Source organism: Thiovibrio sp. Mzg5, from assembly GCF_055379285.1.
This window is the reverse complement of record NZ_AP022872.1, coordinates 1,656,728-1,712,078: the sequence shown is the minus strand read 5'-3', so window position 1 is coordinate 1,712,078 and position 55,351 is coordinate 1,656,728. Positions and strand designations below refer to the sequence as shown.

The window sequence follows — 55,351 nt, the reverse complement described above, 5'->3', positions numbered from 1 at the left end:
AAGGACTACATCGTCTCGGTGGGGATGCGGTTGGCCAAGGTCAGCCATCGGCCCAATCTGCCCTATGCCTTTAAGGTTGTCAACGACTCCAGTCCCAATGCCTTTGCCATGCCCGGTGGCAATATCGCCATCACCCGCGGCCTGCTGGTCGCCCTGGAAAACGAGGCTCAGCTTGCCGCAGTGCTTGGCCATGAGCTTGGTCATGTCACGGCCCGCCACTCGGTGCAGAACCTGCAACGCGGCATCTTGCTCAATATTGGCCTACAGGTTTTGTCCTATGGGAGTAGTGGAACTTCTTACGGCGTTCTGGCGCGGCAGGCAGGGCAGGTGGCGGGTTCAATTCTGGACAGCTCGTACAGTAGGGAGGAGGAGCGCGAGGCGGATCGGCTGGGCATCGACTATATGGTGAAGGCCAAGTACAGCCCCAAGGGTGCGGTTGAGTTGCAGGAGTTTTTAGCCAAAAAAAGTGGTGAGGGGGAGGCTCAGTGGATGCAGGGGTTGTTTCGCACTCATCCTTTTTCCAAGGAGCGGATGCGGGATAACCAGTACTACATCGATAGCAAATACAGTTGGGCCATGAACAATGAGGAGTATGACTCCGGGGCCGGAGATTTTCTGCGGGCGATGGAACCGTTGCGGAAAACCAAGGAGGCTTACGGCGATTACGATAAGGCCAGGGAAAAAGAGCAGGCCAAGGATCTGGTCGGAGCCATCGCCCTGTATGAGCAGGCAGTGCATAAAGCCCCTGCGCAGGGGCTGTTGCAAAGTGCCCTGGGAATGGCCCATTTGAAAAATAATAGCCTTGACGAAGCCAAAAAGTATTTGACCAGGGCCGTGCAACTGGATGGGGATTATCACGAAAGCCATTTCGGCCTTGGCTACCTGTATCTGAAAGAGAACAATCCCGCTTTGGCCAAGGAGCATCTGCAAAAAAGCATGAAGCTTATGCCCACCCTGGGCAGCGCTTTTTTTCTTGCCGAAAGCTATGAGAAAACAGGGGAGCTGGCAAAGGCCCAGGCCTTGTATGGTCAGGTGGCGGGCGCTGATCCCGGCGGCAATCTGGGCAGGTCTGCGGCTGTTAGAGCCAGGGCGCTTGGGAGTGGGGGCCGCCGTTAGGAAGGTGAGGATTTTTCCGGAGGAGCGACTGTTTTCAGAAACGGTTCGAACAGGTAGCGGAGCTCTTCGAGAGACTGTTTGATCACATAGGGCAGGGCCTTGGCGTACATGTCGAGCAGCACAATGGCATTGACGGACGAGTCGGTTTTTGAAGCGCTCCGTACTCTTTTTGCCATGGCCAGATTGACCTCCTGCATGGTGCGGTACAGATTCGTTAATTTTTCCAGGTTAAAATCCGCCAGGCCTCCCTCGTTTTTCACAAAATATTGGGCCAGCATATAGGTTGCCGTGGCGCGGAAGATGGTTTCTTCCTCGTTGGCCAACGGCAAATGAAATCGGGCCATGGGCTTAAAAAAGGCGGTGTGCGGGCAGCCGCTTGTCGCGATGACCAGCCCCATCAGGGAGCAAAGCGCCCTTTGCGCCGTAGTCTTCTGGGTGGTTATCCTTTCGGCGGTTGTCACCTGAAGGTCCACCAGATCAATGGAGATAAGCTTTTCGCCTTGCTGGACAATGCGGGCCAGGTTGGCCGCAGCCGGGCAATGGGGAGAGGACGTCTCTTGCAATGGGCAACTGGCGCACTGGGCGAAGGAGAGCGCGGTCCAATCCGGCAAGGGTTCTGCGGCAGAGTCGGGGAGGGTTTCAAGGGTTTGGGGATCGAGGCGGACGGTGAACAGCTCTTCGCTATTATCCTGGAGACGGAATCGGTATTCAATGACCAGTGGCTGCGGTTGCATGTTCGCGCTGTTCTCCTGAGTTGTTTCTCAAGTTGGCGGCGGAGCCAATGCCACCCATAAAGATGAAGAATGCTCCCATGTTAGGCGAAATCATTTTTAAAAGCAACGATTCGTGCCAGCCCGCATTCCTGCTTGAAAAACGGAGATGTCCAGAGGTTTTGACTTTCAGGCCTTCACTCGGTACACTGATTGCAAAGCGGGTGTGGAATGCTTAAAAAAAGCGGAGCCCCCCAGAAAAAACCTCTGCCTTGTCGGGAAACTGTATGACATCAAGTCAATTGCTTTCCACCATCCTGGTCATTCCGGGGATAATTTTTCTGATTGCCGCAGCGCGTCTCTGTCTGCAGACCAGGCGGCTGGTTCCCCGTTCCTGTGTGGGAAAATGGAGGGCCCTGTCCGTCCTGAACGTGTTTTTTATTGTCGGGTATCTCTTTTTTATCGCTATTCAGGTCAGGCAGCTTGCTTTTCCGGTGGAGATCGTCACCGGCCTGGTTTTTTTCGGCGGCGCCCTCTTTGTTTTTCTGGTTATCGGCTTGTCCCAGCTCACCATAACCAGGATTTATGAGGCGGAACTGGAAATCCTTCGGACCAACGCCGCCCTTGTCCAAAAAAATACGGAACTCGAAAAGGAGATTGCCGCCCGGCTTGAGGCGGAAGGTCGGGCCAGGGCGAGGCTCCAGCATCTTACCACCCTGCACGCCATCGATATGGTGATTACCGCCAGTCTTGACCTGCGGCTGACCATGAAACTTTTTCTGGAACAGACCGTGTCGCAGTTGGGCATGGATGCCGGGGCCATTCTTCTGCTCAACACCCACACCCAAACCCTGGATCATGGGGCGGACTGGGGTTTTGAGGGGCTTGGCATCCGGAAATCCAGGGTACGGCTTGGCGAGGGCGCCGCCGGGATTGCCGCTTATGAGCGGCGGGTCTTTCACATTGCCGATCTTACCGAGCTTCCCAACCAGTTTGTCCGACAGGAGCTGCTCGAAAATGAGAAATTCATAACCTACTATGCTGTCCCCTTGATTGCCAAAGGGCAGGTGAAGGGCGTTTTCGAGATTTTTTGCAGGCAGCGGTTTGATGCCGAGCCGGAATGGCTCGACTTTTTTGATGCCCTGTCCATCCAAGCGGCAATCGCCATTGATAATGCGACGCTTTTCCGTAATCTCCAGGACTCGAACATCGAATTGACCCTGGCCTACGACACCACCATCGAGGGGTGGGCAAAGGCCTTGGAATTGCGCGATTCGGAAACAGAGGGCCATACCCAGCGGGTGGCGGAGCTCACCTTGAAGGTGGCCTGCGCCCTGGGCATCCGGGAGGATGAGCTTGATCATGTCCGCCGCGGCGCCCTGCTCCATGATATCGGCAAGATGGCGGTACCCGACGCCGTTTTGCTGAATACCGGCTCGCTCACCGAAGAGGAGCAGCAGATCATGCGGCAACATCCGGCCGTTGCCTTTAACCTGCTCTCTCCCATTCAGTATCTGCGCCCGGCCCTTGATATTCCCTATTGTCATCATGAGCGGTGGGATGGCACCGGCTATCCGCGCGGTTTGAAAGGCGAACAGATTCCCCTGGCGGCCAGGATCTTTTCCATTGCCGACAACTGGGACGCCCTGATCTCTGCCCGTCGGTACCGGGAGGCATGGCCTCCGGCAAAGGTCGCCGAGCACATCCGTTCCCTGGCCGGAACCTATTTTGATCCGAATCTGGTGGATATCTTTCTGGCAACAGTGTGAGCTGTCCCGGTTTTTTCTCCCCGCTTCGGCCCTTCAGCCTTTCTTCTCATTATAAAACCGTCATAACTATCAGCTGGATGTCATCGTATTTAGGGGTGTTTATGGAGAAGGCAAGACTCTGGGGGGGGAAGCTCTTGACGATTTTTGTTATTGTCGTGGCGATTGCCTGGCTGGGCCTCCTAGCCTATGGACAGGGCAAGCCTCTGCCCAAGGGGCTCTCGTTTGAGGGACCGCCGCGTGTTGTGCCGGAGGTCGAGTTTCTGGCCGACTGTACCTATCAGCGGGGTGGGCAGCCGGTGCGCGAGCAAGTCATTTTCAAGCGGATGTGCCGGATCATTGATGATGCCGAGCGGTTTGTCCTGCTTGATCTTTTTCTCTTCAACAGCGTCCATGCCCCAGGGGGGAATTTCCCTGCCCTGTCCGACGAAATGGCCCGCAGGCTTGTTGAAAAAAAACAGCGTTCGCCCCAGGTGGATATCGTGCTCATTACCGATGCAATCAATCGGAGTTACGGGCAGGACGAGCCGGAGCATTTCAGGAGAATGCGGGCAAGCGGGGTGCGGATCATTTACACGGATACCAGCAGGCTGCGCGATTCCAATTTTGTCTATTCGGCCTGGTGGCGGCTTTTTTGTCAATGGTTCGGCATCAAGGGGGCTGGCTGGCTGCCGTCGCCCTTTGCCCCGGACGGTCCGGCCATGACCATGCGGGGGTATTTGAGTCTGCTCAACTTCAGAGCCAATCACCGCAAGGTTGTGGTCAGCGAAAAAGAGGCGCTCATCACCTCCGCCAACTCCCATGACGCAAGCGCCTATCATTCGAACATCGCTTTTGTCGCCCAAGGAGCGGTGGTGCAGGATGTTGTCGAGGCGGAAGCGGCAGTGGCGGAACTTTCCGGGGAGACTCTCCCCCGGCGGGAGATTGTGCCCCGTCCTGAAGCCGGTCAGGTGCATCTGCGCTTGCTCACCGAAGGAAAGATCAAGGCGCGGTTGCTGACCGCCCTTGGTCGTTGCGGGACTGGCAGTTCGGTGCGGATGGCCATGTTCTATCTCTCCGACCGCGAGGTTGTTAAAGAGCTTCTGGCTGCGTCGGCCAGGGGGGCCGAGGTGCGGCTTCTCCTTGATCCCAACAAGGATGCCTTTGGCCGCAGGAAAAACGGGATCCCCAACCGACCGGTGGCCCGGGAACTTGTCGAAAAATCCCAGGGCAGGATTCAGGTCCGCTGGTACGGAACGAACGGCGAGCAGTTTCATAGCAAGTTGACTCTGATCTCCCTGCCCGGACAGACCGTGCTCATCGGCGGTTCGGCAAATCTGACCCGGCGAAATCTTGATGATCTGAATCTGGAGGCGTGCCTTGAGGTGACGTCCCCTCCGGATTCGCAGGTGGTTCGGGAGGCAACCGGCTATTTCGAACGGATCTGGCAGAATAAGGATGGCAGCTATTCCCTTGACTACAAGGAGTTTGCCGAGAAATCGCCGTTTCGCTACGCCCTGTACCGTTTCCAGGAGTGGAGCGGGATGAGTACATTTTAACCGCAAGGCGGTGAGGGAAGATGTGCTACAATTAAAAAAAGAGGCGGGATAAAGGTATACCCAGGGCTGAGAGGTGGGGCGCTCGGCCGTAGAGTTTTAGGGGCAACCATGCATGAAAAAATTCTGGTAGTGGACAACCAGCCGCTGATCCTTCGCCTCATGAGCAATTTCCTGGGCAAGAAAGGCTACGAGGTGAAAACCGCGCCTGACAGCCTGACAGCCCTTGCCGTGCTCGCTGATTTTGTTCCGGATATCATGTTTGTGGATATGATCATGCCCCATATCAGCGGTGACAAGCTGTGCCGGATCGTCCGCTGCATGCCGGAGATGAAAAACGTCTGTATCATCATTCTTTCCGCCATCGCCGCAGAGGAAAAGATCGACTGTGCCTCGTTTGGCGCCAATGCCTGTATCGCCAAGGGGCCTTTCCGCGACATTGAACAGCATATCTCCCGGGTGCTCACCGCCCGCGCCAACAAAGAAGATCTGAATTTTCCCGGGATTGTTGGGATTGAAAGTGTGTACGAGCGGGAAATCACCAAGGAACTGTTGAGCTCAAGGAAACATTTTGAGGTTGTCCTTGGCAACATCACCGAGGGTATTGCCGAGTGCACCGCCGAAGGAAGGATTGTGTATGTCAACGCCGCCGGCGCGGCGCTCCTTGGGATTCGGGAAGAAAAAATCCTGGCGACGAATCTGTTTGATTTTTTTGTCGGCAGCACCCGGCAGGAAGTGGAAAAGATATTTGTCGACCTTGGCGAGCGGCCCATTGCCCTTGGCGAGGAGACGGTCTTGCTGCTGAAAGGGCGGCGGGTTGCCCTGATTTTGCTGCCCATTGTCGATGCGGGCCAGCGCACGGCCATCTTGATCATTCAGGACATCACCGAACGCAAAGCCGCGGAAGAGAAACTTGAGGGGTATCGTGACCATCTGGAAAAAATGGTGGTGGCGCGCACGGCGGAGCTTTCGCAAAAAAATGAGCAGCTCCACAAGGAAATCCGTGAACGCCGCGCTGCTGAAGAACGGATGGGGGAGGCCCAGCGGGAGTGGGAGCGGACCTTTGACGCAGTGGATGACATCGTTACCCTGCAGGATGCCTCTCTTCGTCTCACCAGGGTAAACAAGGCGACCTGCCGTATTTTGCAAAAAACAGCGGCAGAGCTGGTCGGCCGGTATTGTTACGAAGTGTTCCGGGGAATTCCCGAACCCTGTCCCGGGTGCGCGGCGCATCTCGCTGGCCACGATCCCAAGTCATACAGCCAGGAGCTTTTTCATCCCGAGCTGCACAAGACCTTCCTGCTCACCGCCACCCCGGTCATGGATGACCAGGGAAAGATGAGCGGTATCGCCCATTTCGCCAAGGATATCAGCGAACAGAAGAAGCTGGAGTTCCAACTCCTACAGGCCCAGAAAATGGAGGCCATCGGCACCCTGGCCGGCGGCATTGCCCATGATTTCAACAATATCCTTGCCGCGATCATGGGCTACACGGAACTGGCCATGATGGATCTGCCTCAGGACACGCCTGCCTATGCCAAGCTGGCGGAAGTGAGCAGGGCCGGCAAGCGGGCCAGGGATCTGGTGGCGCAAATTCTCACCTTCAGCAGGCACAGCGAGGCAAGACGGGAGCCCCTTGAGCTGCGGAGCATAGTCAAGGAGGCCATGAAGCTGCTCAGGGCTTCCCTGCCCAGCACCGTGGAAATGCAGCAGGAAATAAGCGGTCAGCCCTGTTGGGTCCTGGCCGATCCGGTGCAGATCCATCAGGTGCTGATGAATCTCTGCATCAACGCCTCCCACGCCATGCGCGGCAAGGGGGGCCTCATCCTGGTCACCCTTGCCCCCGAAGAGATTGATGGGCCCCGCGCCGCGCTGAACCCGGATATGCGGCCCGGAGCCTATGTCCACCTTGGGGTGCGGGATACCGGGCAGGGGATGGAGCAGGATGTGGCGGCGCGGATCTTTGAGCCGTTTTTTACCACAAAACAAACCGGGGAAGGGACCGGGATGGGGCTTGCCGTGGTGCATGGGATCGTGAAAAATCATCAGGGCGCCATTGAGGTTGCCAGCGTTCCTGGCCAGGGCACGGTTTTTGATCTCTATTTACCCCGGATTACCGAGGTGGGGGAGATTGGCGGCACCCTCGGCGATCTCCATATATCGCGGGGCACGGGACGTATTTTGTTCGTGGATGATGAGCCTGCCCTGGCCGAATTGGGGAAGCAGGTGCTTGAAGCCTTAGGGTACCAGGTTCAGGCCCATGGCGACAGCCGGGAGGCGTGGACGCGGTTTGCCGCCGACCCGGAGGCCTTTGACCTGGTTATCACCGATCTGACCATGCCGGGCATGACCGGCGCCCAGCTTGCCGAAAAGGTCCTGGCCCTGCGCCCCTCCATTCCGGTTATCCTGACCACGGGCTACAGCGACATTCTTACCGAGCAAGAGGCACGGGAGCTGGGGGTGCGCGAGTATCTGCTCAAACCCGTGAGCACCGTCAGGCTGGCGGAGGTGGTGCGCCAGGTGCTCGATGCCGAGGGGCAGGCAGAACAATAAAAAAAATCTGCTCCTGCCGACGGCGCAAAAGCATACTGAATATTCTGGGTTGCCGGAATTGTGGTGCCGCTGAGGCACGAGTATCGAGGGGATGCACTCCTGGAGGAGGGCGTATGGACCTGTTGGCGCGATTGCAGGGGATGAAGGTGCTGCTGGTTGAGGATGATCAGTGGATCAGGGATTCTCTGCGCCGGTTTTTTGCCAAGGAAAATTGCGCGCTCATGGTGGTGGAGAGCGGGGAAGACGCCCTGGAGATCGTCAAGGGCAATGGTTGCGACATCATCATCACCGGCTACCGCCTGCCCGGCATGGATGGCCTTGAATTCTTGAAAAGGGCGGAGCGCATTAATGCCCGGTTTAAAAAAATCCTGCTCACCTCCGACATGAGCGAAGCCGTCATTTCCGAGGCCTTCCGGCTCGGGGTGCATGAATTCATCGAAAAACCTTTTTCCACGGAGGATATGGAAGAGGCCCTTGTCCGGATCCTTGAGAAAAAAATCATCGGTAACGGGCAGGATTTGCTCAAAACGCTGTAACGCCCAGGGGGGCTTAACTGAAGGAGGTGTACCATGATGGATCTTATCCCAAGGAAACCGTTTTCAGAACTCAGCACCGTACGCAACGAAATGGACCGGCTGTGGAACCGGTTCCTGGATGATTGGCCATTGCCGACCGTGTTCACCAAGGGGTGGGCGCCGATGGCCGACATCTCGGAAACCAAGGACAAGCTGATCGTCAAGGCCGAGCTGCCGGGCCTTGAGCCGGAAGACATCAAGCTGAGCCTTTCCGGCAATCTCTTGACCATCAAGGGCGAGAAGAAAAAAGAAAAAGAGGAAAAAGACGAGCAGCATTACTCCCTGGAGCGTTACAGCGGCGAGTTTCAGAGATCCTTCCGTCTGCCGGTGGAGGTGCTGGAGGACAAGATTGATGCCAAATTCGACAAGGGCGTGCTCACCATCACCATGCCCAAGGCCACCAAGACCCCAAAAAAGGAAATCAAGATCAGCAAAGGGAAATGAAAAAAAAACCTTCCCCTGGGCTCTTTTTTTCTCCAATCAGGATTGCCGTGGCGATTTACAACAACCATTTTTTGAGGAGTACAGCATGGCCCAAATAACCCTGCAGGGAAACCCTGTCCAGACCATTGGCGAGTTACCGGCGCCCGGCGCCAAGGCCCCGGATTTTCTGCTGACCAAAACGGATTTGAGCGATGTGCGGCTGCGGGATTTCGTTGGCAAGCGGCTGGTGTTGAACATCTTTCCCAGCATCGACACCCCGGTCTGCGCCATGTCGGTCCGCCACTTCAATGCAGCGATAAATGCCCTGAGCAACGCCGTCTGTCTGTGCATCTCCCGGGATCTGCCTTTTGCCCAGGCGAGATTTTGCGGGGCAGAGGGGCTGGACAGGGTGGTGCCTCTTTCGGAACTGCGGGACAGGGAGTTTGGTGACTGCTACGGGGTCCGTATCACCAGCGGCCCTTTGGCTGGGCTGCTGGCCAGGGCTGTTGTGGTGTGTGATGAGCAGGGCACGGTGCTGTACAGCCAGCTGGTGCAGGAAATCAAGGATGAGCCGGATTATGAGGCGGCCTTGGCTGCGTTGCGGTGAAGATGGGGGCTGCTTCGGAGGAAAGGGTTGGGGAGTTTTCCTGTTTTCCGGGCGCAGGTTTTAGCGGCCTGCCGGTCCAAGCCCTGATGCGTCCTTGATGTTTGCCCCTTTGAGATTGGTGTTGCTCAGGTCGGCCTTGTAGAAATCAGCTCCTTCCAGATCGGCATTTTCCAGATTGGCACCGCTCAGGTTCGCACCCTTGAGGTTTGCCCCTTCCAGATTGGCGTCACGCAGGTTCGCCCCGGAGAGATTGCTGCGTTCGAGGGCAGCCCCTTTGAGTTTTTTCCCGGAGAGATCCTGGCCGGCAAGATTGCACTCCACGCAGCGGTTGGATTGCAGGAGTTTCTCCAGGTCCGTCAGCTTGGGGGCTTCAGGCACCTTCCCCTCTTCCAATGCCTTGCTCGGGGCTGGTGGGCTTGGCGCGACCGGTGAGGCCAAGGGCAAGGCAGCAACGCCTGCCGGGGTTGGCATTGCTTCCGCTGGAGCCGGTTTGGCCGGCGGCGTGATGGCGGCCTGGGCTGCAAGCGGGGCGCTGGGCACTGGAGAAGCGGCAGGCAGCTCCTCCGCAGGCATGGCCGGGGTCGGGCTGGGTGGTGACGCAACGGGGGCCTCGGCGATTCCGTTCTCCTGCTCGGGAGCATTCATCGTTTGCGTTGTCTGCAGCGCCGGGAAAGAAGGAGACCAGAGGTTTTCCCCCTGTTTCCGATCCCTTTCCAGGGGATCTTTTCTCTTGGGGGGCGAAGGTTTTTTGTCGCGGTACTGGGCGAGGAAGGCGTCAATATCCGCTTTGGTACCCTTCTGGCCCTCTTTTTCCAGGATCGTTCCGACCAGGTATGCCCCTTCCAGATCGGTTCCTGACAGGATTGCTCCGGTGAGATCGGCTTTGTAGAGATCAGCTCCGGCCAGGTTGGCCTCCGTGAGATTGGCCTGGCTGAGGTTTGCTTCCGCCAGGTCTGCCGTCTTGAGACTGGCGCCTTGAAGATTGGCCCCGCTCAGGTTGGCTTCAGCCAGGTTGGCCCGATTCAGGTTGAGGCCGGCAAGATCGGCACCGGCCAGGTTGCAGCCAGGGCAGGCGTTTTGGGAAATCAGGCGCTCAATCTCCGACGCAGCTCCCGAGGATATGGTCGCTGGTGGTGCCGGTTTTTTGACAATCTTGACCGGAGCGGGTTGCACCGGAGGGCGCGCTATGGGACCCGAGGCCTGTGCTACAACCGGTGGCTCGGGTCGGGTTGTCGGCGGAGTTCCCGCAGAGGGTGGGGCAGGCTCCGGTGCGGGAGATGCTGCCGGTGAAGCAGCAACGGCAACCTCGGGAGAAGCCGGAGCCGGAGGAGGTGTCTGTGCTTGTTCTGGTGCATAAGGCTGGGAGGCAGGCGCGATTGGTTCGGTTTTTTCCTGAAGCTGGGGAGCGGCGGCAACGGCTTCCGGCCCGGGCTTTTTCGGCTCTTTAAGGGCGTGTTCCGGGGCGGTGTATGTGCCACCCTCGAGGATTGCCCGATCACGGTTGCTGGTGGCAAGGGAGGCGCCCTTGAGATCGGCCCCCTTGAGAAAGGCACCGGTGAGATCCGCCTTGTAAAAATCAACATCCTGCAGGTTGGCGTCGGTCAGGTTTGTCCCGGAAAGATCAACACCCTTGAGGTTTGCCCCTTCCAGATCGGCTCCGGCAAGGTTTGCCCGGGAGAGATTGCTCCGTTCCAGAAAGGCGTTGGCAAGCTTTGCCCGGCGCAGATCAGCGCCGGAGAGATCGCACTCCACGCAGCGCTTGGTGGCCATCAGGGTTTCAAGGTCTTTCTGGGTGTAAGCCGCGGCCTGGCGGGGGGCGGCAGCCAGGCACAGAGAGCAGAAGAGCAGGGCGGCCGCAGGTGTTTTTTTGTTTGAATGTGCCAATGTGTCGTGATCCCCCGGCCATCTCCCCGATGGCGCAATGTTTCCAAACCGTTACCAGAATCTGATTACAACCCTGGGCCGGACTTTGTCAAGTCAAGATGAGAGCCAGCACGGTAAGGCTGGAGATCCCAGAGAGAGTATTTGCCGACAACCGCGTTTTTTTTCACGCCGGCTGCGAATTTTTCGCGCCGGCAGAGGAAAAATTTGTTGTAGTCGCAAAAAAAGACGCCATTACAACAGTTATTGCTTGGGAACTCTTTGATTTTATGGTACGGACAGGTGGCCTATTTTCCCTTTTTTGCGAGTTCGGCAACTTTGGCGGAGGGGTGTTTTTTTGATATTTGAAATTTTATACTAAAACAACGGGTTAGAGAGACGATGCTGGTAAAAGACATTCTCGATAAGAACAGGTTTTCCTTCAGTTTTGAATTCTTCCCGCCCAAGGATGAGCCGGGCTGGGAGTATCTTTTTGCCAACATCTCCGACCTGATGCCCCTGAAGCCCGCCTATGTCAGCGTGACATACGGGGCGGGCGGCTCGACCCGGGACCGGACCCACAAGCTCATTGTCAGGATTCAGCAGGAGACCAGCCTCACTGTGGTTTCCCATCTCACCTGCGTCGGCTCCAACCGGACCGAAACAGGGGAGATCCTCCGCAACTATGCGGCAAGCGGGGTGGAGAATATTCTCGCCCTGCGCGGCGATCCTCCCAAGGGGCAGAGGGATTTCGTTGAGCCCCCGGACGGTTTTGCCCATGCCGCCGACCTGGTCGCCTTTATCAAAAAGAATTTCCCGCGGATGGGCGTTGGGGTGGCCGGTTTTCCCGAGGGGCATCCCGCCACCCCCAACCGGCTGCTGGAGATGGACTATCTCAAGGCCAAGGTCGATGCCGGGGCGGACTATATCGTGACCCAGCTCTTTTTCGATAACCGCGATTTTTATGATTTTCGTGACCGTTGCGCCTTGGCCGGCATAACGGTGCCCATCATCGCCGGGCTCATGCCCATCACCAGCAAGAGCGGGATGGTGCGCATGGCAGAGCTTGCCGCCGGGGCCAGGATTCCGGCCGCCTTGCTCCGCGCGCTGGATCGGGCCAAAAGCGATGAGCAGGTGGAAAAGGTCGGGGTGCACTGGGCCACCGAGCAGGTCCGTGATCTGCTCGATAACGAGGTGCGGGGCATCCATTTTTACACCCTGAATCACTCCCGGCAGGCCCTGGGTATTTACCAGGCCCTCGGGGTGGAGGATTCCATTCAGCTGGGGGCGTGAACCCGGGGCTTCAGGCTTTTTCTTCCTGGGTCCGGCGGGGCCACCATTTGAAGATGCCGTAAACAGAGAGTACCAGATAGACCGAGAAGAGAAAGGCCTCGGCCAGCATGCCCTTATGGGAAAAGCTGATGATCCAGCCAAGATTGGCGATGGTCCAGATCACCCAGCCTGCCGCGCGTTTCTGCAGGTTGTAGAGGGTTCCCAGGATGCTGAGCCCGGTGAGAATCCATTCGAACATGGCAAGTCCTTCATTGGCGCCGCGTTGCTTTCGCCGCTACGCTGCTGCTCTGGCTTTGTTGTTTAAGGGAAAAGAGGAGTAAGGCCCCAGCTTAAAGCCAAAGAGGGGCCTTAAGCAAGCACCAATCTTGAATAATGCGTGAAGCCGTGTTTTGTTTCGTTATAAACAACGTAATTTCATTGATATAAAATCCCTCCCAGGGAGAAGACAAAAAGGAGCACGATATGTCACAGGCTAAAAAAGGAGATAGCGTCAAGATCCATTATACCGGCACGCTGGAGGATGGGACTGTTTTCGATTCCTCTGCCGGGCGCGACCCCCTGGCGTTCACCCTCGGCGGTGGCCAGGTAATAGTGGGCTTTGAAGAGGCTGTTTTGGGAATGACCATCGGCGACAAGAAAAAAGTCACCATCCCCTCGCATAAAGCCTATGGCAAAAAGGATGAGGCGCTGGTTATCGAGGTGCCGCTGAATCAGGTTCCGCCGGATCTCAATCCCGAGGTTGACCAGAAACTGCAGATGGGCGGCCCCAACGGGGAATTGGTTGTGGTAACGGTTCTGGCGGTAACGGACGAGGTTGTCATCTTGGACGCCAACCCGCCCCTGGCAGGCAAGGATCTCACCTTTGATCTGGAACTGGTGGCGATTTCCTGAGCCGGAGGAAAATGAGTCTGTCCGATGCCCTGGTAATTTTTTTACCGGGGCATTTTTTTTGCGCCGGGTTCGCTTGCCTGTATCCGGGGTACAAAAGGGTGTGGTATACTCGGCGAAAGAAGGCTGGCGCGCGCGCAGGCACTTCGATAACAGGGATCAGGTCGGCCATGCAGAAGATCATTGAGCAAGGGTTGTTTTTTCTCCAGAAAAATTGGAGGTTCGTCGCCTTACTGGCCGTGTCTGCAGTGTTGTCGCAAGGGTGTGCCTCGCTGGTGATCCCCCCGATGGTGGGTCCGGTGGTAAAAAATCTCAACCGTCAAGCAGACCTGGAACTGGTTTGTGACGGTGCGCCCTCCTACCTGCTGCTCCTAGATAGCCTCCTGGTTTCCGATCCCGATAACGCCAGGTTGCTGCTGCATGGCACCCAGGCCTATACGGCCTACGCGAGCCTCATGCCGGAATGCGGCCGTCCGGAACGGGCTGCGGTGCTGGGGGAAAGGGCCAAGGCCTACGGCCTGCGTCTGCTTGGCACCCATAAAGGTCTTGGTGGTGCCGAGCAGATTCCGCTTGCCGGATTCAACGAGGCCTTGCAGGGTGTCGGGCCTGGGGAGGTGGAAAAACTGTTCTGGGGCGGTTACGGCTGGGCCACCTGGATCGGGTTCAGCAAGGGGGCACCCGCGGCGGTCGCCGATCTGCCCAAGGTCGAAGAGCTGATGCTGCGGGTGCTGGCCCTGGACGAGGGTTTTTATCACGGCGGGGCCCATCTTTTTCTCGGCATCTATTATGGCTCCCGCCCGGCGATGCTGGGCGGCAGGCCGGAAGTGAGCCGGGGCCATTTTGAGAAGGCCCTGGCCCTGGGCGATCGACGCTTTCTCCCGACCCTGGTGGCCTATGCCGAATACTACGCCCGGCAGACCTTTGACCAAGAGCTCTATGTTCGTCTCCTGGAAGAGGCGCTGGCCTTTGATCTTGCCCAGGCCCCGGACCTGACCCTACCCAATGTTTTGGCCAAGCGGCGGGCTCAGAAATTGCTGGCCCGGGTGGATGAATTTTTTTAACTGCCCAGCAGCACCGCACCTGCTTCGCAGTCTCGCTGTGCTCGCTTAGCTGTCAGCGGCCTACCCCATGTGCGATAGCACACTTCGTAGGCCTCTTCCGCGCATCTGTGGCAGCAGTGACGCGGCGCTGCTGAACAGTTACATGTCGGAGGTTTCGTCCAGTTTTACCTCAAGCTGGATAATTACGATTTTTTAGGAGAGAAGGTATGAATCGTCTGCTGCGCACGGTCTGTTTCGGCATCGCCCTTCTGGCGCTCATGGCCCCTCCGGGCGCTCAGGCCGCGCCCCGCTATCTCTTCAAGATCGCCACCCTTGCCCCGGATGGCAGCGTCTGGGCCAGGCGATTTCAAGAGTTTCAGGAAGAGGTGACCGCCAAGAGCAATGGCGAGATCGGCTTCAAGCTCTATCTGGGCGGGGTAATGGGCGACGACCGGGCCATGTACCGCAAGATGCGGATCGGCCAGCTCCAGGGCGGGGGCTTTACCATGACCGGGATCAGCGAAACGGTGCCGGATTTCCGGATCATGGCCATCCCCTTTCTCTTCAAGTCCTATGCCGAGGTGGACCGGGTTGCGGAGGGGCTGTTCCCCCTTTTCCAGAAGGCTTTTCAGGAAAAGGATCTGGTGCTGCTGGCCATGACCGAGGTCGGTTTTGTCTACACCATGTCCGGCGAACCGGTAACCACCGTGGCCCAGCTGCGGGCGAGCAAGTGCTGGGCGCCGGAGAATGATCCGCTGAGCCGCGGTTTTCTCGAGGATGTGGGCGTCACCCCCATTCCCCTTTCCATTCCGGATGTGCTCTCCTCCCTGCAAACCGGCATGATCAACACGGTGTTCAACGGTTTTTACGGCTCCATCGTCCTCCAGTGGTTTACCCGGACCAAATATATCACCGATACGCCCTTTGGCTACGCCTATGGCGGGTTGGTTTTTTCCAAGAGCGCCTTTGCCAAGCTCCCGCCCCAGCATGTCGCCATGATGGAAGCCGCCGCGAAAAAGCATTTTGCCGGATTGTTGATCGACACCCGGCGCAGCAATGAAGAGGCCTTGACCACCCTGAAAAAAAACGGCATCCAGCTGGTGCCGGCGGAGAAAGAAACCCTGCGCCAGCTGCTGACGGTGCGTGACCAGAAAACCGTACCGCGTCTGATGGGCACGGCCTTTTCCAAGGAAATATACGAGGCGGCTACCCGGTTGCTTGCCGATTTTCGGGCAAAATCCCCCGGCGGAGCGGGAGCGAAATGAGCGACCTTGCGGCCCGGTTTTCCGAGGGCTTCCAGCGGATAAGGCGCTTGCTGGAGCGGCTTGAGGAGGCGGTTCTCCTGCTGCTTATTGCCGCCATGATTCTTCTGGCCTGCGCCCAGATCGTGCTGCGCGATGTCTGGGGCGGGGGATTGTCCTGGGCCGATCCGCTCCTGCGGGTCATGGTGCTGTGGGCCGGGCTTCTCGGGGCCGTGGTGGCCACCAAGATGGACAAGCATATCTCCATTGATCTTGCCTCCCACCTCCTGCCTAAGCCAATTTTTCGCTGGCTGCGGGTGGTGCGGTATCTTTTTGCCACGGGGGTTTGTCTGGTGCTTACCTGGGTGGCGGTTGATTTTGTCCGCCAGGAGGCGCTCCAGAGCAACGGGCAGGAGATGGCCGGGCTTGCCTCCTGGCAGCTCAACCTGATTTTTCCCATAGCCTTTGCCGGCATCGCCCTTCGTTTTCTGCTCGGCAGCGTGCGCAGCCTTCGCGCCGCCCTGCCCGGAAAAGAAGGGTGAATTTCTATGGAAAGGGATGAGACCCTGATATGCAGTTCCTGCAACTGATAACTCTCGGGCTGGCCATCCTGGGCAGCCCGCTCTTCGTGGTGATGGCCGCCCTGGCTCTGCTCGCTTTTTCCGGCGCAGGCGTTGATCCCTCGGTGGTGGTCATCGAGATGTCCCGACTGGCCGATACCCCCATGCTGCTCTCCCTGCCCCTGTTTATCCTCGCCGGGACAATCCTTTCCGAAAGCAAGGCGCCGGTGCGGCTGCTGGACCTGTCCAACGTATTGCTGGGCTGGATGCCCGGCGGGCTAGCGGTGATCGCCCTGGTGGTGTGTTCGATTTTCACCGCCTTTACCGGCGCCTCCGGGGTGACCATCTTTGCCTTGGGCGGCCTGCTCTTTCCGGCCATGCTCAAGGATCGTTACCCCGAGCAGTTTTCCCTGGGGTTGATCACCACCTCCGGCAGTCTGGGGTTGCTCTTTCCTCCCAGCCTCCCCCTTATTCTCTATGGGGTCATCGCCGAGACCCGGATTGACCATCTTTTCCTGGCCGGGATTCTGCCGGGGTTGTTGATGCTGGTTCTGCTGGGTGCTTACAGCATCAGGAAGGGCGCGGCCACCCGTGGCTCCCGTCCGCCGGTGCCGGCAGGGGAAAGGCGGCGAGCCCTGCGCGCCGCAGCCTGGGAGCTGCCGTTGCCGGTCATTGTGCTGGGGGGGATTTACGGCGGTTTTTTTGTCGTGGGTGAGGCGGCGGCGGTGACTGCCCTCTACGTTTTGCTTGTGGAGATGTGCGTGCATCGGGATATCACCCCGGCGCAACTGCCCGGAATCGTGGTGCGGAGCATGGCCCTGTTCGGGGGAATCTTCGTGGTGCTGGCCGCCTCCATGGCTTCCACCAGCTTTTTGATCGATCAGGAGATTCCGGCCAAGCTCTTTGCCCTGATCCGGGAGCATATCTCAAGCAAGTACACCTTTCTCCTGCTGTTGAATGTCTTTCTTCTCATGGTCGGCTGCCTGCTGGATATCTTTTCCGCCCTGGTGCTGGTAGTGCCGCTTATCGTGCCCATTGCCCAGGGGTATGGGGTTGACCCCACCCACCTGGGCATCATCTTTTTAACCAACCTGCAGATCGGTTACTGCACCCCGCCGGTGGGCCTCGATCTTTTTCTGGCCAGCTATCGTTTTGAGCGGCCCATTACCGAACTCTACACCGCCACTCTGCCATTTTTGGCGATATTGCTGGTTTGTCTGGGCCTCATCACCTATTTCCCGCTCCTGAGTCTTTTTCTGGTCGGGCTGTTCGGCTAGTTTCATTCCTGTTCTCCCGAAACCCTGACCGGCCAGACAAAAAACGATTCCCCCTTTTTGTGGCCGACCCCCAAGGCGCCTTTGTGAAGATAGAGAGCCCAGGCCCAGTCTGTTTCGAAAAGGCTGGTGGTGGCTGACCAGTAGGCCTCGCGCACCCGGTGGAACGGGTGGCCGGCCGGCAGGGCTGGTTCCGCCTGCGCACAGTCCACCAGGGATTCCAGGGCGTTTATGTCGGGAAGTCGCCAGTCGTTGTGGCCGTGCAGGCTGGACCGGTTGAGCTCGCCGATGAGATCCAAGGCTTGGGACCAGCTCATGGGCCTTCCGCCCAAATCTCCATCCTTGAGCCAGATGAGTCTGGTGAGATTGTCGAGTACCGTCTCGCCGAGATCGGTAAAGCGTGGCTGCGGCCAGGCGAACCCCAGCCGGTGTTCTCCGTCCTGGCCCGATTCCGGGCAGGGAATCTCCCGACCAAGGGCATCATGGCAGGTTATCTGCCCGGTCTTGGGCAAAAGGTCATAGCCGGCGCCGCGAACCGGCCAGAACAGAGAGTACTCATCCTTGCGTCCGTAAAACATGCGGGCGCCCTCAAGATGAAGACGCCAGGCATAGGCCGGGTGAATCGCGGCCGTGGTGGAGGTCCAGTACCAGCCCAGGAAGATGTTGGTGAAGGGATGGTCCTCCGGCAGCGAGGGCTTTTTTGTTTGATAGCTCATGAGTGAGCGGAGTTCCCGGCGGTTGGGCAGCCGCCAGTCAGCAAAACCGGACCATTTCTGGTGATTCATTCCGGCGATGAAGGCGAGGGCTTCCTGCCAGGTCAGCGGGAACCCGCCCAGGTTGGCATCCCTGGACCAGGTGAACCCGGTGAGACGGTCCAGGACGGTATCGCCTTCCAGGAAAAAACGTGGCTTCGGCCAAGGCAGGCCAAGGCGAAATTCCCCATCCTGTCCGCTGTCGGGGCAGGGGATAACACCCCCCTGTTCGTCGTAGCAAAAAACTTGCCCGGTGTGCAATAATCCTGTTTTCATGGAATTTTCCGGCCCAGCAAGGTGGCTTGGTGCGGCGCTTGGGGCAATTGTTGCTCCCGTCACGCTTGCACCTGTCCGGTGAAGGGGACAAAAGCCACGGAGAGAATGCTCCTACTGGTGATCTTGGTGCCGAATTTTTCCACCAGCAGCAGCTCCTGCGGCAGATGGGGGCGACCCACCGGAATCACCAGCCTGCCGAAGGGCGCCAGCTGCTCGATCAAGGGTTTGGGGATATGTGGCACCGCAGCGGTGACGATGATTCCGTCATAGGGGGCATGTTCCGGCAGGCCGAAAGAGCCGTCGGAGGCAAGGACCTCCACGGTGTCGTAGCTCAGTTGCTGCAAGCGGTTGGCCGCCTGTTTGGCCAGTTCGGGAATGATCTCCAGGCTGTACACCCGTTTGACCAGCTGCGCCAGAACGGCGGCCTGGTAGCCCGAGCCGGTGCCGATTTCCAGGATGATGTCGTCCGGCTCCGGCTCCAGCAGGTCGGTCATCAGCGCGACGATGAAGGGCTGGGAGATGGTCTGGCCGTTGCCGATAGGCAGGGGGTTGTTGTCATAGGCGTAGGGCTTGAGTTCGTCCGGGACGAAATCCTCGCGCCGCACCGTGGCCATGGCATCAAAGACTTGCTGCCGCAGGGTGTAGCGACCGGTGAGGCCGCCGGTAAAGCGGCATTCGTCTTCAATGGTGCGGAGCATACCCTGTATCGATTCCGCGCTCATGATCACCTCCTACCCAAACAGGATGGGGTTGACTGCACAAGAAGAGCTCCTGCTTCCATGATTGCTCAACCGGCCAGCGCAAGTCAAAGATTTTGTTGGCCGGGGCGCCGGGATGATCCACCCCACGGGAGATGGGGGAATTTTCAGGAAGCCGTTGTGATAAAATGATATCATAATCAGGATGGTCTAAACCGCTGGCAGCGTGAGCGGCTCTTAAAAGCTTGTGTCGCCTGAAAATACAGATTAGTAAAAAAAATAGAGAGATACCTTATCCTCATTCACAGGAGGCGGTGACGAACAGTATGGATTTTTTCATGATACGGGTGGGCTTTCTTTTCGACTGGGTTGAGCTGCACCTGGAAAGCAAACAGGGCTTGAAATTTTTCGCCACCGTGCTGGTGAGTTTCTTTGTCGCGGCCATTGTCGTCATCGAGTTGAACCGGCGGCAGCTGGTGCCCGAGCCGTTTGCCTCGCATTTTTCCCTTTCCCACCTTGCCGCCATTGAGCAGGCCTTCAACCTCTTGCTGGCCCTTGAGGTGGTGAGCCTTATTCTCAGTCTGTCCCATTCGGTGACCAAGTCGGTGGGCAAACAGTTTGAGATCCTTTCCCTTATTCTCCTGCGGGATACCTTTAAGGAGTTTTCCCATTTCAGCGAACCGCTGGCCTGGGCTGAAATTGCCTCCTCCCTGGAAAGTATTGTCGCCTCTGCGGTGGGAGCCCTGCTCATCTTTGTGGTCCTGGGTTTTTTTTATAAGGCCCAGCGCTCCCATCCCATCAGTGGGGATGAGAAAGTTCGCAGCCATTTCATCCTGGCGAAAAAGATGATCGCCCTGCTGTTGCTGGTTTCTTTCGCGGGCATTTGTCTTGTTGACCTCTGGGGCTATTTCGCCTTTGGGCTGCCGGAAAACGCCTTTGCCTCCTTTTACACCCTGCTTGTTTTCAGTGATGTGCTGGTGGTGCTCATCTCGCTTCGTTACAGTGCGCAGTATCAGGTATCCTTCCGTAATTCCGGCTATGCGGTGGCCACGGTCCTTATCAGGCTGGCCTTGCTTGCGCCAACTACCCTCGGCGCCGTAATCGGGGTGGGCACCACCCTGTTTGCCCTGGGAATCAGTCTGGCGTATAATGCCTTTGCTCCCACGCCGGAAGAGCTCGGCTGTAAAACCTGAAAAAAACGTAGCGGTGGGAAGTTGTAAGCTTTTTATTTCAAGATGTTGTTCGTGCGTCCCGGCGATGTGGCGTTATGTTTTTTCCTTTTTGCGGGAGCAGCAAATTTTGCTGCGGGAAATTACCGACTACTGTATATAACCTGGGAATATAATGTGATTTTTCCGGACTGGTCTGAAGTGGAAGGGGAGTGTCATGGGTATATGTCGTATAGTGTTGGCGGATGATCATGCCCTGATCCGGCATGGGGTCAAAAAAATGATCGAAGAGAACCCCACCCTCAAGGTGGTCGGCGAAGCGGCCGATGGCCTGGAACTCATCGAGCTTTTAAAAACCACGCCTGCGGATCTTGCCATCCTTGATATCTCCATGCCGAACCTGCGGGGGATTGAGGCAATCCGGGAGGTGCGCAAGATCTGTCCGCAGATCAAGGTGCTCATGCTGACCATGCACAAGGGCGAACAGTACCTCTGCTCCTCCTTTGCTTCCGGGGCGGACGGCTATCTGCTCAAGGAGGATTCCGACACCGAGCTGCTGCCGGCCATCGCCAGGATTCGCCAGGGGGAGTTGTATATCTCCCCCAATCTGGCCGGAGAATTTCCCGAAGACGTCATCGCCTCCTGCAGCAGCCGGAACGATGGCTCCGGCGAGGTCCTGACCCCGCGGGAAAGGCAGATCCTGCAACTGGTGGCCGAGGGGGTTACCAGCCGGGATATCGCCGACAAGCTCGATATCAGCAAGCGGACCGTGGAGCACCATCGGGCCAACATGATGAAGAAGCTCAACATCAAACGCGTCGCCGACCTCATCAAGTATGCCATCGGCAGAGGGCTTTCCGACGCGCCGTCTGAGTGAATTGTCTGACCCTTCCGTTTGCGTCATCGTCATTGTTTGATCGTCCGGTTTTTTTCATTTTGCCAAGGAGGTAAGGTTGTGCGTTTCCCATTCCCAGGAATAAGCAAGAAGCAGGGTTTCTACGCGCTGCTCGAAAAACAGGCGCAGGCCGCGGTGGATGCGGCCAAGGAATTTCAGGTCTTGGTCCATGACTTCGCCAATCTTGCCACGCATGCGGCAAGAATCAAGGAGATAGAAAGCGAGGCCGACCACATCACCCACGAGCTTGCCAACCGGATCGACGCCACCTTTGTCACCCCGATCGACAAGGAAGATCTGCATGCCCTGTCCAGCGAACTGGACGACGTGACCGACTGCATCGAGGCGTGTGTCGGGAGGATGGCGCTCTACCAGTTCACGCAAATACGTCCGGATATGGAGGGGTTGGTGGCCTTGCTGGTGCAAATCACCGAAGCCACGCTGGAGGCGATCATGACCCTGCGCACCAAGCCAAACCGGGATAATGTCCAGGATCTTTTCATCCGCATCCATCAGATCGAAAACGAGCATGACGCCGCCTTCCGCAAGTCGCTTGCCACCCTGCTCAACGCCCCGGATGCGGACCCGATCAAGGTGATCAAGTGGAAGGAGATTTATGACCGGATAGAAAAGGCGGTGGACAAATGCGAAGACGTCGCCCATATCATCGAAAGCGTGGTTGTTAAATATGCTTAGTCTGTCGCTGCTGCTCGTGCTGGTTGTGGTCTGTGCCCTGGCCTTCGATTATATCAACGGCTTTCACGACACGGCTAATGCCATCGCCACGGTGGTCTCCACTCGGGTGCTCTCGCCGCGCAAAGCTATTATCATGGCCGCCTGTCTGAACTTCGTCGGCGCCCTGGTCTCCACCCAGGTGGCGATCACGGTGGCCAGCGGGCTGGTCGATACGGCGCGTTTTCAAATGGTTGATATCCACCAGCCGGCAGGGTTGGCCGCCAAGCTGCAACATCCCGCTGATCTGCTCTCCCAATATTTGGCAACGCAGCTTTCCCCCGCAACCCAGGGGCTGCTCGGGCAATATACCGTGGGCGCCGCCCCTTCCCAGGAGCTGCAGGGTGCCATAGTGGCGGACTTGAACCAGATCATCACAAGAACCGACCTTTACTCCGCCGAGCGGTTCGCCGGGATCGCGCTCAAGGAGAAGACGGTGGCGAAAGCCAAGAATGCCGGTAAGCTGAAGCCGGAGGAGCTGGCCAATACGAACCGCGCGCTGCTGGAAAAGGGTTATCCCCAGGAGCTTGATTCAAACCAGCAGGCCTTCCAGGTGGTTATCCTGGCCGCCATCCTCGGAGCAATCGTCTGGAACCTGATCACCTGGAAATACGGCATCCCCAGCAGTTCCTCCCACGCCCTGATCGGCGGCCTGTGCGGCGCGGCCATCATCCACGGCGGGTTGCCCTCGGTTCTCTGGGGCGGGATTGTCCACAAGGTGTTGATCCCGCTCGTTGGTTCGCCGGCCATGGGCTTTATCATCGGCTTCATTCTCATGGGCATTATCTTCAAAACCCTTGCCCATGTGCATCCCGGCCGAGTGAGCGCGAGCTTCCGCCACCTGCAGATTGTTTCCGCCGCAGCCATGGCTTTTACCCACGGCCTCAACGACGCCCAGAAGAGCATGGGTATCATCACCATGGCCCTGGTGAGCGCCCGGATGATTCCCGAGCCCGTGGTTCCCATGTGGGTGGTGTTATCCTGCGCTGCGGCCATGGCCCTGGGCACCTCCGTGGGCGGCTGGCGCATCATCAAAACCATGGGCCATAAGATCATCCGCCTGGAGCCGGTGCACGGTTTTGCCGCCGAGACCTCCTCCGCCATCGTCCTCTTCGTGACCAGCCATTTCGGTATGCCCGTAAGCACCACCCACGTCATCTCCGGCAGTATCTTCGGGGTGGGCGCCAGCAAGCGGCTCTCCGCCGTCCGCTGGGGTGTGGCGCAGAGCATGGTCATGGCCTGGGTCCTGACCCTTCCCGCCGCCGGGCTGGTTGCCGCGCTTTCTTACGAGTTGCTGATGCTCTTGGGGGTTGGCAGGTAGGAAGGTGAAAAAAGAGGGATTCCTTTGCCTGGCGCGGACTACGAGTGAAGTGACTCGCCTTGCCTGTTTTTGCTTATTTTTCTGGCTATCATGATTTTCGGCCTTGATAGCCAGTTTCGCAGAATGACTTGTTATCCCTTGTAAAGAAGAACGATGAGCCTGAATGCCGCCCTGAATCTTTTCCTGGAAGAATATCCAACAGCAGTAAGTCAGCTATTTACGGATAACGCTGTTGCAGAGTTTGTACGGCGGGAAGTCCCGCTCGTTGTTGCACAAGTTATCGGCGAAAATGACAGATATATAGTTCATGGTAGCCCTGGGCAAGGTAACTGGGCGCGCGTGCCTTGGGTTGCGGTGTACGACCGATTTATTACAGAAACCGCACAGGATGGTTTTTATGTCGTCTACCTGGTAACGGAAGATTTTTCTGGTGTTTATCTTTCTTTGAATCAGGGGGTAACGACTATCCGTCGTGTCTATGGCTCCGACGCAAAAGATGCATTGGCTGTGCGAGCTTCGGACTATATCGCTCGTCTCGGCCAGATTGATAATTCATTAATCGTCGGACCAATTGACTTAAGAGTCACGAGCGCATCAAGTCTCGGCGCCTTCTATGAGCAAGGGTCCATCTGCGCCCAATATTACAAGCGGGGAGAAATACCTAACGACGAAATCTTGGGTAAGGACTTAAGGGAACTTCTTAAACTCTATCTTCTTCTTGCGACGAAAGACCTTGCGGCCGCCTCGGTCAGCTCTGAAGAAGACGATGAAGTTGGGCTTAACAATGAAGACCTCATTAATCTGCGCGAACATAAGCGCATAGAAAGAAATCGCAAATTAGCCGCAAGGGCTAAAAAGATTCATGGTTATACCTGTCAGGCGTGCGGTTTTAATTTTGAAATTAAATATGGAGAGATTGGCCTGGCATTCATTGAAGCGCATCATTTGACACCGCTGCATACACTAAAAGGCCAGAAGATAACGCTTGATCCGAAGCATGATTTTGCCGTTCTGTGCGCGAACTGCCATCGGATGATTCATAAATCAGAGTTCGTGAATTGTATCGAAGATTTCCGAGCCAAATATGTAGTTAAAAAGTGAAAAACTAGAGACATCTCCCATATTTTTGCCGATAAACGCTTCAATAATTGAGGGCCTCCTCCCGCAATGATCATCAACTTTTGGGGAAACCTGAAAGAACTGTCGCGTCCTCCATTCCGGGGGCAGAAGCGGGTTGCGTACCAACTCACCCGACAGGCCTCGGTCAAGGATATTATCGAGGCCCTGGGAATCCCGCATACCGAGGTGGGGCGCTTGACCGTTGCCGGACAAGAGATCTCCTTTGCCGCTCCCGGCAATGCTGATGACACCCTGGATGTCTACCCCCTCTCCCCGCCTGTGGATGTAACAATCCCAACCCTGCTGCGCCCCGAGCCCTTGCCCGGGATCACCTTTGCCGTGGATATGAATGTCGGCAAACTGGCCACTCTGCTGCGCATGGCAGGTTTTGACACCTTTTACCGAAATTACATCTCCGATCCGGAATTGATCGAGGTCGCGGTGCGGGAAAAGCGCATCCTGCTGAGCAAGGATACGGATCTTTTAAAACGCAAAGATGTGGTCTTCGGCTATCTGGTGCGGGAAATCTATCCGGAAAGGCAGTTGGCTGAGATTGTCCAGCTCTTCGGCATTAAGGACCAGTTCAAGCCATTGAGTCGCTGCCTGCGCTGCAACGGGCTCTTGCAGCCAGTCGGTAAGGAGGAGATCATCGAACAACTGGAACCGCTCACTAAAAAATATTACGACTCTTTTCGCCAATGCCTTGGCTGCGGTAAGATCTATTGGCCGGGAACCCATCGGGACAAGATGCTGCTGGTGTTGAATAGGTTTGGCGATTATCACACGCTTGACTGATCGGAAGGGGTGAGAGTCGAAAATGATCGCCTAATTATGCGGAATTAAGTATGGTGCCTCTTCGTTGTGGTCTGCCTGAAATCCCCTTGAAAAATTGGAGAATAATGCATTTGGTTGAGAAGAGCGATCTGGGTATGGGCCCAGGGGAATTCGGAGCCGATATCCCCATTACCCCGCAAGAGAGCTTTGTCCTCGGCGTGTATGCTTCTCTGGATGCCGCAATTGCCTGTGAACTGGATCGGTTGCGTCGTGAAGAGGATATCGTGCCAAGTTGCCAACCGGGCTGTTGTCACTGCTGCCGGTATCATATCCTTACCAACAGTGCCGAGGCCCACACCTTGGCGCAATACATCAGGCGGGAATTTTCCGCAGACCAGATAGACGGCCTGCGGATGCGCACCCAACAATGGCATGAGTGGGACGATGCCAAGCCGGGCCGGCATCCGTCATCCAAGATCGACGAGGGGGCGGACCTTTCCTGCTACGACCATTCCTGCCCTCTGGATGTAAATGGCGTATGTGGCGCCTATCCCGTGCGGCCGGTGGTGTGTCGCACGCATTTTGTCTCTTCGCCCCCCCAGTCCTGCCAGGTGGCGAACGATCCGGAATCCACCGAAGAAGCGCCGATGATGCTCCGATCGGTGGTCACGGCGGCCAGCCCGTTTTCCACGGCGTTACAGGATTATATCGAAAATGCGGGCTTGGATTTCTCCCGCTCGAGAATGCTGCTTCCTCAATGGCTGGCGATTGAAATGGGGTGGGATTTCACCATCTCGCGGTGATCTCTTGCCGAGGTTCGGCAGGGAGACAATCCATCCCAGACCCCATCACGCCCCGGACCCTTAGCTGAACTTTGCCAAGGCCTTCTTGGCTGAATCGCGCAACCCCTTCCAGGCCTTATCGACCCCCTGCTTGGTAACTTCCCAGGCATCTTCACTTGCCGTCGCCAGCCCTTGGGCATTTTTCTTGAGGTCCTCAATCTTTTTTTCAAGTTTGTGGATTTCGGCCAAGGCCTCTGTCTTGCCTGCCCCCATGGTTTTTTGTGATTTCTGCTTCAAGTCGGCAAGCTTGTCCGTCAGGGTTTCCAGCTCTGCCTTTATTTTTTTGAGGTAGAGATTTTTGGTCTGTTCATATTTCTGCTCAACTTTCTTGGCCGGCAAGCAGGCCTTTCGCCAGGCGCAGGTCAATTGGTTGCAGTAATCCTTTGCCGTTTCAAAGCAGGGGAAATTGCCTTCCTTGCTCTGGATGGCCCGAATCAAATCCACCTTCTTCATCTTGCCGACCTGAATGCCAAGCTGTTTTGCTTTTTCCTTGATTTGCGCCATGTCCATTGCTGGTCCCTCCTTCAAAAAAATTATCTGTTATGTGATGATGATGGGCCAATGCCGGACGGAATGTCAAGCGGATATTTTCGCGAAAAAATGGTAAGATACCTCCGTTATCCCGCGCCGCATGGCCGGGGGGGAGGCGTGTAAATAAAACTGATTTGGAGCTTGTGTTTTACCCGGTAGCTGGATGTATAATTTAAATAGAGAAAGTCTGATTCAAGAAAAACAGAGGGAGGGACCATTATCGCGAAACGGGCATGGCCAGTCTGCCCTTGCAGGAAGTGATGCGCCTGAAGGTGAACAGCAACGACAAGGAGCGAAACATTATGGACAAAGGCCAATATGGAAGAAGGGATCGGCTGATTCAGGAAAAGCGGCATGACACCTACCATGAACGGAGAAAGTTGCCCGAGCCGACGGTATGCAGCGAATGCGGGGCCGTGTTCCTGGAGGGCCGCTGGGCGTGGTGGGATGCGGCGGTCAATGCCCATGCCATCGTCTGTCCGGCCTGCCAGCGCATCAAGGATAATTTCCCGGCCGGTTATCTGGAGATCCTGGGTGGGTTTTACGGGACGCGGCGCGAGGAGATCAATAACCTGATCCACAACCTGGAGGATCAGGAAAAAAAAGCGCATCCCATGGAGCGGGTCATGGCCATTGTGGAGGAAGAGGGCCGCACCCTGGTGACCACCACCGGCATCCACCTGGCCCGGCGGATTGGCGAGGCCTTGAACAACGCCTACCAGGGGGAACTCGATTTCACCTACGGTGATGGCGAAAAAATCATCCGGCTCACCTGGGTCCGGGAATAACCGGACGGCTCGGGATGCCGTCTTGCCGGAGGGAGAAGGGCGGCATTGTTGCACGAGATTTTTTGGGGGCCACCAGCCTCATTATTCGCAATTGGGCATGGCGGCCCCTCCCTGGTTCCTTCACTGTCGAAAGGGGGTGCCAACATGGCCAGAAAATCCTTTCCTCTGTCCAAAGTCTATGGCCTGCTCGAACCGGGGCCGGTTGTCATGCTCACCACTGCCCTCGACGGGCGGCCAAACATCATGGCCATGTCGTGGCACACCATGCTCGAGTTTGAGCCGCCGCTGGTGGGTTGCGTCATCAGCAATGGCAACTATTCCTTCGGCCTGCTAGAGAAAACCAACGAATGCGTCATCAACATCCCTACTGTGGAGATAGCGGAAAAGGTGGTGGGCTGCGGCAATACCTCGGGGGCGAATACGGACAAATTCGAGAGGTTTGGTCTCACCCCCAAGCCTGCTGAGTTGGTCGGCGCACCGCTCATCGAAGAGTGCTTCGCCAATCTCGAGTGCCGGGTGGCTGACACAGAGATGGTGGCCAAGTATTGCCTGTTTGTTGTTGAGGTAGTCAAGGCCTGGGTCGACCCCGCAGTGAAAAATCCACGGACGATCCACCATCTCGGCAACGGCAATTTCATGGTTGGCGGGGAAAGGATCAAGCTGAAGTCAAAGATGAAGTAGCGCCCGGATCATCTCCTCCCCAGACCCATCTACCTCTTCGTCCCAAACTCCGCTTCATACCCCACCGTAAACTGGCTGGCGGTGTTATTGCGGAGGCTCAGGAAATGACCGTTGTTTTTGTCAAAGGGACAAATGGGCATGGCGCAAGGCGTAAAGCCGAATTTTCGATAAAAGCGCGGATCGCCTAAAACAAAGATGGTGCTTTCCTTGATGGCCTCCTGCCGCAGGGCAAAGCGCAGCAACTCCGAGCCGATCCCCTGCCTTTGAAACTCCGGCTTCACCGCCAACGGCGCCAGGTGCAAGCCGCAGACCGCGGTGCTGTTGTAGGCCTTGGTAAAAGCGATATAGGCGATGACCGCATTGATGTGAAGACACACCCATTCATGCATTGGTTTGCCATTCTTGTGGAGGTTTTCCACCAGTTGCACCTCATAGGTGCTGTGGGGGAATGCCTGCCGCAACAGGGCGGAAGCCTTGGGGTAATTGTCCGGGGTGAGTTGGCGTATTTTCACGGTTTTTCTGTTTGTAACTTGCTGTTTTTAATGGGGTAAATGGTTCTTTCCGAACTTCGCTATGCTGCCATCTCGTGGGCCAGCATATTCATGATCAGGCGGATCATTGTTTCCTTGTTGGCCGGGTCTGATTGGGCAACCAGCAAAGTCAGCGCCGCCAGGCCAATATCATTGATCACCGGCTCGCCCTGTTCGTTGAGCAGACGGTGATTGCGATTTAGAAAATCAACAAAGAGAAAGGCCCCACTGCGTTTATTGCCATCGGCAAACGGGTGGTTTTTAATGACAAAATAGAGCAGGTGGGCAGCCTTGGCTTCAATGCTGGGATAGGCCGGTTCCCCAAAGACCGTCTGATCGAGATTACCGAGCAACGAGGCCAGTCCATTCTCCCGCTCCTGGGCAAACAGTGGGGTTGCCTCCTTGCGGCTGATCAGTTCTGTCTTTAACCCTGCCAAGGCAGCGCGTGCCTCCGCCACCGTTTGCAAAACGCCACCCGCTTGGGTAGGCGGTGCAGTCAGCAGACCTTCATCGTAGCGTTGTAGCAGCAAAAAAGTCTGCGCGTAGCGGCTGACGATCTCCACCAGGCCCCGGCCGGCATCGGTAAGCAGGTTCGGACTTTGCGCTGCCTTGCGCACCAGCGATAGTGCAGCCTCAAGCTCACGGGCGTTGGCCTCAAAACGCTGGCGATTGAGGGTCCAGCCCTGGGTCAGGTGCTCACGCAGAATACGGGTCGCCCATTGGCGAAAGCGGGTTGCACGCGATGAGTTGACGCGATACCCCACTGAAATGACGGCATCGAGATTAAAATGCTCTATTGAACGTTTCACTTTGCGGCTACCTTCCTGGCGAACTATTTCCAATTTGGAAACAGTTGCCCCGCGTTCCAACTCGCCGCTTTCGAAAATGTTTTTCAGATGTTTTGAAATTGCCGCTTTTTGTACATCGAAAAGAGCGGTCATTTGTTCCTGGCTCAGCCAAACCGTATCCATGCTACCGTCCAGTCGCACCTCAACGGCCTGGCCCTCTTGCTGATAAATGATGATTTCACTGGCCATGTTCACGTCTCTATTTATTCATTGAACGGTGAATGCCTGCCGCAATAAAATTCGGGGTCCGGGGGGGCAGACAGGGGGCGTAAGCCAAATCCCATCTTGACCATCAGCAAATGTATCTTCAGTTTCTTTGCTTCTAATATATCCTGTTACTGGGAATTAAATAGTTCTCTTTTCCTCTTAGGAGAATGCGAGATGCATCCCGGCTTGCATCCCAGGATAATTCGGTTTAGGGTGCAACGCCGGGTGTGCAGCGGGGGGTGCCTCATTCGCCATGCTGTCTCCTTTGTAACAGAAGAAAATAATGACCGCGAGAAAATCGTAGAATGAAAGTTGTTATTGCCGAGAAGCCTTCCGTGGCCCGCGATATTGCCGAGGTCCTCGATATCAAGAGCAAGAAGAAGGGGTACATCGAAGGGCGCGGCTGCGCGATCACCTGGGCCTTCGGCCATCTCGTGACCCTGCAGGAGCCGGGCGAATATGACCCTGCCCTCAAGCGCTGGTCGTTGGAGAGCCTCCCCTTTGTGCCGGAGAAGTTCAAGCTCACCCTGATTCAAAACCGGGGGGTGGACGAGCAGTTCAAGGTGATCGAAACCCTGTGCCAACAGGCCGATGAGATCATCTGCGCCACGGATGCCGGGCGGGAAGGGGAGCTGATCTTCCGCTACATCCTGGCCCTGTGCAACTGCGAGGACAAGCCGATCCGCCGTCTCTGGCTCAACTCCCTCACCCCGGACGCCATTTCAGAGGCGTTCAAGGATCTCAAGGACGGCCACGACTACGACGCGCTCTATGCCGCAGCCCGTTGCCGCAGCGAGTCCGACTGGATCGTCGGCCTCAACGCCACCCGCTACTATACCGTGCGCCACGGCCGGATCGGCGGCGGTAGCGACCGGGTGCTCTGGAGCATCGGTCGCGTGCAGACTCCGGTCTTGGCCATGATCGTGGAGCGCGACGACGCCATTCTCCAGTTCCGGCCCCAGCTTTTCTGGGAGCTCACCACCCGCTACCGCGAGGTGGTGTTCAAGTTCACGGGTAAGCGCTTTGAAAAGCCGGAAAAGGCCCAGGTGCTGCTGGAAAAAATTATTGGCCAGCCCTTTGCCATCACCGGGATTGTTGCCAAGGAGAAAAAGGAGCAGCCGCCCCAGCTTTTCGATCTCACTACCCTGCAGCGGGAAATCAACAAGCTGCACGGGCTCTCGGCCGCCGATACCCTGGCCGCCACCCAGAATCTCTACGAAAAAAAGTTTGTTACCTATCCGCGTACCGACTCGCGCTACCTCAGCAAGGATCTGCAGCCGCGCATTCCCCAGATTTTGGCTCAGCTGAAATCCTTTCGGTCGGAAGAGATCGCGGTGCTCAACCTGGCCAAGCTGCCCTTCAGCAAGCGGATCATCGACGACACCAAGGTGAGCGACCACCATGCCATCATCCCCACCGGCGTTGCGCCGCGCGGCCTCAATGGCCAGGAACAGCTGGTCTACGAGGCGATCACCACCCAGTTCATCGCAGCCTTCTACCCCGCCTGCCTCAAAAATATCACCACCGTGGACGGGATCAGCAATGAGGTAAAGTTCGAGGCCAAGGGGACCCAGATCGTCGAGCCGGGCTGGACCGCGCTGTTTGCTAACAAAAAGCAGAGCCAGGAGGCGGCCGAGGAACAGACCCTGCCGGTGTTTGAAAAGGGCGAAACCGGCCCCCACGAGCCGTCCCTGCGCGAAGGCAAAACCATTCCGCCCAAGCACTTTACGGAAAACTCGCTGCTCGGGGCCATGGAGGCGGCGGGGAAGTTCGTCGAGGACGATACCCTGCGCGAAGCGCTCAAGGAGCGCGGTATCGGCACTCCGGCCACCCGGGCGGCCATCATCGAAACCCTGCTCAGTCGCAACTATATCCAGCGCGAGAAAAAACAGCTCCGCTGCACCGACATGGGCCGCTGCCTCATCGCCCTTATCCGGGATCCCTTGCTTAAGTCGCCGGAAATGACCGGGGAGTGGGAGGAGAAGCTGAAAAAAATCGAGCGCAGCCAGCTCGATCCCGACGAGTTCATGACCGGCATCTCCGGCTACATCCGCACCCTGATTGAGCACAGCACAACGGAGAGGCTGGACACCGCGCGCTGGGGCAGCTGCCCGCTCTGCGGCAAGGAGGTGGTCAAGGGGAAGAGGGCCTACGGCTGTTCGGGCTGGAAGGAGGGCTGCGAATTTGTCCTCGAACCGGAGTGCAAGGGGGTGACGCTTACGGCCAAACAGATTCAGGTTTTGCTCCAGCAGCACATCCTGCCGCAGCCGGTAAGGATCGAGGATGAGCCGCGGATGCTGATCCTCTCCACCCAGGGCATGGTCATGGATCTGTTGCTGCCCTCGGCCGAGCGGCAGCAACAGGTGAAGAAAACGGATCGGCCTTGAGCAAGAAATTACTGTTCAAGGCCGATCCCAATTATTGTAAACGCCTATAAAAAAAAGGGCAAACCCGGGTTAATAATTGCGCCCCCGGCCTCGTTCCTCATCCCTGTCCTTCCTTTGCCGGTCATCCTCCCTCTCCTGGTCTTGCGATCTTGGCGCCTTCTGCTCGCGCTGGGCAGCATCCGGCTGCTGCCTCTGCTCATGGCTTGCCGGGCCTCGCGGCTGAGGAGGGCTTTGGCCTGGGGCTGATCTCTGGAAGCCTTCGTCACCTCGGGGCTGCGGCTGTGAGCGGGCGCCATCCTGATCGTCCTGCTGCCTTGGTGCTGTCCTGCGAGAATCTTCCTCTCTTTCCCGCTGCGCAGGTGCCGGCGCTCTTTGTTCTAACTGCTGCTGTTGCTGAAAGTGCTCGCGCACTGCTTTTTCACGCGGCTGGTAACGGTATTGCTGGCTGTGCAGCGTGTGCTGCTCCTCCACCTGGGGATATCTCTCGCCTGAATACTGCCGCTGGTAGGCAGGTAGCGGCGCCCGCTTCGGCGCAGAGCTGCGCTGCCACTGGTCCCAGCCTCTCCGCTGCTGTTCCCATTCAGGGCCCCAGTGATGACCCCAACGGGGCGGCGCATTGGCACGCCACCCGCGAAAGTACACCGGCGGCTGCCGGTAGTAGCGCACGGGGACCCGCAGGATGAACAGCGGCACATAATATGGCTCCACAAATCCCCAGGGGCCGTTGTACCAGGAACTCGCGTACCAGTTATCGTCCTGGTAGACCCAGTACATGCCATCGTAAAAGAAATAGTTGGCATTCAGCCGGGGAGCGTAGTAGACCGGGTAGCCCGGCACCGGGACAAGTTCCGGGTACAACGGCAGATTGATCCCAATGCTCAGGTGGGGGGTCCCGATACCGATGCTCACCTGGGCTGCGGCAGAAGTCACCGAGCACAACAGCATCGCCAGCCCAATGAATCCGTAGCGTATTTTCTGCATTTTGTCCTCCTGTTGGATAGGCAGGGGCGTGGCCATTGCTTGCCAACGGAAAATGACACCGGCAAGCTGGCAATTCACCCCGGAACCCATGGCTCATTGTACTGAATTGTTCCGAGATAAGCAAAGTGCCATACCATTTTGTTCTTCCGTGGCCCTGGGTAGGGAATACAGGTCCAACCTTCTCGCTTTTTGCTTTCCCGGCTTGTCGGCTTGACGAATTGACTGAAAAGCCATCGGGTTTCCGGGTAATCAGAATTTTTTTTTGTGATAAAATAATTTCATGAAAATCATCACGCCATTCTTTTTCTTTTTTCTGGTCGGAGCCATCTTGAGCCTCAACACCGGCTGCGCGACCTTGCCGAACGTCTCTGAAGTAATTGAGGAGGCGCCGGCCACACAGAATCCGCGGCAAATCGTGGCGGCCAAAGGACGGGTGTTGTCTCCCCAGAAAAGCAAGGCCATCATGGAGCGGCTGAAGCAATCGGTCGATCCGACGGACATTCTGGAACGCCACACCGCCGTGGTGGAATCGGTCACCGAAAGCCCGTTGACCAAGGGGAACAAAGTCACCCTGCTCGCCGACGGTCAGGCCGCCTATGCCGCAATGTTCCAAGCAATCCAGAAGGCCAAAGACCATGTCCATCTTGAAACCTTCATCATTGAAGATGATGAGACAGGCCGCAAATTTGCCGATCTGTTGCTGAAAAAACAGGCGGAAGGCGTTCAGGTAAATGTGATTTATGACAGCGTGGGCAGTATGAACACCCCCGCTGCTTTTTTCCAGCGCCTGGGCGAGGGCGGAATTCAGGTGGTCGGCTTCAATTCGCTCAACCCACTGAAGGCCGAGGGGAAATGGGGGCTGACCCACCGGGATCACCGCAAGATTTTGATAGTCGACGGTAAGGTCGCCATTATCGGGGGCATCAATATCAGCAAGGTGTATTCGAGTCTTCCTTTCAAGCGGAAACAAAACGAAAAGGCGCCAATTCATTGGCGTGACACAGACCTGCAAATTGAAGGCCCGGCCGTGGCTGAAATTCAGAAGCTCTTTCTGGAAACCTGGCAGGGTCAGCAGGGGGTGGAACTTTCCGGCCGGAACTATTTCCCTGCTCTGAAAGAAAAGGGAAATGCCCTGGTGCAAGTGATCGGCAGCACCCCGGGAGAAACCAATAGAATCCCTTTTATTGTGTATGTGTCGGCCATCACCTTTGCCAAGCATTCGATTCATATGACGAATTCCTATTTCATCCCCGACGAACAGATAATACAGAGCCTTACCGATGCGGCTGCGCGCGGGGTTGACGTAAAGATCATTCTCCCGGGGATCACCGATTCCCGGTTGGCCTTATATGCCCAGCGGTATCATTATGCCGGGCTGTTGCAAGCGGGAGTGAAGTTATACGAGCACAATACTTCCCTGTTGCACGCGAAAACCGCGGTCATTGACAAGGTCTGGTCCACGGTCGGCTCGACCAACATGGATTTCTTGAGCCTATTAAACAACGACGAGGTGAATGCGGTTATCCTGAGTCAGGAGTTTGCCGTGGAAATGGAGAAGATGTTTGCCCGGGACCTGGCGGATTCCAAGCAGATTCATAGGGAGGAGTGGGAAAAAAGGCCGTTGTTGCCCAGGTTGAGGGAGTGGTTGGTCAATTTATTCGGCCGCTGGTTGTAGCCGGTCGTGAAGGATGGGTTTATTCCCGCAAACATGGATCAGGTGAATCAGGGGGATACGAGCAGAAATCAGGGGGGAGTATTCCTGTTTCTGCTCGCCATCGCGCTTCTCTTTTCAGCCGGCGGTGCTGCCGCTGCCGAAAAGCCAGGGCAGGGTGCAGAGATCCTGCGCGAAACCTATCGCCGGAACATGGGCCGCTTGGAGAAAAACAGCTTCGGCTTTCCGCTCCTTCTGGAGTCTTTTGAACGAGACGGGAGAGTGCATGCGGATGTCTACGGGATCTTCGATTATCCCTTTAGCAGCGTGGCCAATGTGCTCAAGGTCCCGGAAAACTGGTGCGATATCGTCTCCCTCCATCCCAATGTCAAGGCCTGCACCTACAGGGAACTGCCGGGCGTCTGGCTGCTGACTTTTTACATCGGCCGCAAGGTCTATCAACCTCCGGAAGACACGCGGCAGGTCCCGTACCAGTACCGGGAAGTTACTCAGCAACAGGGATATCTGGATGTTATGCTCAGTGCCGAAGCCGGCCCTTTCGGCACCAATGACCACCGGATGCGGTTCGAGGCCCTGCCCCTTGAGGGGGGAAGGACTTTTGTCCACGTCAGTTATGCATACAGCGACAGTGTTGCGCTTCGCCTCGCGGAAAAGGTATATTTTGCGACCCTCGGCCGGAGCAAGGAGGGGTTCACCCAGACCGGCACCGAGAGAAACGGCACGCCCGTCTATATCGGCGGGCCCCGCGGCGCGATTGAGCGCAATGCTGTCCGGTACTATTTTGCGATCCAGTCTTTTATGAATACCTTGCGCTACCCCGAAGAACGGCGTTTCAGCATGCGGATCAACGAGTGGTACGATCTTACAAGCCGCCACCGGAGGCAGCTCTTCGAACTGGAGAAGGAGGAGTATCTCGCCTTCAAGACGATGGAGCAGAAAAATCAAGTGACACTCCAGAGGCGGCTCGGCACTGATTTTTAGTGAGTGCCCGGCTGCCTCATCCCTCTGTTGCTCAAGCGCGGAGGCTCATCCTCTCCACCCTGGCCGAGCAGCAGGGGGAGAAAACGGATGTTTTTGCCCAAAGGAACTGACCGCATGTCGCAAACAATCCCGCAGGATATCAAGGAAGACCTGGAGAAGGCGGCCCTCCTCCATCAACGGGCCTCTTCCGATTACGAAAAATGCCAGCAATTCAACAAGTTGATGTCCGATCTTCTGGGAAGGCTGGAGGATGCCGGCTGCAACAAGACCGCCGACAAGGTGATGGGTATCCTCCTCGACTGCAACCCCAAACAAGGCGCCCAGTGCGAAAAGGCTGCCCGGATCGGGGACAAGATGAAGAAGTTTGCAAGGGAGGAAGGGGATTAGGGCGTTCTGTCCCGGTTTCCGTTGATTGGCAAGTCAAGTATACGTCAAGCTATCTCTCAAGTTGTCTCAAGTTCGGTTGCCCCATCCCCGCATTTTTTCCTGAACACCCGCACCTCCACATCCACATCCAGCTGCAGCCGGTCGAGGGCCGCCACCTTGGCCTTGGTCTCCCGGTCGATGTTCCAGTAATAGGGGGTCATGGCCAGCAGGTCCATGATCGTCTGGTTGTTGGTGAGTTCGAGGGGGTAGGTGATCCTCGCCACGGTGGCAGGGGAGAAAAGCTCCTTGGCCTTGTCGGTGATCGAGGGCGCTTCATGCTCTCTGGTGATGGGATAGATGATCTCCCGCAACCCGTTGAGGTGACGCGGTCCGGGGCTGACAAAGACCAGGCTGCCGCTTGGCTTGAGGATTCGGGCAAACTCCGCGATGTTGGCCGGGGAAAAGACACTGAGCACGAGATCCAGGGAGCCATCCACAAAGGGCAGATCGTTGATGCTCGCCACGAACCAGGCCATGGTCCGGTCACGCTGGGTGGCCTGCCGCACGGCAAACTTGGAAACATCGACCCCGTGGTACACAATGGCCAGATGCGCCGCGCTGCCGTGGGCCAGGGCCTCCTTGAGGCGCTGGAGATAATAGCCTTCGCCGCAGCCGGCATCGAGAACACTGCACCAGCTGTCGCCTGCCGATCCCGAAAGTGCATTGCCGATGGCCTCGTTGATGCCATCGGAGATCTTGCCGTAATACCCCAGGTCCAAAAACCGTCTCCGGCTTATGATCATCTCCGGGTCGTCCCCCGGCTCTTTGGAATGCTTTTTGTGGGCCAGCACGAGGTTGACATAGCCCTGGCGGGCGGCATCGAAGCTGTGCATCGCTACGCATTGGTAGCCGGTTGCTGTCGGCAGCAGCGGTTCTCGGCAAACAGGGCACTGGAGGATGGAGGTCATGTGCGCATCCTTAAGCTTGGGGCCTGATCCCATCTGCGCAGGATGGGTCGGGTTTCAGGGAGGTGGGTGGGGGAGCCGGGTGCGCAACAACGCCCAAACGCTCTTTGATTGCCCCCGGATTTCAGGGTTCATCTTACTTGATTGTGAGAAATAAATCTGTTCCGGATTCGGCTATGGGTTATAATTTACCTTTGTATTTATCCGGCTTGCGGGCGGGAAGGATCACGAGACAAGAAACGCGACTCTCCCGCCACCTCGCCACGCTCGCTTATCTGCCGGAACCTTGAATGGTTTGAAGGGTGTCTGAATCTTGGCTACGAAAAAATTATTCCCGAAGAAGAAGGGGAGCAGGGGGCAGAGCTGGACCCTGCTCAAGATCGCGGGGGCGCTGACGTTTCTGCTCGTGCTTGCCCTCGGCTTGTACGTCCTCTATCTGGACCAGGTGATCCGCCAGAAGTTTGACGGCAAGCGCTGGGCCTTGCCCGCCGTGGTGTACGCGCGTCCCCTGGAGCTGTACCCCGAGCTGCCTTTTACTCCTGCCCTGCTTGCCGAGGAGTTGGAGCTTGGCGGGTATCGCCGGGACAAGGCGGCCAAGGCTCCGGGGGGCTATGACCGGGCAGGCAATGTCATGCATCTGGTCACCAGGGAATTTGCCTTTGCCGACGGGGTGGAAAAATCGGCCCGGCTCACCGTGGAGTTTTCCGGTTCTGCGATCAAGAAAATCTCCGCCACGGAGAGCGGGGCGGAGATTGCCCTGGCCCGCCTCGATCCCGCCCGGATCGGCAGTTTTCATCCCCTGGAAAACGAAGACCGGATTGTCTGCAGCCGCCAGGAGCTTCCCGATCTGCTGGTCAAGACCCTCCTCGCCGTGGAGGATCGACATTTTTACACCCATTCCGGGGTTGATCCGTTGGGAATCCTGCGGGCCATGGTTGCCAATATCCGCGCCGGCAAGACGGTGCAGGGTGGCAGCACCCTGACCCAGCAGCTGGTGAAGAACTTTTTCCTCAGCAATGAGCGCACCCTGCGGCGCAAGGTCAATGAGCTGATCATGGCCCTGCTGCTGGAGGCGCATTACAGCAAGGACGAGATCCTCACCGCCTATGCCAACGAGATCTTTCTCGGCCAGGATCGGGGCCGGGCGGTGCACGGTTTCGGCCTGGCCAGCCAGTTCTATTTTCGGCGGGAATTGCCGGATCTTTCCGTGGCCCAGATTGCCACGCTGGTGGGGATGATCAAGGGGCCCTCCTATTACGATCCGCGCAGTAACCCGGAGCGTGCTCTGCAGCGGCAACAGGTGATCCTGGCGGTGATGCGGGACGAAAAAGTGATCACCGAGGAGGCATACCGCACGGCCAAGGCTGCCGGCTTGGAAAAGAGCGCTGCGGTACAGAGCGGTTTTAACCGCTATCCCGATTTTCTCGAACTGGTGCGCCGCCAGTTGGGACAGGATTATCGCGAGGAGGATCTCACCTCCAACGGGCTGAAGATCCTCACCACCCTCGATCCCCAGGTGCAGATGCAGGTGGAAAGGAATCTGCGGGAAACGCTCTCGGGTCTGGAAAAACGGACCGCCACCCGTGGCCTTGAGGGGGCGGTGATCGTCAGCAGCCGGGAGGGCGGGGAGATCCTCGCCGTGGCTGGAGGCCGCGACGCCTTGCAGCCCGGGTTTAACCGGGCTCTGGACGCCCAGCGCCCCATCGGCTCGCTGATCAAGCCGCTGGTCTACTTGACGGCCCTGGCCAACGGCTACACCCTGGCAACCCCGGTGCAGGATCTCTCCTTCACCGTGGCCAATCCCGGGGGGAAGGCATGGCACCCGGCGAATTATGACAAGAAAGAGCATGGCCTGGTGCCCTTCCATGAGGCGCTGGCCTATTCCTATAATCTGGCCACGGTCAAGATCGGCATGGATGTCGGGGTGGAAAAGGTGGTGGCCAATCTCAAGCGGGCGGGGATCAATCGGGATTTTGATCCCTATCCCTCCTTCCTGCTGGGAACCGCGGAGCTGTCGCCCCTTGAGGTGGCCCAGATGTATCAGCTTTTTGCCACGGGTGGTTTTTATCAGCCGCAGCGGAGTATCCGCAGTGTGCTGACCCTGGAGAACAAGGTGGTCCAGCGTTTCGGGCTCACCGTGGAGCAGCGTTTTCCGCCCCAGGATGTCTTCCTGCTCAATACGGCCCTGAAGCGGGTGATCAGCAACGGCACCGCGAGGTCGCTGTTAAACTATATCCCCGAGACGGTGCAGGCTGCCGGCAAAACCGGAACCACCGATGACCTGCGGGATAGCTGGTTTGCCGGTTTTACCGGGGACCGGCTGGCCGTGGTCTGGATCGGCCGCGACGATAACAAACCGACCGCATTCACCGGTTCCAGCGGCGCCATGGTGGTGTGGGGCAAGATCATGCAGTCTCTCCATCCCCAGCCTCTGGAGCTGACGGAGCCGGAGGGGCTTGAATGGGCCAGGGTGGATGCGGGAAGCTATGGCCCCTCCGCAGATGCTTCCCGGGACAATGTGGTTCTTCCCTTTGTGGCGGGAACAGTGCCCAGAGGGGCCACCTCGGGTGATGATACTCAGGAGCGGAAAGCCCCTGGGGTCTTGGACACGATCCGTAACTGGTTTCGTTAAAGCCCAACCCGCGAAACCTGTGATTTTACATTATGCAAAAAAAAGGTTCTTCCGGGAATTGTGGGGGACTGGACCATGAAGTCAGTGTGTTCATTTCTTTGCTTGCCCAAAGAAACGAACCAAAGAAAGGGCACCCAGGGCACTTGTCCCGCCGAAGGCGGGATACCCTGCGCTCCTCAAAACTGCCGGGATGTTGCAAACTCGCTGCGCTCAAACAGTGCAACCTCCCTTTTCGGCAGTTTTTCCGGTGCTCGGCTGCGTACCGATGGGATTTTCTTTTCCCCCATTTGTCCTGCCGCGCCTCGCAGACGGGGGCGGAAAAAGACGCGGGAGGTAAGCGAAGACTCCGACTGTTTGAGGGCGAAGCCCGAGTTTTTCCGCGTCCCGCCCTCGACGAGAAGTAAGGGAAGCCCGCAGGGCCAGGACTGGCTGGGGTGCCTTTTTCTTGTTTCTTCTTTTGGGCACGCAAAAGAAGAAAAAGAGAACAGCAAAAAGGCCTCGTCACTTTCCCCGGAATTCCCGGAAGAACCAAAAAGAAGTCCCCTCTCCCCTCGGAGTCTGCGCTTACCTGCGGGAGAGGGCTAGGGAGAGGGGGAAGGCCCTGACTTATTGCGAAATCCCAACCGGACATTACAGGCAGCAACAGAGAGATTGAGGGAAAATGAGATGAAGCAAAGAAGCCACGGACGTTTATGGCATATCGGTTGGCACCTGGGGTTGCTCCTGGCCATGACCCTCTCATTGCACGGCTGTGCAATGCAAGGGCCCGTCAAGCAGCCGGTCGTCCCTGCTCCAGACTCCCGCCCCCCTGTCGTTTCTGCGCCGACTCCTGCCCCGGAACCGGTCGCCCCTCCCAAGCGTGAGTCCGTGCCGGTGCCGGAAGAAGGGAAGGCTGCCGGAACCTTGCTGGCCAATGCCAGGCAGAATGTGCGGGCCGGTCAGTTCAATCAGGCCGAAATGATGCTGGAACGGGCCCTCCGGCTTGAGCCCCGCAACGCCAGGCTGTGGCATGAGATGGCCCAGGTGAAGTACGGGCAGAAAGATTACAAGCAGGTGATCCAGTTCTGTATCAAATCGAACAGCCTGGCCAAAAAGGATTATGGCCTGATCAAGCAGAATTGGCTGTTGATGGAAAAGGGTTATCTGCAACTGGGGGAGCCGGACAAGGCGAAGCAGGCGAGGAGCAAGGCCGGATCACCACCTTGACATCCCCCTGTGGCCTGCCAATAGTAACATTATGATGATTTACCATGAGCTTAGGAGGCTTTTATGAATATTACCATTAAAGAAAAAGCAGAGGCGATGCTGAACAGCAAGCTGACCCCGGGCCAGTTCCTGCGGGTTTTTGTCAAGGAAGGAGGGTGTGCCGGCCTGACCTACGGCGCGGAAATCGCCGGCGAGATGAAGGGCGGGGAGAGTGTGGTCCATACGGCAGGAGCGATCCGGATTGTAACGGATGAAGCGAGCGGGAAATTTCTCGACGGTCTGGTCGTGGACTACTCCGACGAGCTGATCAACGGCGGGTTGCAGTTCACCAATTCCAATACGAAAACCACCTGCGGCTGCGGCCAGAGCTTCAATCTGCAAGGGTTCCCGAAGATCGAAGGCGGCAAGTGCAAAAGCTGAACCAACGTGTTCGATACGAGCTTACCCGCAACGTCTGCCTGGCGTGAAAATGGGGGGAGTGCCCCTGATTTCCCCTGCGGAGGAATAATGGAACCGGATATTTTTCAAATTGTGGAAGAAGCGATCACTCTTGAACTCAATGTCGCCGAGCTGTACCTGCTTTTTCATCATAAATTTCCCGACGATTCTGCTTTCTGGTGGCAACTTGCGTTAGAAGAAAAGAGCCATGCTGCTTTGCTTCGAAGCGGAGGGGAGTATCTTATTAAGACCGGGAAATTTCCTCCTGAGATCGTGCCGGATGCGCTCAATCCCCTTGTTGCGGTGAACAAAAGATTGGAAACAATCTTGGCGGAAATACAGGAAAGGACTCCATCACGGGAGGAGGCCTTCCGTTTGGCCATACAACTGGAAGAGTCTGCCGGGGAAATTCATTTCGAAACTTTCATGAAAATGCCTCCCAGGACCACGGACGAGGAACTGTTTCAGATACTGAACCAGGACGATAAGGATCATGCCCGCAGACTTCGTGACTATGTGAAGGGAAAAGGAATCTATCAAGAAGAGTAGTGAAATGCCGCGAAAGGAAAAGGGGGTCAATCAGCTTTCCACGGGGCAAGTGCGATTCACGCGCCCTGCCGGATTCTGGCGATAGTAGGCGGCGAGGACACCGTAGAGCTCTGGGGCGTGCTTCTGGAGGGCGAGAGGCCGGTCGAAGAATGTTTCCGTGGCTACGGCGAAGAACTCGGCCTCGTTCGTCGCCCCGTAGGCATTGAGGAAAGTTTTGTGGCCTTTTTCGGCCAGGCGGCGCAGTCGCAGGAATTCGTGGGAGCACACGGTCACCCATTCGGCCAACTGGTCGCGGTCAACGAGGGGCGGAGTGCCGTTGGCGGAGCCGCTGAGCATGTCGAGTTTGTGGGCAAACTCATGGTAGACGACGTTATGACCCTGCTCGGGGTGGCGCGCGTCGTGAAGAACGGTATCCCACACCAGGATCACCGGACCCTGCTGGTTGAAGGCCTGACCCAAAAGAGGAACCGAGCCCTCCACGGGGCCATCCACGCGCTCGAAGAAACCGGGGTGGTGCGCGGGGGGCACAACGGTGGAGGGGTAGACGAGAATCGACTCCACGTTGCGATAGTAGTCGTGGGGAAGTCCCAGTTGCAGGAGGCATGCCTGGGCCGCAATGGTGACACGAATCTCATCGGTGAGGTCAAGGCCGCCGCATCCTTCCCAGTCTTTCTCCTCCAGAAATACCTGGATCATCGCGCGCAACTCAGCGCGCTCGGCGTCATCGAGCACGCAGTAGTGGGCCACGTTCGTACGCATAAAGGCTTCCCACGCAGGAGGGAACAGGCGGTTTCGCGCCTCGGCACGGCGATGATCACGGAGCCAATGAAACATGGGCGACACCCTCGTTAATTAAGTATGCTGTCCCCGGAATTAGCCTGCAGCAGAATTTTTATGATGTCGGATCTTATGCCCAGGGCAAGCTTCCCTGTTCTGGCCGAGAAAAAACACGCTCCAGCAGCCCATCTGTCGACTGGTTTCCGTAACGAACAGCCAGAACATCTCGTAGTTTCAGCAGTCTTCGGTTTGCTGTATCAACAAGAGTTCCGAACGTAGTTGCGCGGACCCTGCCGTAGTCGCGGATTTCGTTACGTAGCGTCTTATCCTTAGCAACTCCAGTAGCGACTTTTTGCCCAACAACCCACGCGCATATGTAGGGAGCTCCTGAAATGACACCCGATGCAACGATGTCTTGCACGTAGCCGTCCGCCTGGTTGACCTCCTTGCGCGTCAGCTCGAATCCGCCTTTTTTTAACTCAATCAGCAAGATATGCTGCATTTGTGTCAGTGTAGGATCGCCCGGGTCAAAGGATTCTATGCCAGTCAATTGGCACGTTGTCCTGTCTGACAACACAACAATATCAGGGCGATTCTTCTCATTGATGAACTGCGCACCCGAATTTTTAAACAGTTCTTTTGCCACAGTCTGGAGCGTAGCATTAGAGCAGTATTCTTGTGATTCAAACTCCGGACCGAACAACCAGCGAGAGCGAAGTATCATGGGATGAAGCGTGTGCAGCTCATCAGTTTTGGGGTCATCTGCTAAACGGTGAATGGTTTCGATTACGCTAATTCGGCTGTCGATCTCATCGAGCACACGCAGGGCATCCTTCACCGTCCATTCATCCAATAGTTGATCGAGCCCATCAACATCGTCGGGAAGGAGAGTTGACAGCTTTTGTAACAAGGCAGCGCCGCTCTTGGATTTTTCCAAATTGATGACAGCTTTTACCGCCGTCGCCAAAAAATCAGGCGAGATAGTTGGATGAATTTGCGCAATAGCCTTAGTAAACTCGGCGACTTCTAGCCGTGCACCTTGCCCCAAAGCGGCAAGTTCTCTACGGTTCTGTGCAAGAGCGTCAGTTGAGGATTCATCGACGATTTGAGAAGCTAGTTCCTGAGCGACCTTGCCGATATGTTCGGCCGTTGCCCTGTAAAGTTCCTCAACAATATTCGTTCTCCGGAATCCCGTCCAATCTGTCTCGATTTCAGTTTCGAAACCTGCGGTATCGACAATGACCTTATAGCGCCGCGCAAAGCGCGTGCGGCCATCGAAGCTGACCGGGCCGACTGTCCACGATGGCGTGCCGACAAGTCTGCGTTGTACCCAGAATGCGATACCCTGATGCACGGATGAATGGTTGAGCCGAGTTGAGTCAATCACGATTATCGTGGCCGAGTGGCTTGCGTCTATTGCCAGCGTTGACTCGCTCACCTTGCCCTCGATTTGGTGAAATGCAAGCGATTGGCCGTTGACCCGGATACTGAATTCGGGGTCGTGAATAAACCGCGTCGACAGGACGGTGAGGATTTCGTCAGCATCCATGAGCTTGCGAGCCACCTCTACCGACAGGCGTGTCCCGCTACCTTTACTCTTTGCAAGATTCTCGCTGCGCAGCACGAAAGGGCTTGGGCCGGAGTCCGTTCCAACGGTGAAAATAGCCATCACGCCATCACGCCAAGTTTCAACTTGGTATTCATTGGCAAAGCACAACAGACCATGCCGCCCGACACCATTGCGTCCGTAAGCTTTGCGTGGGCGCCTTGTATGTCCTGGCGGGAACTCGACATTCTGGCCTTGATGCCTGAGTCGATCGTAGCCAAGAGTCATCCACCGGCGCTTGAACTGCTCTGGTGTCATACCGTGTCCGTCATCGGTCACGATGAGCGAGCCTCCGATTTCATCGGGCAATATGAGATCAACCCGGCTTGCACCGGCATCCCAGGCATTAGCTACCAGTTCTGTAAGCGCCACCTGTGGGACGTGAGCTATTTGCCCTAACTCGCGTAGTAAATAGTCCTCCTCGAAAAGCGAGATTTGGATGGGTAAATTAGACATAAGCCGGTTTCTCCTGGTGCCAAATCGATAGAAAGCCCTGCGCAGAATTCCAGGGACGTAATACTTAATTCCTGTCTATCCCCAGATCAAAAATCACCTAAATTTTGGAAATCAGAGACATCTTCCCATATTTTTGTTTTTGAATTTGCTCAAATAAAAACCGCCGGGGAAACCCCGAAGCGGGCTGCCAGGGCCTTGGCCTGTCTGGCGTTGATCTCGCGTTTGCCCGTCAGTATCTCGCTTACCACGGATTGCCCGCCGATCTCCTCGGACAGATCGGTCTGCTTGAGCCCGTGCTGCTCCATGAAGAACCGGAGAACGGCCCGTGGTTCCGCCTCCGGAACGGGATGATGTTGTGTCTCGTAATCCTCGACCAGTTGTCCGACCAGATCGAGAAAATCAGCCAGCTCATGGCCTTCATCGTCGCCGACCGCATCGATGAGGCTGTGCAGCAACGCAACCACCTCTTCAAATTGTGCCTCGGTGCGGATGGGCGTAAGGCGGACCGGCAGCGCTTCTTGCAACGAGCGCCACGCCGGAGCGATTACCGCCGGATCAATGGCATGGCCTGCGGGGATCATTTTCCTTTACTCCTGTTCTGTTTGCACCAGCGGTCATACTCGGGATGGGTGAACACATGCCGGATGTAGACCTTTTGCCGGTTGTAGTGGATCACGGCGATGATTCGGAAGCTGTTGCCGCCTATGTCGAAAATCGTGTACGCATCAGCGTAGTCGGCCGACCGGAACGTTTCCCGCACGTCGCTGAAGCTGGAAAAGTTTGATCTGCTGACCACCCTGTACCAAGATTCCAGGGGAGACTTGGCGGTGGGGTGAATTTTCCAGAAATCCTCCAGCGCTTTCTTGGCGATCACGTGCATGGTTCAATCCAGTATATCGCAATTTGCGATATTTGAAACTGTTTTTTTCTGCGGCTCGATTGCATGGTTGTCTTGGGGGAAATCAGGGCCACTCTCCCAGTTTCTGTGCAGGGTGCAAAGCGCTCCTGTTACGCCGTCTTGACAGGATTTTTATGATAGGCGATGCTGGGTGCGCCGTCAACATAGATGCCTTCCAGATAGGAGAGTTTTCTTGGCAGTTGTTGCACCGTGCCCCTGGCAATGAGGAAGGTTGCTTTCCGCCCGACCGTTAGCCTTCCCAGCTTCTCCATGCCGAAGAACTCGGCGCCGTTTTCCGATCCGCAGCGGATGGTCTCCTCAAGTCTATAGCCGGCCTTGAGAAACAATTTCATCTCCTCGGCCATGGACTCGCCGTGGAGGATGCCGACACTGCCGGCCCCGGTTCCCACCGCCGTTTTTACGCCCAGTTTTCTGGCCAAACGCAGTTGCGCGAGTTGTTCGGCGAGCATCTTCTGCCAAAAAGCCTCCGCGCCTGGGACCGGTTTTCCCGGCGCCACATAGCGAATGGAGAAACGGCACGCCACCTCGCCGCCGGAGCTGGCACCGTCCAAACCATTTTTGGCCCGCAGGACGCTGGGAATCCACAGCACCGCCTGCTCCGCCATTTTCCGGAGATTGTCCTCGCCCATGCCGTATCCCTGTTCAATGGCATCGCACCCCGCCGCAAGCGCCTCCGCTACCTGTTGCACGCCATTGGCCACCACCACCGCCTTTCTGCCGCCTCGGTGGTGGAGAATCCGGCCTAGCTCTTCAGGGGTAAGCCGGGGAGAGGGGGCTTCCTGGTCTTCGATATTGGGGGAATAAGCGATCTTGAGAAAATCGATGGATACCGGGTTGGTGGCGGCGCAATCCTGGCTGCTCCGGCAGAGAGGACCGGAGGTGCGGATGTCGATGCTGCTCCCCTGGGCCAGCCCCTCTCGATACTGTGCCACCAGGCCGCTGGGATCATCGCTGTCGGCCACGCCCAACACTCCGTAGGCATGGCAGTAGCGGATATGCCGCTCCAGCATGGCGGTCTTTTCCGCCAGGCCCGCCTCCTCGGCGGCTAGCCTCACCCTGCTGTCCACGGAGGGCGAGCGCGACAGGGAGACGCTGCAGTCAACCAGCGGGGGCACAATGATGCAGTGCGAGAAGCCGTCGATGGCAGCCCCGTCATGGCGGGGAAGGTCTGCGGCGGAGCCAATGGCGGTAATGATGGTGTCTGTAACTTGCAGAAAGACATCCCTGCGCACCTCACCGCCGCTGCCGTCGATAAAGCTTCCTGCCACGATGTATCGAGTTGCGCCCATGCTGTGTGTTTCCTTATCTCTGCGGTCGCAGAATTCCGGGGCCGCTCCCCGCTTTTTTTTGCCGCGGCAAAGTTCGGTTGTTGACGGCAACGGAATGTTCTATTATTCAATAAACCATCAGGGCGATTAGCTCAGCGGGAGAGCACTGCCTTCACACGGCAGGGGTCACTGGTTCGATCCCAGTATCGCCCACCATTTGAACACCCTGCGAATGGTTGTAAAGTGGCTCAGCCGCGATTCAGCGGCCCACAACAATATTCGTTGTTTCTGAATTCAGATCAAAAACTATCTTCACCTTCCGGTTTCGCAGTTGCTGCATGACCTGGCCGACCTTATCCTCCAGCGTGCAGCCGGCGTCCCCCCAATCTGCCCCGTCTCTCGTAACAAACTCCTGGATCACATTCCGCAACGTCTCCGGGTCGAGCCGCTCGTAAGGGACATCGATTCCTTCTTCGCCCGAGCCGATAGGTTTCTTTTCTGACACGACTCACCTCAACAGAATTATGCTTAATGGGAGCAGGGCCAGGCTGCATTTCCGGGGCACCTTACTTAAATTACTGCCAACCACCGCAGGTGCTATTTCCCGAGCAGCCGGACAAACTCCTCCGGCATCCCGAGCTCAAAGTGCATTTCCTCGCCGCTGTGTGGGTGGATAAAGGATAGCGAGCGGGCATGGAGAGCGAGCCGCCTGCAAACCAGTGGGCCGTTCCCGTATTTTTTGTCCCCGGCCACGGGATGGCCCTTTTCCGCGAAATGGACCCGGATCTGGTGCTTCCGGCCGGTGAGGAGATGGATCTCCACCAGGCTTAAGCCTTTGCCCTCCCGCAACACCTTGTAGGCCGTATGGGAGAGCTTGCCCTTGGCCTGGTCCTGGGTTGAGTAGACCTTCTGCGCCGCATTCTCGGCCAGGTAGGAGGTGATCGTTCCTTCTTTGGGCGTTAGCCGTCCGTGGACGATGGCCAGGTAATGCTTGTTCGTATCCTCCCAATGCTCCTGCAGGTATTGCTTGGCCTGTTCGCTTTTGGCAAAAAGCAGGATGCCGGAGGTGTCCTTGTCCAGGCGATGGACCACATACACCCGGTGGCGCGATCTGGGATCGCCCTTGCGCACATAATCGTTGAGCAGATAATGGGCGGTGCGCTCCTTTTCCCGGTCGGTGCCGATGGTCAGCAGCCCGGCCGGTTTTTCCACCACGAGAATATCCTGGTCCTCATGGAGGATGGGCAAGCCCCGCGGTTGCCGCTTCTTGGTTGGACGGGGGTGATTGTGCGGAGGAGCCATTTCAGTTCTACCTTCCTGAGTTCCCAGCTTCCAAAATGATCTCCCCCTCTCCCGGAAGGCCGGGGCCCTCATGAATCGAGTGTATTTTTGCCTTGTTTCTGGTATAGTCAACTCATGCGTACGAAAAGCCTAAAAGAAACCAATCCCTACCTGAAAACCCTGCACATCCGGGAAAAAGGGCTGTGGTCCAGCGTCTCCTCATCCTCGGCGATCGAAGGCGTCCATGTCGCCAAGGAAAAGGTCACCGGCTCAACGGTTATTTCTCCTCATACGTCTGAAGAGTCCGAGAAATCACGGCATTGAAGAATTTCTCCATTGGCCGGTAGTCTCTTCCCATCCCTTGGCGGACGGCCGCAAAATACTCCTCTTTCTTTTTTCCTTCAAATTCACTGAAATCCAACGGCGGCAATCCGGCTTGCAGAGCCATGAGCGTTGCCAGGAGCCGTGACAATCTGCCGTTTCCTTCCCGGAAGGGATGGATGAGCAGAAGTTCCGTATGCACAATCGCCAGAGCCAGAGCCTGCTCTTCTTGGTTTTTGAAATTGCAGGGGGTATAGCGGTTCAGTTCGTTTTTCTCGAAATCCGCCATCAGTTGCGGAATAACCCTGGGCAAGGCAAAGGTGAATCCCCCTTTGCTTATGGTCACCTGGCGGTATTTCCCGGCCCACTCATAGACCGGGCCGAGCCATTTTTTATGCATGGCGCAGATGTCGGCCGCAGTGAATCGGTGCTCCTGGTCGTATATCTCCGTCAACTGATCAGTGACCCGATACAGCTCCCTGGTTTCAACTTCTTCGATGGCCTGCTTGTCCTGTATCCGGAGGGAGTTCTTGAGCACCAGCCCGTTTGAACCCTCCTCGTACTGATCCTCAGCCAAACCCGTGGTTTTATATCGTCCCGATTTTTTCATGCTATGCCGCCAGTCTCTTTATCCCTTTTCATGAAAGACCACCACTGCCTCCTGGTCGCGGCTCGCTATCTGGCGGGCCACCTTGGCCGGCACCACCTCGTAGCCGGCGCCGAGCTTGACGATGGCCAGCTGGCCGCGGCTGAGCTGGTCGGTTATCTCCTCGGAGACAAAGATCCTCTTGATCCTGTTCTGCTCGACAAAGTTGTAGGGCTCGCCCCGGTCATCCTTGGGCAACCGGTTGGTCTCGATGAGCTGCTTTACCTGGGCCTTCTGCTCCCGCAGCCGGGTCTCTTCGGCGCGCTGGAGGTTGAGCTCCCGGTTGCGCTGATCCTTGGCCGCCTGCTCCTCCCGCGCCTTGTTGGCAACATCGGGGCTTTTGCCGTCGTTTTGCTTGCGGCTGATCCGTTTTTCGTGCTCGGCCTTCTTGGCCTGTTTTTTACTGGCCAGCCCGGCCTTGAGAAGCTGCTCCTGCAACGGGTTTGCCATGTGCTTTTCCTTGCAAAATGATTCAGCGGCCAGCTTTTTCCGCGATGATGGTCTTTGCCTTGCCCATAAAAGAGCGAATTATTGTCCGGTATTTGACCATATTCGCCAGGGGATGCAAAGTGATATGATGGGGGCTAGGGGTGGACCTTCTTGCTGAAGAAGAGCCAAGGCAGGGGATAGGCTTCATTTGTCTGTTCTGTCTGTTCATTTCTTTGCTTGCCCAAAGAAACGAACCAAAGAAAGGGCACCCTGTGTCCCTTGTCCCGCCGAAGGCGGGATGCCCGGAGTTTATGCCCCGCATGGGGTACTCCTCGATGCTGCCGGGGCTTTGCAAACTCGGCTTCGCCTCAAACAGTGCAAAGCCCTTTTTCGGCAGCCTCTCCGGTGCTCGGCTGCGGGCCAATGGGATTTTAACTGCCTTAAGAGCAAAGGAGTTGACTGATTTTGCTTGGAAAGCAGAAAAAACAATTGGCGCTGTAGCGAAAATATGAATACAAAAGCAACCATGAATCAACACCAGGAAATCATTGCCCAAGAGCTGAAGGTCAAGAGTGGTCAGGTGGCGGCCGTGGCCACCCTGTTGCAGGACGGGGGCACGGTGCCGTTTATCGCCCGCTACCGCAAGGAAGCCACCGGTCTGCTGGATGAAATCCAGATCACCGCCATTCGGGATCGGCTCCTGCAACTGGCGGAGCTGGACAAACGGCGGCAGGCGATCATTGCCTCTTTGAGCGAGCGGGAGCTGCTGGAGCCCAAGCTGCACCAGAGTCTTCTGGCCGCCCCCAACCTGACCATCCTCGAAGATCTCTATCTGCCGCACCGACCCAAGCGCAGAACCAGAAGCAGCATTGCCATGGAAAAGGGGCTGGAGCCTCTGGCCCGCGCCATCTTCCGCCAGGATCAAACGCCGCTTGCCCCGGAAAGATTCATCGACCCGGAAAAAGGGGTGGCCAGCGCGGAGGAGGCGTTGGCCGGGGCCCGGGACATCATCGCCGAGTGGCTCAACGAAGATCCCGCGGCCCGGGCCGCGCTGCGGCAGCTCTTCGGGGCCAAGGGGCTGATCGTCTCCAGGGTGGTGAAGAAAAACCAGGAGGCGGGCGCCAAATTCCGGGATTATTTCGAGTGGCAGGAACCGGCACCCAAGGTGCCGAGCCATCGCTTGCTTGCCATGCTGCGCGGGGAAAACGAAAAGGTGCTGACCCTGACCGTGCGTCCGCCGGAAGAGGCGGGTATCGAGCTGTTGCGGAAGCGATATGTCAAAGGCAGCGGGGCAGCAGCGGCCCAGGTTGAGCTTGCGATTCAGGACAGCTACAAGCGGCTGTTGGCCCCGTCCCTGGAAAACGAGCTGCGCACCCATCTCAAAGAGCAGGCCGATGGGGAGGCGATCCGGGTTTTTGTCGACAACCTGCGCGAGCTGCTCCTCGCCCCGCCCCTGGGCCGCAAACGGGTCATGGCCCTGGACCCCGGCTTTCGCACCGGGGCCAAGCTGGTCTGCCTGGACGAACAGGGCAAACTCCTGCACCATGCCACCATCTATCCCACCCTCTCCGCCAACCAGAGCCAGGAAGCCGGCACGGTCGTGGCCGAACTCTGCAGGCAGTACCGGATTGAGGCCATTGCCATCGGTAACGGCACCGCAGGCCGGGAGACAGAAGCCTTTGTTCGGGGGCTGGGCTTGCCTGCAGAGATGATCATCACCATGGTCGATGAGAGCGGGGCCTCGATCTACTCCGCCTCGGAAACCGCCAGGCTGGAATTCCCCGACCATGACCTCACGGTGCGCGGCTCGGTTTCCATCGGCCGGAGGCTGCAGGACCCCCTGGCCGAGCTGGTGAAGTTGGACCCCAAGGTCATCGGGGTCGGCCAGTACCAGCACGACGTCAACCAGGCGGCGCTGAAAAAGAGCCTGGACGATACGGTGGCCAGCTGCGTCAACAGGGTGGGGGTGGAGTTGAACAGCGCCAGCGCCGAGCTGCTGACCCATGTTTCCGGCCTGGGTGTGGGGCTAGCCCAGAATATCATCAAATACCGCAATGAAAACGGCCCCTTTGGAAGCCGGGCGGAGCTGCTCAAGGTTCCCCGGCTGGGGGGCAAGGCTTTTGAGCAGTGCGGTGGATTTTTACGGATCCGGGGCGCAGCCAATCCCCTGGATGCCAGCGGTGTCCACCCAGAGCGCTACCGGATCGTCGAACAGATGGCCAAGGATTGCGGCTGCCGGGTCATCGACCTCATCGAACAGCCGGAGATGCGGGAGAAGATCGAGGTCAGCCGCTATGTCACCGAGGCGGTGGGGCTGCCGACCCTGCACGATATCCTGGCCGAGCTTGCCAAGCCGGGCCGCGACCCGCGGGCAACCTTCACCGAATTTGCCTTCGGCGAAGGGGTCAACTCCATCGCTGACCTGCAACCGGGCATGCGGCTGCCGGGGTTGGTCACCAATGTGACCAAGTTCGGGGCCTTTGTCGATATCGGCGTGCACCAGGACGGGCTGATCCACATCAGCCAACTGGCTGACCGCTATGTGAAGGAGCCGGCAGAGGTGGTCAAGGTGAGGCAGCAGGTAATGGTCCGGGTGCTGGAGGTTGATGTTCCGCGGAAAAGGATTGCGCTTTCGCTTAAGGAAGGGTGAGCAATGGGCGGGTTTTTGAGCCCTAAGCAATCCGATAGCAAGAGGAATGTGTTTGTTCATTTCTTTGCTTGCCCAAAGAAACGAACCAGCAGCGAAGCGGCGAAGAAAGGGCCCCCTGTGTCCCTTGTCCCGCCGAAGGCGGGATGCCCTGTGCTCCTCGATGCTGCCGGGGCTTTGCAAACTCGGCTTGCGCCTCAAACAGTGCAAAGCCCTTTTTCGGCAGCCTCTCCGGTGCTCGGCTGCGGCCAATGGGATTTTAACTGCGATGGAACAAAAAGCTCTAACTGAGATTGCTTGGGAATCTTATATAATGGTGCATGCTGATGACTGAGATGACTGAGACCAAACCAGGGCCCAAAGAGATGCCAAACCAATGCGGACTTTTTTTCAGCCTGCTGGAAGATTGTCTGACCCGGAACACCTTTGTCAAACTGGTGCTGGGCAAATACCATGGGTCGGAACCGGGGCTGGACCGGGTCTTTGTCCGCCGCCTTACCCTGAAGGAGGGGGAGTGTCTCTCTTTTCTCTTTCGCTACCAGACCAAGGACGTTACCAAGAACCTGCCGATCCCGGCGGGGATTGCGACTGTCCGCGAATTGTTTGCCGCCTCGTTCAACAACGTGCATCTGCAGACCGTAACCGAGGAGGTGCAGCTCTCGGTGAACAAAAAGGGCCGATACAATCTGCAGCGGGGCAAGGCAGCGCCGAGGGAGGTCTCCCCCCAGGCACATGACCGCGAGAAGGAGCGGTTTCTCGATCTGGCTGCGCCGTTTCTCAAGGAGCTGGGGGTTACCAACGGGCAGCAGCAGCTCATCCCCTCCATGTCGCGCAAGTGGAAGCAGATCAACAAGTTCATCGAGGTTCTGGACCATGCCATCGTCGCCTCGAAGCTGAAAGAACAGGAGCGGGTGCGGGTGGTTGATTTCGGTTCGGGCAAGGGCTACCTGACCTTTGCCACGGAGGAGTACCTGCGCGCCGGCCTGGGGCTCAAGCCCCAAGTGATCGGGGTGGAATTGCGAGAAGATCTCGTCAGCCTGTGCAGTACAGCCGCTAAAAGGCTGAAGCTCGACGGGTTGTCTTTCGTGCAGGGCGATATCCGGAGCTACACGCCAAAGGGGATCGACATCATGATCGCCCTGCACGCCTGCGACATGGCCACGGATTACGCCATCCACTTAGGGATCCGCGCGGGGGCTTCGATCATCATGTGCGCCCCGTGCTGTCACAAGCAGATCAGGCCGCAGATGCAGAGCCCGGAGCTGCTCAGGCCCATGCTCAAGCACGGCATCCATCTGGGCCAGGAAGCGGAGATGGTCACCGACTCCCTGCGCGCCTTGCTCCTGGAGGCCTCCGGCTACGAGACCCAGATCTTCGAGTTCGTTTCCCTGGAACACACGAGCAAGAACAAGATGATCCTGGGGGTGAAGGGGAGCGGGGTGGCGAGGCAGGCGGAGATTTTGACCCAGATCCGGGGAATCAAGGAGTTTTACTCCATCCGGGAGCATTGCCTGGAGAACCTGTTGCAGGCGGACGGCTTGGGGCAGGGCGGCTGAAGACAAACAACACAAGGTCGCGTCTCTGTGTGGCGTTTTTAGGGGCGGACCTGCAAGGAGGAAGCAGTGGAAAAAACAGATTCACTCACCAACCTGCTGAAACTGAATAACCTGGAAATCTCCACGGTAAAGGCGAACAAGATCCTGGTGGCTCTTGGCCTGCTTGCAGAGAAAGAGCGGCCCAGCTCAAAATATGCCGGGAAAATGAAAAAGTACAAGGCCCTGACCGAGCAGGGGCTTGGCTACGGGATAAACGAGGAAAACCCCAGCAGCCCCGGCCAGACCACCCCCCATTATTTTGTGGATAGTTTTGCGGCGCTACTGGCGCTGATCCAAGAGGAAATCAAGCGGGGTCAGGCATGAACGGCATAAATCGCAGCGAGATCAAAGCCGGGCTGCGGGTGTGCATCGTTTTGAAAGAAGACCAACGTTCAGGCAAACTCACCGAGGGCATCGTCAAGGATATCCTGACTAAATCCCCCACCCATCCCCATGGGATCAAGGTTCGGTTGGAAGGCGGGGCCGTGGGGCGGGTTAAAGAGATTCTGTTGACCTGACCAATTTCAGTCAACTCCTTTGCCTTCATAGCAGTAAAATCCCCTTGGCCCGCAGCCGAGCACCGGAGAGGCTGCCGAAAAAGGGCTTTGCACTGTTTGTGCGAAGCGAGTTTGCAAAGCCCCGGCAGCATCGAGGAGCACAGGGCATCCCGCCCGCGGCGGGACCAGGGACACAGGGGGCCCTTTCTTTGGTTCGTTTCTTTGGGCAAGCAAAGAAATGAACAGATGAATAAAAGTTTCCTCCGGCTACCAAGATGCTTGGTAATCAGAAAAAAGAGCGGAGCATTAAAATGGCACAACCATGGCGAATAGTGGACAGTATCGACACCGACGAGGGACTCCTCGATCTGCGGCAGCGGGGCGAGACGGATTTTTTGATTACCATCGACAGCCGGGTGCTGATGAACTCTTCGGCCAACCGATCCGAAATCGTTTTGTCCGAGCTGGCCTGTGCGGACTTGAAGCAGACCAAGAAGCCCAGGGTGCTGGTGGGCGGTCTGGGCATGGGCTTTACCCTCAAGGCGGCCCTGGATAATCTTCCCCGTGATGCCGAGGTGGTGGTGGCGGAACTGAACCCGATCATGGTCACCTGGTGCCAGGGGCCCATAGCCCAGTTAACCGACGGGGCGGTGGACGACCCGCGGGTCACGGTGGTGATTTCCGATGTGGCCAAGGTTATCGCTGAGGCGGCAAACAAGGGCAAGGAGCAGCGCTTTGACGCCATAATCCTTGATCTGTACGAAGGCCCCTATGAAGGGGATCAGGGCAGGGGCGACTATCTGTACGGCAAGAAGGCGCTGGCGGCAAGCCGTAGTGCCTTGAATCCGGGGGGGGTGTTTGCCGTCTGGTCCGAAGACCCGGATGCCGCCTTTGAAAAACGGCTGCAGGCGGCTGGGTTCTCTGTGAACCGCCAACGCCCTGGTCGGGGCGGGCGCAGGCATGTGGTGTATATCGCCAGGAAAACGGACAAGTAGGAGAGGGGCGAGGGGAACCGCCGTTGTCCGAGCTTAGCCCTGCATGCGGTAGCCGATGCCGCGCACGGTTTCGATGTATTTTCCCGCCTCGCCCAGTTTTTTCCTGAGCCCAAAAACCTGCACGTCCACGGCG

At 57.2% G+C, this 55,351-nt stretch carries 57 protein-coding genes, 1 tRNA gene and 1 pseudogene (2 of these 59 cut by a window edge); 39 read left to right on the top strand and 20 right to left on the bottom strand.

Features of this window, described 5'->3' with window-relative positions:
* On the top strand, positions 1–1,116 hold the 3' portion of the coding sequence (locus ACZ46D_RS07725; protein ID WP_464926877.1) for a M48 family metalloprotease. The gene continues 201 nt to the left of window position 1, outside the view; 1,116 of the gene's 1,317 nt are visible here — the last part of the coding sequence; the start codon falls outside the window, past its left edge; the stop codon is at positions 1,114–1,116.
* Here ACZ46D_RS07725 and ACZ46D_RS07720 read toward each other — a convergent pair.
* Positions 1,113–1,850 carry a DUF6901 family protein gene (locus tag ACZ46D_RS07720; RefSeq protein ID WP_464926876.1) on the bottom strand — a complete coding sequence of 246 codons (738 nt, stop codon included), beginning with the start codon at positions 1,848–1,850 and terminating at the stop codon, positions 1,113–1,115. The genes ACZ46D_RS07725 and ACZ46D_RS07720 overlap by 4 nt on opposite strands.
* A 263-nt stretch (positions 1,851–2,113) precedes the next feature.
* On the opposite strand from ACZ46D_RS07720, the gene ACZ46D_RS07715 reads away from it, so the two are divergent.
* The 6 genes from ACZ46D_RS07715 (at position 2,114) to tpx (ending at position 9,285) form a co-directional block, all read left to right on the top strand.
* Positions 2,114–3,595: an HD-GYP domain-containing protein gene (locus ACZ46D_RS07715; protein ID WP_464926875.1), complete on the top strand. Its 1,482-nt coding sequence runs from the start codon at positions 2,114–2,116 to the stop codon at positions 3,593–3,595.
* 101 nt (positions 3,596–3,696) lie between these two features.
* A complete protein-coding gene (locus ACZ46D_RS07710; RefSeq protein ID WP_464926874.1) occupies positions 3,697–5,130 on the top strand; it encodes a phospholipase D family protein in 1,434 nt (477 codons plus the stop codon).
* 108 nt (positions 5,131–5,238) lie between these two features.
* Positions 5,239–7,680, top strand: coding sequence for a hybrid sensor histidine kinase/response regulator (locus ACZ46D_RS07705; RefSeq protein ID WP_464926873.1), 2,442 nt, complete (start codon positions 5,239–5,241; stop codon positions 7,678–7,680).
* A gap of 113 nt (positions 7,681–7,793) precedes the next feature.
* Positions 7,794–8,216, top strand: a complete 423-nt coding sequence (locus ACZ46D_RS07700) for a response regulator (RefSeq protein WP_464926872.1) — start codon at positions 7,794–7,796, stop codon at positions 8,214–8,216.
* A gap of 33 nt (positions 8,217–8,249) precedes the next feature.
* Entirely contained in the window at positions 8,250–8,699 is a 450-nt protein-coding gene (locus ACZ46D_RS07695) for an Hsp20/alpha crystallin family protein (RefSeq protein WP_464926871.1), read from the top strand.
* An 85-nt stretch (positions 8,700–8,784) separates the two neighbouring features.
* On the top strand, positions 8,785–9,285 hold the full coding sequence (tpx, locus tag ACZ46D_RS07690; RefSeq protein ID WP_464926870.1) for a thiol peroxidase: 501 nt from the start codon (positions 8,785–8,787) through the stop codon (positions 9,283–9,285).
* A gap of 60 nt (positions 9,286–9,345) precedes the next feature.
* Here tpx and ACZ46D_RS07685 read toward each other — a convergent pair whose 3' ends face one another.
* Positions 9,346–11,169, bottom strand: coding sequence for a pentapeptide repeat-containing protein (locus tag ACZ46D_RS07685; RefSeq protein WP_464926869.1), 1,824 nt, complete (start codon positions 11,167–11,169; stop codon positions 9,346–9,348).
* A gap of 98 nt (positions 11,170–11,267) precedes the next feature.
* Here ACZ46D_RS07685 and ACZ46D_RS07680 point away from each other — a divergent pair, with 98 nt between their 5' ends.
* Positions 11,268–11,507 (top strand): hypothetical protein, encoded by a 240-nt coding sequence (locus ACZ46D_RS07680; protein ID WP_464926868.1) that lies wholly within the window; start codon positions 11,268–11,270, stop codon positions 11,505–11,507.
* Between the two features lie 40 nt (positions 11,508–11,547).
* On the top strand, positions 11,548–12,438 hold the full coding sequence (gene metF, locus ACZ46D_RS07675) for a methylenetetrahydrofolate reductase [NAD(P)H] (protein WP_464926867.1): 891 nt from the start codon (positions 11,548–11,550) through the stop codon (positions 12,436–12,438).
* Positions 12,439–12,448: 10 nt separating this feature from the next.
* On the opposite strand, the gene ACZ46D_RS07670 is transcribed toward metF, so the two are convergent.
* Entirely contained in the window at positions 12,449–12,676 is a 228-nt protein-coding gene (locus tag ACZ46D_RS07670) for a nicotinamide mononucleotide transporter (protein WP_464926866.1), read from the bottom strand.
* Between the two features lie 224 nt (positions 12,677–12,900).
* Here ACZ46D_RS07670 and ACZ46D_RS07665 point away from each other — a divergent pair, with 224 nt between their 5' ends.
* From ACZ46D_RS07665 to ACZ46D_RS07645, 5 genes are all read left to right on the top strand, one after another.
* Entirely contained in the window at positions 12,901–13,329 is a 429-nt protein-coding gene (locus ACZ46D_RS07665; protein WP_464926865.1) for an FKBP-type peptidyl-prolyl cis-trans isomerase, read from the top strand.
* A gap of 167 nt (positions 13,330–13,496) precedes the next feature.
* Positions 13,497–14,387 (top strand): TRAP transporter TatT component family protein, encoded by an 891-nt coding sequence (locus tag ACZ46D_RS07660; RefSeq protein ID WP_464926864.1) that lies wholly within the window; start codon positions 13,497–13,499, stop codon positions 14,385–14,387.
* 206 nt (positions 14,388–14,593) lie between these two features.
* Positions 14,594–15,631 carry a TRAP transporter substrate-binding protein gene (locus ACZ46D_RS07655; RefSeq protein WP_464926863.1) on the top strand — a complete coding sequence of 346 codons (1,038 nt, stop codon included), beginning with the start codon at positions 14,594–14,596 and terminating at the stop codon, positions 15,629–15,631.
* Positions 15,628–16,149, top strand: a complete 522-nt coding sequence (locus ACZ46D_RS07650) for a TRAP transporter small permease (RefSeq protein ID WP_464926862.1) — start codon at positions 15,628–15,630, stop codon at positions 16,147–16,149. The genes ACZ46D_RS07655 and ACZ46D_RS07650 overlap by 4 nt, the downstream gene beginning before the upstream one ends.
* A 29-nt stretch (positions 16,150–16,178) precedes the next feature.
* A complete protein-coding gene (locus ACZ46D_RS07645; RefSeq protein ID WP_464926861.1) occupies positions 16,179–17,444 on the top strand; it encodes a TRAP transporter large permease in 1,266 nt (421 codons plus the stop codon).
* A gap of 2 nt (positions 17,445–17,446) precedes the next feature.
* Here the strand turns inward: ACZ46D_RS07645 and ACZ46D_RS07640 are convergent, their stop codons facing one another.
* Positions 17,447–18,469, bottom strand: coding sequence for an Lcl C-terminal domain-containing protein (locus tag ACZ46D_RS07640; RefSeq protein ID WP_464926860.1), 1,023 nt, complete (start codon positions 18,467–18,469; stop codon positions 17,447–17,449).
* A gap of 59 nt (positions 18,470–18,528) precedes the next feature.
* On the bottom strand, positions 18,529–19,191 hold the full coding sequence (locus tag ACZ46D_RS07635) for a protein-L-isoaspartate(D-aspartate) O-methyltransferase (RefSeq protein ID WP_464926859.1): 663 nt from the start codon (positions 19,189–19,191) through the stop codon (positions 18,529–18,531).
* 302 nt (positions 19,192–19,493) lie between these two features.
* On the opposite strand from ACZ46D_RS07635, the gene ACZ46D_RS07630 reads away from it, so the two are divergent.
* The 8 genes and pseudogenes from ACZ46D_RS07630 (at position 19,494) to ACZ46D_RS07595 (ending at position 25,980) form a co-directional block, all read left to right on the top strand.
* Entirely contained in the window at positions 19,494–20,360 is an 867-nt protein-coding gene (locus ACZ46D_RS07630) for a hypothetical protein (RefSeq protein WP_464926858.1), read from the top strand.
* A gap of 193 nt (positions 20,361–20,553) precedes the next feature.
* Positions 20,554–21,213: a response regulator gene (locus ACZ46D_RS07625; RefSeq protein ID WP_464926857.1), complete on the top strand. Its 660-nt coding sequence runs from the start codon at positions 20,554–20,556 to the stop codon at positions 21,211–21,213.
* A 78-nt stretch (positions 21,214–21,291) separates the two neighbouring features.
* Positions 21,292–21,927 (top strand): DUF47 domain-containing protein, encoded by a 636-nt coding sequence (locus tag ACZ46D_RS07620; protein ID WP_464926856.1) that lies wholly within the window; start codon positions 21,292–21,294, stop codon positions 21,925–21,927.
* Positions 21,920–22,159, top strand: a pseudogene (locus ACZ46D_RS07615) (inorganic phosphate transporter); the annotation flags it as partial. The gene ACZ46D_RS07620 and the pseudogene ACZ46D_RS07615, both read left to right, overlap by 8 nt.
* On the top strand, positions 22,154–23,284 hold the full coding sequence (locus tag ACZ46D_RS07610) for an anion permease (protein WP_464929267.1): 1,131 nt from the start codon (positions 22,154–22,156) through the stop codon (positions 23,282–23,284). The pseudogene ACZ46D_RS07615 and the gene ACZ46D_RS07610, both read left to right, overlap by 6 nt.
* 153 nt (positions 23,285–23,437) lie before the next feature.
* Entirely contained in the window at positions 23,438–24,385 is a 948-nt protein-coding gene (locus tag ACZ46D_RS07605; protein WP_464926855.1) for an MrcB family domain-containing protein, read from the top strand.
* A gap of 66 nt (positions 24,386–24,451) precedes the next feature.
* Positions 24,452–25,198, top strand: a complete 747-nt coding sequence (locus ACZ46D_RS07600) for a Mut7-C RNAse domain-containing protein (RefSeq protein WP_464926854.1) — start codon at positions 24,452–24,454, stop codon at positions 25,196–25,198.
* 104 nt (positions 25,199–25,302) lie between these two features.
* On the top strand, positions 25,303–25,980 hold the full coding sequence (locus ACZ46D_RS07595) for a hypothetical protein (RefSeq protein ID WP_464926853.1): 678 nt from the start codon (positions 25,303–25,305) through the stop codon (positions 25,978–25,980).
* A gap of 60 nt (positions 25,981–26,040) precedes the next feature.
* Here ACZ46D_RS07595 and ACZ46D_RS07590 read toward each other — a convergent pair whose 3' ends face one another.
* A complete protein-coding gene (locus tag ACZ46D_RS07590) occupies positions 26,041–26,529 on the bottom strand; it encodes a sll1863 family stress response protein (protein ID WP_464926852.1) in 489 nt (162 codons plus the stop codon).
* Positions 26,530–26,783: 254 nt separating this feature from the next.
* Between ACZ46D_RS07590 and ACZ46D_RS07585 the strand changes: the two genes are divergently transcribed.
* On the top strand, positions 26,784–27,338 hold the full coding sequence (locus ACZ46D_RS07585) for a BCAM0308 family protein (RefSeq protein WP_464926851.1): 555 nt from the start codon (positions 26,784–26,786) through the stop codon (positions 27,336–27,338).
* A gap of 144 nt (positions 27,339–27,482) precedes the next feature.
* Positions 27,483–28,019, top strand: coding sequence for a flavin reductase family protein (locus ACZ46D_RS07580; RefSeq protein ID WP_464926850.1), 537 nt, complete (start codon positions 27,483–27,485; stop codon positions 28,017–28,019).
* Between the two features lie 29 nt (positions 28,020–28,048).
* On the opposite strand, the gene ACZ46D_RS07575 is transcribed toward ACZ46D_RS07580, so the two are convergent.
* Together ACZ46D_RS07575 and rhuM are read right to left on the bottom strand one after the other, a co-directional pair.
* Positions 28,049–28,531, bottom strand: a complete 483-nt coding sequence (locus ACZ46D_RS07575; RefSeq protein ID WP_464926849.1) for a GNAT family N-acetyltransferase — start codon at positions 28,529–28,531, stop codon at positions 28,049–28,051.
* Positions 28,532–28,590: 59 nt separating this feature from the next.
* Complete coding sequence (gene rhuM, locus ACZ46D_RS07570; protein WP_464926848.1) at positions 28,591–29,586, bottom strand: RhuM family protein; 996 nt, start codon at positions 29,584–29,586, stop codon at positions 28,591–28,593.
* A gap of 323 nt (positions 29,587–29,909) precedes the next feature.
* On the opposite strand from rhuM, the gene ACZ46D_RS07565 reads away from it, so the two are divergent.
* Positions 29,910–31,991: a DNA topoisomerase 3 gene (locus ACZ46D_RS07565; RefSeq protein WP_464926847.1), complete on the top strand. Its 2,082-nt coding sequence runs from the start codon at positions 29,910–29,912 to the stop codon at positions 31,989–31,991.
* Between the two features lie 69 nt (positions 31,992–32,060).
* On the opposite strand, the gene ACZ46D_RS07560 is transcribed toward ACZ46D_RS07565, so the two are convergent.
* Positions 32,061–32,972, bottom strand: coding sequence for a hypothetical protein (locus ACZ46D_RS07560; protein ID WP_464926846.1), 912 nt, complete (start codon positions 32,970–32,972; stop codon positions 32,061–32,063).
* Between the two features lie 280 nt (positions 32,973–33,252).
* On the opposite strand from ACZ46D_RS07560, the gene cls reads away from it, so the two are divergent.
* The 3 genes from cls (at position 33,253) to ACZ46D_RS07545 (ending at position 36,012) form a co-directional block, all read left to right on the top strand.
* On the top strand, positions 33,253–34,647 hold the full coding sequence (cls, locus tag ACZ46D_RS07555; protein ID WP_464926845.1) for a cardiolipin synthase: 1,395 nt from the start codon (positions 33,253–33,255) through the stop codon (positions 34,645–34,647).
* Positions 34,648–34,680: 33 nt separating this feature from the next.
* Positions 34,681–35,625: a hypothetical protein gene (locus ACZ46D_RS07550; protein ID WP_464926844.1), complete on the top strand. Its 945-nt coding sequence runs from the start codon at positions 34,681–34,683 to the stop codon at positions 35,623–35,625.
* A gap of 114 nt (positions 35,626–35,739) precedes the next feature.
* Complete coding sequence (locus tag ACZ46D_RS07545) at positions 35,740–36,012, top strand: hypothetical protein (RefSeq protein ID WP_464926843.1); 273 nt, start codon at positions 35,740–35,742, stop codon at positions 36,010–36,012.
* A 56-nt stretch (positions 36,013–36,068) separates the two neighbouring features.
* On the opposite strand, the gene ACZ46D_RS07540 is transcribed toward ACZ46D_RS07545, so the two are convergent.
* On the bottom strand, positions 36,069–36,959 hold the full coding sequence (locus tag ACZ46D_RS07540) for a putative RNA methyltransferase (RefSeq protein ID WP_464926842.1): 891 nt from the start codon (positions 36,957–36,959) through the stop codon (positions 36,069–36,071).
* Positions 36,960–37,269: 310 nt separating this feature from the next.
* Here ACZ46D_RS07540 and mrcB point away from each other — a divergent pair, with 310 nt between their 5' ends.
* The 4 genes from mrcB to ACZ46D_RS07520 all read left to right on the top strand — a co-directional run bounded on the left by mrcB (position 37,270) and on the right by ACZ46D_RS07520 (position 41,781).
* Positions 37,270–39,588 carry a penicillin-binding protein 1B gene (gene mrcB, locus ACZ46D_RS07535; RefSeq protein WP_464926841.1) on the top strand — a complete coding sequence of 773 codons (2,319 nt, stop codon included), beginning with the start codon at positions 37,270–37,272 and terminating at the stop codon, positions 39,586–39,588.
* A 666-nt stretch (positions 39,589–40,254) separates the two neighbouring features.
* Complete coding sequence (locus ACZ46D_RS07530) at positions 40,255–40,794, top strand: tetratricopeptide repeat protein (RefSeq protein WP_464926840.1); 540 nt, start codon at positions 40,255–40,257, stop codon at positions 40,792–40,794.
* Between the two features lie 63 nt (positions 40,795–40,857).
* Positions 40,858–41,214: a HesB/IscA family protein gene (locus ACZ46D_RS07525; RefSeq protein WP_464926839.1), complete on the top strand. Its 357-nt coding sequence runs from the start codon at positions 40,858–40,860 to the stop codon at positions 41,212–41,214.
* Positions 41,215–41,301: 87 nt separating this feature from the next.
* The gene (locus tag ACZ46D_RS07520; protein WP_464926838.1) at positions 41,302–41,781 is read left to right on the top strand and encodes a hypothetical protein; all 480 of its coding nucleotides are present in this window, start codon (positions 41,302–41,304) and stop codon (positions 41,779–41,781) included.
* A gap of 30 nt (positions 41,782–41,811) precedes the next feature.
* On the opposite strand, the gene ACZ46D_RS07515 is transcribed toward ACZ46D_RS07520, so the two are convergent.
* From ACZ46D_RS07515 to ACZ46D_RS07495, 5 genes are all read right to left on the bottom strand, one after another.
* Positions 41,812–42,615, bottom strand: a complete 804-nt coding sequence (locus tag ACZ46D_RS07515; RefSeq protein WP_464926837.1) for a M90 family metallopeptidase — start codon at positions 42,613–42,615, stop codon at positions 41,812–41,814.
* Positions 42,616–42,688: 73 nt separating this feature from the next.
* Positions 42,689–44,620 carry an ATP-binding protein gene (locus ACZ46D_RS07510; RefSeq protein ID WP_464926836.1) on the bottom strand — a complete coding sequence of 644 codons (1,932 nt, stop codon included), beginning with the start codon at positions 44,618–44,620 and terminating at the stop codon, positions 42,689–42,691.
* Between the two features lie 149 nt (positions 44,621–44,769).
* Complete coding sequence (locus ACZ46D_RS07505) at positions 44,770–45,201, bottom strand: helix-turn-helix domain-containing protein (RefSeq protein WP_464926835.1); 432 nt, start codon at positions 45,199–45,201, stop codon at positions 44,770–44,772.
* Positions 45,198–45,500, bottom strand: a complete 303-nt coding sequence (locus tag ACZ46D_RS07500) for a type II toxin-antitoxin system HigB family toxin (RefSeq protein WP_464926834.1) — start codon at positions 45,498–45,500, stop codon at positions 45,198–45,200. The genes ACZ46D_RS07505 and ACZ46D_RS07500 overlap by 4 nt, the downstream gene beginning before the upstream one ends.
* A 128-nt stretch (positions 45,501–45,628) precedes the next feature.
* Positions 45,629–46,828 carry an amidohydrolase family protein gene (locus tag ACZ46D_RS07495; protein ID WP_464926833.1) on the bottom strand — a complete coding sequence of 400 codons (1,200 nt, stop codon included), beginning with the start codon at positions 46,826–46,828 and terminating at the stop codon, positions 45,629–45,631.
* Positions 46,829–46,948: 120 nt separating this feature from the next.
* Here ACZ46D_RS07495 and ACZ46D_RS07490 point away from each other — a divergent pair.
* Positions 46,949–47,023, top strand: a tRNA-Val gene (locus ACZ46D_RS07490).
* 43 nt (positions 47,024–47,066) lie between these two features.
* Here the strand turns inward: ACZ46D_RS07490 and ACZ46D_RS07485 are convergent.
* The 4 genes from ACZ46D_RS07485 to ACZ46D_RS07470 form a co-directional block, all read right to left on the bottom strand.
* A complete protein-coding gene (locus ACZ46D_RS07485) occupies positions 47,067–47,312 on the bottom strand; it encodes a YheU family protein (protein ID WP_464926832.1) in 246 nt (81 codons plus the stop codon).
* A gap of 92 nt (positions 47,313–47,404) precedes the next feature.
* On the bottom strand, positions 47,405–48,109 hold the full coding sequence (locus tag ACZ46D_RS07480; RefSeq protein WP_464926831.1) for an RluA family pseudouridine synthase: 705 nt from the start codon (positions 48,107–48,109) through the stop codon (positions 47,405–47,407).
* A 256-nt stretch (positions 48,110–48,365) separates the two neighbouring features.
* On the bottom strand, positions 48,366–49,019 hold the full coding sequence (locus tag ACZ46D_RS07475) for a Fic/DOC family protein (protein WP_464926830.1): 654 nt from the start codon (positions 49,017–49,019) through the stop codon (positions 48,366–48,368).
* Positions 49,020–49,037: 18 nt separating this feature from the next.
* The gene (locus tag ACZ46D_RS07470) at positions 49,038–49,505 is read right to left on the bottom strand and encodes a DUF2058 domain-containing protein (protein WP_464926829.1); all 468 of its coding nucleotides are present in this window, start codon (positions 49,503–49,505) and stop codon (positions 49,038–49,040) included.
* 140 nt (positions 49,506–49,645) lie between these two features.
* Here ACZ46D_RS07470 and ACZ46D_RS07465 point away from each other — a divergent pair, with 140 nt between their 5' ends.
* From ACZ46D_RS07465 to ACZ46D_RS07440, 6 genes are all read left to right on the top strand, one after another.
* The gene (locus ACZ46D_RS07465) at positions 49,646–49,996 is read left to right on the top strand and encodes a hypothetical protein (protein WP_464926828.1); all 351 of its coding nucleotides are present in this window, start codon (positions 49,646–49,648) and stop codon (positions 49,994–49,996) included.
* On the top strand, positions 49,993–52,134 hold the full coding sequence (locus ACZ46D_RS07460) for a Tex family protein (RefSeq protein ID WP_464926827.1): 2,142 nt from the start codon (positions 49,993–49,995) through the stop codon (positions 52,132–52,134). The genes ACZ46D_RS07465 and ACZ46D_RS07460 overlap by 4 nt, the downstream gene beginning before the upstream one ends.
* A 332-nt stretch (positions 52,135–52,466) precedes the next feature.
* Entirely contained in the window at positions 52,467–53,687 is a 1,221-nt protein-coding gene (locus tag ACZ46D_RS07455) for a class I SAM-dependent methyltransferase (protein ID WP_464929266.1), read from the top strand.
* A 66-nt stretch (positions 53,688–53,753) separates the two neighbouring features.
* The gene (locus ACZ46D_RS07450; protein ID WP_464926826.1) at positions 53,754–54,050 is read left to right on the top strand and encodes a hypothetical protein; all 297 of its coding nucleotides are present in this window, start codon (positions 53,754–53,756) and stop codon (positions 54,048–54,050) included.
* Positions 54,047–54,244 carry a YwbE family protein gene (locus ACZ46D_RS07445; RefSeq protein ID WP_464926825.1) on the top strand — a complete coding sequence of 66 codons (198 nt, stop codon included), beginning with the start codon at positions 54,047–54,049 and terminating at the stop codon, positions 54,242–54,244. Before ACZ46D_RS07450 ends, ACZ46D_RS07445 begins: the two co-directional genes overlap by 4 nt.
* 290 nt (positions 54,245–54,534) lie before the next feature.
* Positions 54,535–55,218: a spermidine synthase gene (locus ACZ46D_RS07440; RefSeq protein WP_464926824.1), complete on the top strand. Its 684-nt coding sequence runs from the start codon at positions 54,535–54,537 to the stop codon at positions 55,216–55,218.
* Positions 55,219–55,251: 33 nt separating this feature from the next.
* On the opposite strand, the gene ACZ46D_RS07435 is transcribed toward ACZ46D_RS07440, so the two are convergent.
* A protein-coding gene (locus ACZ46D_RS07435; RefSeq protein WP_464926823.1) for a response regulator crosses the window boundary here: on the bottom strand, positions 55,252–55,351 show its final stretch. It continues 602 nt past the right edge of the window; 100 of the gene's 702 nt are visible here — the last part of the coding sequence; its start codon lies beyond the right edge, outside the window — the gene reads right to left on this strand; it ends in the stop codon at positions 55,252–55,254.

Bases quoted from the DNA above. Each gene is read 5' to 3' on its own strand.
- ACZ46D_RS07455 (WP_464929266.1), top strand. From the start codon at position 52,467: ATGACTGAGACCAAACCAGGGCCCAAAGAGATGCCAAACCAATGCGGA.
- ACZ46D_RS07530 (WP_464926840.1), top strand. From the start codon at position 40,255: ATGAAGCAAAGAAGCCACGGACGTTTATGGCATATCGGTTGGCACCTG.
- ACZ46D_RS07510 (WP_464926836.1), bottom strand. From the start codon at position 44,620: ATGTCTAATTTACCCATCCAAATCTCGCTTTTCGAGGAGGACTATTTA.
- ACZ46D_RS07660 (WP_464926864.1), top strand. From the start codon at position 13,497: ATGCAGAAGATCATTGAGCAAGGGTTGTTTTTTCTCCAGAAAAATTGG.
- ACZ46D_RS07520 (WP_464926838.1), top strand. From the start codon at position 41,302: ATGGAACCGGATATTTTTCAAATTGTGGAAGAAGCGATCACTCTTGAA.
- ACZ46D_RS07515 (WP_464926837.1), bottom strand. From the start codon at position 42,615: ATGTTTCATTGGCTCCGTGATCATCGCCGTGCCGAGGCGCGAAACCGC.
- ACZ46D_RS07585 (WP_464926851.1), top strand. From the start codon at position 26,784: ATGGCCAGTCTGCCCTTGCAGGAAGTGATGCGCCTGAAGGTGAACAGC.
- ACZ46D_RS07650 (WP_464926862.1), top strand. From the start codon at position 15,628: ATGAGCGACCTTGCGGCCCGGTTTTCCGAGGGCTTCCAGCGGATAAGG.
- ACZ46D_RS07595 (WP_464926853.1), top strand. From the start codon at position 25,303: ATGCATTTGGTTGAGAAGAGCGATCTGGGTATGGGCCCAGGGGAATTC.
- ACZ46D_RS07655 (WP_464926863.1), top strand. From the start codon at position 14,594: ATGAATCGTCTGCTGCGCACGGTCTGTTTCGGCATCGCCCTTCTGGCG.
- cls (WP_464926845.1), top strand. From the start codon at position 33,253: ATGAAAATCATCACGCCATTCTTTTTCTTTTTTCTGGTCGGAGCCATC.
- ACZ46D_RS07540 (WP_464926842.1), bottom strand. From the start codon at position 36,959: ATGACCTCCATCCTCCAGTGCCCTGTTTGCCGAGAACCGCTGCTGCCG.
- ACZ46D_RS07630 (WP_464926858.1), top strand. From the start codon at position 19,494: ATGGATTTTTTCATGATACGGGTGGGCTTTCTTTTCGACTGGGTTGAG.
- ACZ46D_RS07550 (WP_464926844.1), top strand. From the start codon at position 34,681: ATGGATCAGGTGAATCAGGGGGATACGAGCAGAAATCAGGGGGGAGTA.
- ACZ46D_RS07720 (WP_464926876.1), bottom strand. From the start codon at position 1,850: ATGCAACCGCAGCCACTGGTCATTGAATACCGATTCCGTCTCCAGGAT.
- ACZ46D_RS07670 (WP_464926866.1), bottom strand. From the start codon at position 12,676: ATGTTCGAATGGATTCTCACCGGGCTCAGCATCCTGGGAACCCTCTAC.
- ACZ46D_RS07695 (WP_464926871.1), top strand. From the start codon at position 8,250: ATGATGGATCTTATCCCAAGGAAACCGTTTTCAGAACTCAGCACCGTA.
- ACZ46D_RS07440 (WP_464926824.1), top strand. From the start codon at position 54,535: ATGGCACAACCATGGCGAATAGTGGACAGTATCGACACCGACGAGGGA.
- ACZ46D_RS07495 (WP_464926833.1), bottom strand. From the start codon at position 46,828: ATGGGCGCAACTCGATACATCGTGGCAGGAAGCTTTATCGACGGCAGC.
- ACZ46D_RS07625 (WP_464926857.1), top strand. From the start codon at position 20,554: ATGGGTATATGTCGTATAGTGTTGGCGGATGATCATGCCCTGATCCGG.
- ACZ46D_RS07565 (WP_464926847.1), top strand. From the start codon at position 29,910: ATGAAAGTTGTTATTGCCGAGAAGCCTTCCGTGGCCCGCGATATTGCC.
- ACZ46D_RS07605 (WP_464926855.1), top strand. From the start codon at position 23,438: ATGAGCCTGAATGCCGCCCTGAATCTTTTCCTGGAAGAATATCCAACA.
- ACZ46D_RS07580 (WP_464926850.1), top strand. From the start codon at position 27,483: ATGGCCAGAAAATCCTTTCCTCTGTCCAAAGTCTATGGCCTGCTCGAA.
- ACZ46D_RS07505 (WP_464926835.1), bottom strand. From the start codon at position 45,201: ATGATCCCCGCAGGCCATGCCATTGATCCGGCGGTAATCGCTCCGGCG.
- tpx (WP_464926870.1), top strand. From the start codon at position 8,785: ATGGCCCAAATAACCCTGCAGGGAAACCCTGTCCAGACCATTGGCGAG.
- ACZ46D_RS07665 (WP_464926865.1), top strand. From the start codon at position 12,901: ATGTCACAGGCTAAAAAAGGAGATAGCGTCAAGATCCATTATACCGGC.
- rhuM (WP_464926848.1), bottom strand. From the start codon at position 29,586: ATGGCCAGTGAAATCATCATTTATCAGCAAGAGGGCCAGGCCGTTGAG.
- ACZ46D_RS07500 (WP_464926834.1), bottom strand. From the start codon at position 45,500: ATGCACGTGATCGCCAAGAAAGCGCTGGAGGATTTCTGGAAAATTCAC.
- ACZ46D_RS07475 (WP_464926830.1), bottom strand. From the start codon at position 49,019: ATGAAAAAATCGGGACGATATAAAACCACGGGTTTGGCTGAGGATCAG.
- ACZ46D_RS07610 (WP_464929267.1), top strand. From the start codon at position 22,154: ATGGTTGATATCCACCAGCCGGCAGGGTTGGCCGCCAAGCTGCAACAT.
- ACZ46D_RS07645 (WP_464926861.1), top strand. From the start codon at position 16,179: ATGCAGTTCCTGCAACTGATAACTCTCGGGCTGGCCATCCTGGGCAGC.
- ACZ46D_RS07680 (WP_464926868.1), top strand. From the start codon at position 11,268: ATGAGAGCCAGCACGGTAAGGCTGGAGATCCCAGAGAGAGTATTTGCC.
- ACZ46D_RS07525 (WP_464926839.1), top strand. From the start codon at position 40,858: ATGAATATTACCATTAAAGAAAAAGCAGAGGCGATGCTGAACAGCAAG.
- ACZ46D_RS07470 (WP_464926829.1), bottom strand. From the start codon at position 49,505: ATGGCAAACCCGTTGCAGGAGCAGCTTCTCAAGGCCGGGCTGGCCAGT.
- ACZ46D_RS07635 (WP_464926859.1), bottom strand. From the start codon at position 19,191: ATGAGCGCGGAATCGATACAGGGTATGCTCCGCACCATTGAAGACGAA.
- ACZ46D_RS07480 (WP_464926831.1), bottom strand. From the start codon at position 48,109: ATGGCTCCTCCGCACAATCACCCCCGTCCAACCAAGAAGCGGCAACCG.
- ACZ46D_RS07640 (WP_464926860.1), bottom strand. From the start codon at position 18,469: ATGAAAACAGGATTATTGCACACCGGGCAAGTTTTTTGCTACGACGAA.
- ACZ46D_RS07545 (WP_464926843.1), top strand. From the start codon at position 35,740: ATGTCGCAAACAATCCCGCAGGATATCAAGGAAGACCTGGAGAAGGCG.
- ACZ46D_RS07560 (WP_464926846.1), bottom strand. From the start codon at position 32,972: ATGCAGAAAATACGCTACGGATTCATTGGGCTGGCGATGCTGTTGTGC.
- ACZ46D_RS07710 (WP_464926874.1), top strand. From the start codon at position 3,697: ATGGAGAAGGCAAGACTCTGGGGGGGGAAGCTCTTGACGATTTTTGTT.
- ACZ46D_RS07460 (WP_464926827.1), top strand. From the start codon at position 49,993: ATGAATACAAAAGCAACCATGAATCAACACCAGGAAATCATTGCCCAA.
- ACZ46D_RS07715 (WP_464926875.1), top strand. From the start codon at position 2,114: ATGACATCAAGTCAATTGCTTTCCACCATCCTGGTCATTCCGGGGATA.
- ACZ46D_RS07445 (WP_464926825.1), top strand. From the start codon at position 54,047: ATGAACGGCATAAATCGCAGCGAGATCAAAGCCGGGCTGCGGGTGTGC.
- ACZ46D_RS07590 (WP_464926852.1), bottom strand. From the start codon at position 26,529: ATGGACATGGCGCAAATCAAGGAAAAAGCAAAACAGCTTGGCATTCAG.
- metF (WP_464926867.1), top strand. From the start codon at position 11,548: ATGCTGGTAAAAGACATTCTCGATAAGAACAGGTTTTCCTTCAGTTTT.
- ACZ46D_RS07700 (WP_464926872.1), top strand. From the start codon at position 7,794: ATGGACCTGTTGGCGCGATTGCAGGGGATGAAGGTGCTGCTGGTTGAG.
- ACZ46D_RS07600 (WP_464926854.1), top strand. From the start codon at position 24,452: ATGATCATCAACTTTTGGGGAAACCTGAAAGAACTGTCGCGTCCTCCA.
- ACZ46D_RS07705 (WP_464926873.1), top strand. From the start codon at position 5,239: ATGCATGAAAAAATTCTGGTAGTGGACAACCAGCCGCTGATCCTTCGC.